The organism is Thermohahella caldifontis (genome assembly GCF_041153465.1).
Lineage (GTDB): Bacteria > Pseudomonadota > Gammaproteobacteria > Pseudomonadales > Oleiphilaceae > Thermohahella > Thermohahella caldifontis.
Genome location: NZ_CP154858.1, coordinates 3011703 through 3069373 on the forward strand (window position 1 = coordinate 3011703; position 57671 = coordinate 3069373).

Genomic DNA, 57671 nt, shown 5'->3' on the forward strand with positions numbered 1-57671 from the left:
CAGGCCCAGTGCCCCGGGTTCCGGGACGGTCACGGCAGGATCATAGGAGGCAAAGTTGAATCCATACCAGTTTTCAGATGTTGTGCTGAAACTGATATTGCTGAAAGTGCCGGAGAAGTGGAGGATACCGTTGTATTCGGTTCCCACAAATTGCGTGCCGCTGACGCTGTAGCCGTTATAACCCCACCGGTTGGGGCCCGCCGAAACCACGGTAAATGGATCCGTAAAATCAAAAGTGACGCTTTTCCAGGGAGCGCCAATGCTGACCATTGCCATGTAAAGATCTTCGACAGGCTTGTCGAACGTCAGCGTAAAGATCGATCCAGTGTTGACCCGGATCAGATCCGAGGGCGCCATACCGGCATAGGTCCCGGTTGGGGATGTATAACCCGTGCTGGCATGGTTGTAGTAATGGTCGCCATCTACGTGGTTCCAGGGCGTGCCTGAAAGCGTGACATTCACGGTTGTGCCGCCTGCATCCATCACGCCTGTATAGGGTGACGACCAGTCAATCCAACCAGCTTGGGCTGACTGGGCAAACAGCATGCTGGCCGTGCCCAGAGAAAGGATGATTTGCTTGAGTGTCATGATGAAATTTCCTTCTGTTTTGATTTGTCTTGGTGCTTTTCGCAGGCGGTAAGGTCGCCCGCGCAAAGCATGAAAAACGTGAAGCAAAAAAAGCGCCATCAAAAATATGCTGTAATATCAAAGTGGTATGAATTTGTCCCGATATCGATGTGTAAAATGTTTGATACAGATCCGGGCTTCTGTTCGTGACTTTTTATCAACGGGAATCTTTGAGACAATTCCCTCCGGATTTGGGTTGGCCGTGGCGCGTATCAGAACATTCATGTCGCCCCATGAGTCAGACAGGTGAATATCAGTCGGAGGTAGTCGTGGACTGGAGTATCTGGTTTCCGAACGGGGTCGCCCATTATGCCTTGGGCGGTTTTCTGATTGGTCTGGGCGTGAGCCTGATCTTTGTGTTCACGGGCCTCCTGGCCGGGATGAGCTCGGTATTCAGCAGCACCTGGACGTGGTTTTCCCGGTTGCCCTGGTTTCAGCAAGCCGGTCTCCGGCAATCCCGGGTCTGGCGGCTGGTGCTGGCTGGCGGACTCATCCTCGGTGCGGCGCTGTACTGGTTCGTGTTCGGGCCGGCAGAACCGCTCACCACCCAAGTGCCCCTGTGGCAACTCGGGGTGGGGGCGTGATTGCCGGTTTCGGCGCACGGCTGGGTAACGGTTGCACGTCCGGCCATGGCATCTGCGGCATGGCGTCGCTTCAGATGCCCTCGTTCCTTGCGGTGCTGGTCTTTCTCGCCACCGCCATCATCACCGCACACCTGACAGCCTGGCTGGGAGGGGGCTCCTGATGAAAACCGCTTCGCTGTTCGTCATTCTGCTCGGCGGCATGCTCTTTGGTGCCGGACTGGCCCTGTCGCGCATGATCCAGCCGGAAGTCGTACTGGCCTTCCTGCGCTTCGAGGACATGGGGCTGCTGCTGGTGCTGGGTGCCGCCGTCACCACCACCTTTGTGGTCTATCAGATCGCCACACGGTTCATGCGCAAGCCCGTACTGGAACCGCGCTTTTCGGGCCGACCGGAGGTGAGCCGGAAGGACACCCTCACCGGCGCTGCCCTGTTTGGTGTGGGCTGGGGGCTCAGCGGTGTCTGCCCCGGACCGGCCATTGCCGGACTCGGTGCCGGTAACTGGGCGCTGCTGGTTTCCGTACTGGGCCTGCTGGCAGGTGCTTGGCTGCATGGATGGTGGATGTCGCGGCGGGGTGGCTGACAGCCTTTGGTACCATGGCACCCTGACACCGGACTCTGATAAGCTGCCCGGTTCAATCAGGCCAGGAGGTGGAGGGTGTCGCCCTTATTGATGGAAACAGGCTGGCGTATCGCCGGGACGGTAGTGCCGCTCATCATCATGGTGGGGGCCGGTTTTCTGTACGCCCGCCGTACTCATACGGACATGACGGTGGCCAACCGTCTGAACATGGACGTGTTCACCCCGGCGCTGATCTTTTCCGTCATGTCCGCAAAATCCTTCGATCCGCTGAGCCACGTGGCGCTGGCAGTGGCCTGCGCGGGACTGGTGCTGGGTTCCGGCGTGCTGGTCTGGCCGCTCTGCCGGGTGCTGGGGTTTCGGGTCAGAACCTTTGTGCCGCCGATGATGTTCAACAACAGCGGCAATCTGGGGATTCCCCTGCTGGTGCTGGCGTTCGGTGAGGCGGCGCTGCCCGCCGCCGTGGTGCTGTTTCTGGTGTCCACCCTGTTGCATTTTACTGTGGGCATGGCGATTGTCAGTGGCCGGGCGAGCGTCGCGGCCACGCTGCGCAGTCCGATCATCCTGGCCACGGCAGCGGGGCTGGTCTGGAGCGCGACGGGGCAGGCGATGCCGCCCATGCTCAAGACCCCCATTGACATGCTGGGGCAGATCGCCATCCCGCTCATGCTCTTTGCACTGGGTGTGCGCATGACCGGTATCGACTTCAGCCACTGGCGGGCCGGAGCCTGGGGTGCGGTGCTGTGTCCGCTCTCGGGCGTGATCATGGCCCTGATCATGGTGCCGGTTCTGGGGCTGGACAGCACCGAATCCCGCTACCTGATCCTGTTCGGCGCCCTGCCACCCGCCGTGCTCAATTACATGGTGGCCGAACGCTACCAGCAGGAACCGGAAGTGGTGGCCTCGGTGGTGCTGATCGGCAACCTGGCAAGCCTGGTGTTCATTCCGTTGACGTTGGGGTTTGTGTTGTAGGAGGACGGCCCACTGGTGGATCGCCCGTCACGTGCTTCAACATGGCTGTACTGTATTCACTCTTCGGACTGTTTTGCGGGGTTGCTGATGGGAAGTTGGTTTGATCTGGCAGCACCGCTGGATTTGAAGTAATCTTGACCATGTAGGCTGCAAATATAAGCCGCCGGGCCAACGCAGGGAGTCGGCCAGAATCCGGATCAGACAGGGAAGTGCCATCGTGACGTTCCTTCCCCGAAGCTTCGGAACTGACCTGCCAAGTCACCAGTTGGTGACGCATTCTCTGCGTATTGGCAACAGATTTTGTTCTATCCATTACTGAAGGCTTTCAGAATATATTTATTTAAGGAACCTCTGAAAAATACCCCTGAATGAGGGGTAATAAGCCATCAGATACGGAAACGGCCAGGAGAACCCGATGGATTACCAGCCCACCTTCGCAGAACTTGAGTGCCAGCACAAGAAGTGCAACCTGGGTGCGAAGATTCTGGAAACGGTCAACCGGGTGCTGAACCGGAAGGGGCTGATTCTGCGCAGCGGAACCATCATGGATGCCACGATCATTGAGGCGCCTTCCTCGACAGGCGAAGTTATTCAGAGGCTCCTTAAAGCCTGGGGTGTCTGGTGGGAGAACTCACCTTATGGCGACGATCCCCATGATCAGCGGTTAATTGAATCCGGTATTCAGTATGCAAAACATTTGGGGTATTAGTCTGCTGTTCTTGGGCGCCTTGCTAACCCAGTCTTGTGGCGGCGATCTGGGCAAGGCAAGGTTGGTCAATAAAGTTGCTGCACCGGACTCAACTTTCAACCTATTGATATATGAGTCTAATTACGGAGCCACCGTGCCTTATGTATACAGTTTCTATATTGTTTCTGGCGGATTAGAAGTTGAGCCAGCTGACCGAGAAACAGACATTCTACGAGTAGATGATATTGAAGGGATTAATGTCAGGTGGTTAACATCATCTAATTTGTTAATTGCCTGCGTGCGAGGTAATGTATACAAATATCAATCTATTGGGGATACCTCGGTGGGACGCATCAGAGTGGATCTTGCAACCAAGTGCTAAGGAGCCTCTGAAAAACACCGCGAATGAGGGGTAATAAGCCATCAGATACCGAAACGGCCAGGAGAACCCGATGGATTACCAGCCCGCCTTCGCAGAGCTTGAGTACGAGCACAAGAAGCGCAAGACCCGCTATCGTGGCCTGAAGAAAAATACCAACCGTCTGGCCACGCTCGCCGCACTGGCAAATCTGATGATGGGAGACGATTTTTGTTGCCCTCATAGGGCAATTGCGCCCGAAATGCGCCTTCAGGGCGCAGAATGGGCAGAAAACAGGTAGAAAATGGCCGATTTTTAGTTGGAATCGACTAAAAAGTGACCATCTGGATGCTGAAAGGTGGCCAATGGCGCAAAAGGCGAAGTTATTCAGAGGCTCCTTAACAAGCATATATTATGGAGATTTTGACGACCAAAGAACTGGCAATAATAATTGGTGGCGGAGATTCATATATCAGGACGCGAAAAAATATAGTAACAGGGTTGGCGGTGAAACCCGAAATCAATCCAGATGCTCCGGATATCATTCTTGTGGGGAAGGGGCCCAGAATGAGGGCAAATGCCGAGAAGTTTCTCCAGCAAGGGCAATATGTTCCCGTCTACATGAAGCAGGCAAAAAATGCCTGGAGTTATGTCGGAGAGTATAAGGCAGTATCGTACTCCAGAGAACCGGAGATTATTGAGAAGTACGGAGAAGTCAGGCGCCCGGGAAGCGTGGATGGTGTCCTTTTTTGTCACCAAAGAATGAAGAAGATGGGGGTGATCTGCTTTATCCTCGTTGGCTGGATGTGGAAAAGAGAAAGTTGATTGAAAGCAAGGCGATAGAGTTTGTCGCTAAGTACTACCAGAATTTGGGGTACAGTGTGATCGATCGGCAAAAGGATAATGTGGGCTATGATCTTTTGGTTGAGAACTCAATTGAAAAGTTACATATAGAGGTCAAAGGGACCTCTGGGCCTGATAGAAGGTTTTTCTTGTCCAGAAATGAAAGGCGAAAATCTGAGGAGATTCCGGAATGGCGTTTGGCGCTTGTATCCAGCGCCCTGAGCAAACCAAGAATGAAAATCTATACAGCAAGTGAAATGGAACGTGCGTTTAGCTTTGATGCCAAGTGCTGGGAATGTACCGAGAACAATCAGGATACCAGCTTGTGAGTATGTGATTGGGAGCTTGACGAAAACGAAGAGAGCTTATGTTCAAAACTGAAAGTGAATTGCAGGCCCGACTCCACCTCGATCCCCAGTTGGTTCTGTCCGGACTTCCGGACATCAATCCTGAATTTTGCCCCGATGCACCCGGCTTGGTGTCTCTTGGCAGAGAGATTCAGCTTTCCAGCGGCGCAATTGACAATCTTTTCATTGATATCAACGCGGTTTTGACTTTTGTGGAGTGCAAGCGTTATAGCGACAGCCGTTTGAAGCGCGAAGTTTATCCGCAGGTGATCAATTACGCTTCAGACCTGCAGAACCAATTGATTCACTATAACGGCAAGGTATTTCAGAAGCGTTTTGGCGACCTGATTTCCACTGCTTCCAATGCTTGCTACAAGAATTTGGACGCAGTTATGCATGCCTTGTCCAAGGACCCCATTCTTGAGGGCAAGAAGGTATCCGAGTGGCGCCAGCAATTTCTGGAGCGGCTTGAATTCAATGTCAAGAATGGTGTGTGCCGGGTAATCATACTCTGTGCGCCTGAGCCCAATAGCGTGTTCAATTATCGCGCAGTCCGGAATCTGATGCAGTTGATGACTTTTTCTGAATGCTCGACATCTCGATATGACTTGGTGCTGATGGATCTGCGTGAGGAACATGACAATCTGGTCTCGAAAATAATCTGGAGAAGATACTCCGCACTCCCGCAGATTCCTCTGGTGGCAGAAAGTATCAGGGACATCTCAGCCGGGATTGACCGCATGAAAGAGCGTGAGGAGGGCCTGCCACCTGATCGCAGAGTTCTGATCGATCGCCTGCTTGAAGCCTTGTCGGATTATGGGTTGGTAGCAGTGGAGAACACCAAGGGATATGCACTGATGGATGCGGACACAAGGAAGTCTGTCTACACAAGCATTGCGATAAGAGATCAGGACTGGACCGTCGTTCGCCACCAAATACGGCCTCCGGAATCTCTTTATGAATTGGAGGCGAATGGACATACCGATATTTTGGACGGTTTTAATTTCACCATACAACGCAAGCGATCTGCTCTTGCGCCGGGAAAGCTTTATCAGATTGAAATCGCTCCGGATGCATCAACGGATATCAATAGACTTGCACATGTGATCAATCAAATAGCGAGAAGAGTGACAACGGAAGCCTGAGGCATTTTCAGTATCGCTCGGAGGGGAAGGAAGGCAGGCTTTCGAAGCTGGCACAGCGGGGCATTCCCTCACACCGCCTTCTCCTTCCAGCGCAGCACAAACAACAGCCGTTTGACGCCCAGCGCCACGGCCGGGAAGATGAGGATCAGGGTGAGGAGCGTCGTTGCGGGCAGGTCCGTGAGCAGGGCATAGGCCAGGGTGAAGCCGATGGCGGAGTCCCATTGGTCGATGAGGATAAAGAGTGCCTTCAGGTGTTCCGGGGTTTCACCGGGTGCGATGCCCAGCCGCCGCTTGATGAAAGAGTTGGGCAGTTCCATGAGGATGTAGCCGAGGCCCAGTGCCAGGCCGAGCACCGTGGACGGGACGGCCTGCAGGCTGTGAAGGGTGCCGGGCCACCAGGGGCTGGCGGCGTGCAGCAGCCAGGCGCCGGGAATTGTCAGCAGCGGCATGAGGACAACGCCGCGCCAGGTCTTGTTGGCGCCGAACCAGCGGGCATGAATGGGGATCTTCAGCCCTTCCAGCCATTGGTGGGATACGGCATACATGTGGGCGACGCCGCCCACCACGATGGGCAGGGTGAGCCAGAGGGCGGCGATGAGGTGTGTGCTCCATTCAGCCATGGTTGGTCTCCCACCAGGCCCGGGTGCCGAAAATCAGGATGCCGCTCAATACCACGGTGAGGATCTGGCCCAGGGTATTGAACTTGAAGAAGGGGCGGTTCCAGACCATGCACAGGGCCACCAGCGCCCAGAGGCCGTGCAGCAGTGCCAGTGCCGTCTCCCGGCCCAGCCACCAGCCGAGGATGACGGTGGCGGACAGGCTGAAGACGATCCAGTACACCGGCATGCCCTGATAGGCCAGCGCCTTGCCCTGGCGGATGTTGCCGGTCTGGTTGAACACGGCGAGGCGGACGCTGCCGCAGGCCCAGAGGGCATAGATGATGAGCATTGCCGCCGGGCCGTTGAATCCCCATTGCCAGGCCCAGAAGGCGGGCGTGACAAGATACATGAATGTGTCCACAAATCCGTCCAGATAACGGCCGAACTCCCGGGTAAGGCCCCACTTGCGGGCCAGATAGCCGTCCAGCGCATCGGCCAGCATGGCGGCGTAGAGCAGGGCCAGGGCGGCAGTCAGGTGGCCGGCCTGAATCAGCCAGAGCACGCCTCCCACCAAGGCCAGGCCGGTGAGGGTGATGAGGTCAACCCGGTTCAGCCGGATAATGAAATGCGGCGCCATGGCTGGCATCTCCGTTTCAGTTCTGCGCGTTGAATCTTGCTGTTGTGCCGGCTGTCCACGGGCAGTGCCGGGAGGATGTGAATCGGGCAGCGCGGCAGCTGGTGGGCCATGAGAATATGCCGTGCGGCGTGGCTGGCGGCGTCGGCCGTGGCATGGGGCTCGGGTTCGAGAAACAGGTGGGGCGTTTCGCCGGGCCGTGTCTGGATCAGTGCGCTGCGCCGGATGGCGGGATGCTCGTCCAGTTGCCGTTCCACGGGAAAGACCGGGATCCGCTGGCCTCTCAGCTCCAGACATTCCTTCGTCCGGCCCACGAGGTGCAGTCCGCCGTCACCGTCCTGCCAGGCCAGGTCTCCGGTGCGATGCCAGACGTGGCCGTCAACGCCCGGGATCTTGCTTTCGGCGGTGGCTTCCGGGTTATCCACGTAACCCTTGAGCACATGCGGGCCCTTCACCCAGACTTCCCCGGTTTCCCCTGCCGGCACGGTGGCGGCGAGGAGTTCGGCTTCGGACTGGGGCCGGCTGTCCGGGTCGGCGAGCACCACCCTGGCGATGGGTGACGGGGTGCCCACGGGGTAGCCGGGGCCCGTGTCGGTTTCCAGCAGGCGGGCCGGGCCATGGGCGATGGGTTCGGCTTCGGTGGAACCATAGACCACGGCCACATCCGCTTCCGGAAAGGCGCGCTGCAGGCGGCGGGCCAGTTTGGCGTTGACCGGGGCACCGCCCACGCGGATGGTCCGGATGGTCCGGCATCCGCCCACGGCGTCCGCCGCATCGGCCAGCCGGCTCAGGAAGGCGCCTGCTCCGCTGAGGCGGGTGACGCCACAGGCTTCTATCTGTTCGAGAATGCGCGTGCCGGGTGCCCGGGCCGGTGCGCGGAAGTCCATGTCCGGCAGGACGGAGGGCATGCCGCAGCAGAGGTTGTGCAGCACCAGCACCGGCAGGCAGGTCATGTCCACGTCGATGGAGGCATCCGGCCAGTCGGCCCGGATGGCCTGGTGCTGGGCAATCAGGCTGGCATGGTTGCGGTCGGCGCCCTTGGGCCGGCCGGTGGTGCCTGACGTATAGGAGATCAGGCCCGGTGCGCCCGGCGGGCGATGTACGCAGGGACCGGTAGGGCCGTGGGCCGGCAGTTGGTCCAGCGCGGGCAGGGCCAGCCAGGGGCGCGCCAGCCGGTCGAGAAGCCGGCCCGGAAAACACAGGCGCGGGGGTGCCAGCACGGCCTTGGCACGGCTTTCCGCCAGGGCTTCCAGCACCTTGCGACGACCCATACCGGTGTCCAGAAACACGGGTACCAGTCCTTCTGCCAGCAGTCCGAGCACGGCGACATACAGGGCGGGCGCCGGGGGGTGGATCACCACAATGCGGTCATTCTGCTTCCAGCCCTGTTGGCGGCACCAGGCCCGGAATCGGGCAATGGCCTGGCCCAGTTCTCCGAAACTGAGAGTGCGGAGCCGGTGCCCGGCATCCGGCCAGATCAGTGCGCTTACCCAGGGCTGCACGCGGCTGTGGCGCAGCACCAGTTCCACAAAGTTGCCGTTGTCCGGGGTGATGGAGGGCAATATGGCGTGCATCAGAGCTCCTTGACGAACAGGGCGTATTCCCGGCGTGTGCTGTCACTGGCGGGAAAGGCCAGTCCGGCCACCCGGGCGGAGGGGTTGTCCTCGCGTACCAGCACGGCACCGCCGTGATCGGCGAAGGGTTCGGCCCAGCGCATCATCAGCCAGCTCATGACGGCAAACAGGCCCTTCTGACGATAGGCGGGATGGACGCCGCCGGTCTTGCCCAGCATGGTCAGCGGTTTCAGCCGTTGCAGGTGGTCGGCATAGTTCAGTTCCGCAAGCGGGATGCAGCCTTCCCGGTTGACCCGGGCCAGGGGGCCGTAGTCGGGCAGGGCAATGAAGAAGCCGGCCACGTCGCCGTCGGGGCGTCGGGCGAGCACGGATGACCGGGGACAGAAACGGCGCGCGAAGGGTTCGCCGTAACTGCTGCGGAAGGCGTCTTCGGATATGCCCCGGTAGGCATAGTTGGCGCCGAAGATCTGGTCCACGTAGCGGTAGAACGCGCCCAGCTCATTCAGCCAGATGTCCGGTGTCAGGGGTTCGAAGGTGACCCCTTCGTTACACAGGGCGTCATGGAGGGGCGCGATGCGTGGCGCCATGCGCTCGGCGCGACCGGCCAGCGGGCCCAGCCAGCTGTAGAAGCGTTTTTCCTGCCGGTAACCGCAGGCCTCCAGCAGTTCGGCGTAGTAGGGCGGGTTGTAGGGTTCGCCCGGGAAGGCGCCGTCATGGAAGGCGTTGAGCCGGATCCGGTAGGGGTGAAAGGTGCTGAAGTTGATGGGGCCGAGCATCCGGGTGGCACCCTGTGCCCGGGCCCAGGTCTCGGCCGTGCGGAACAGTTGCCGGTTGATGTCGGCATCCGGGAGGCTTTCCCAGAACCCGAAGAAGGCGGTGGGTTGTCCGTCCACCTGCTGGTCCGGCCCGAAGAAGGCGGCGAGACGGGCGTGATCCGTGCTGTGCCACCAGATGGCCCGGTTGGGGTCCCGGGCCTCGCGGGCAAACTGCCCCCGGATGGCGGTGGCGTCTTCGCCCAGCCACCAGGGGTCTGCGGCATAGACCTGCTGTGCGACGTGGAAAAAGCGGTCGTCGGGCCACTGGCTCATGCGTGTGCCGGCTCCTGTGCTGTGGTGGCTTCGGCCTGATCCAGCAGCCAGACATCACCGCTGCCGCCGTCCAGACGGACCCGTTCGCCATCACGGATGCGCTGGGTGATGCCGGGGACATTGACGACCGCCGGAATGCCCAGTTCCCGCGCCACCACGGCGGAATGGGAGAGGGTGGAGCCGCGCTCGATGAGCAGGCCGCCGGCGGTGGGGAACAGGGGAGCCCAGCCCGGGTCGGTACGTACGGTGCAGAGAATCTGGCCGTCCAGGTTGAGTTCGTCCTGCGGCGAGAAGATCAGCCGTACGGGCTTTTCGACCACGCCCGGGAAGCAGCCGATGCCCTTGAGGTGATCTCCCTGGGCGGCCGCGGCTTCGGCCTGGGCATCCGCGTGGGGATAAACGTAGGTATTGTGGTGATACACCGGGCCCCAGGTGTAGAAATGATGGGGCAGTTCCTCGTCTTCCCAGCGGGCGAACTGTTCCCGGCGGGCGGCGGCGGTTTCCGCGAGGGCGCCGACGCTGGTGCCGTTCATCCAGGCATCCAGTTCTTCCACGGTGACATAGAAGATATCATCGGCCTGCCGGAGGGCGCCGGCCTCTGCCAGTCGTTCGCCCATTTCCCGGTACAGGTCCCGGTAGAGGCCGAACATGCGGGTGCGGGCCAGCCGCATGTTTTCACGGTGCTTGACGGCCGCGCGCAGGCGGGCCAGGGCCTTGCGGAAGCGTTTCACACCACGTTCTCCGGACTGCCTGCGGATGGCCTTCAGGGCTGTCTGCTCCGCATCCTTGCGCAGTTGGGCCTCGTTGCGCGCCAGTGCGTCGGCCGAGAGATCATCACGCAGGACAAAATTGCGCAGGACGCTGAACATGAACGCGGGATCCTGACGCAGGGTGACGGATTCGAGCTTGAGTTCGCCCATGGTCCGGTCGCCGTAGCGTTCGATGTATTCCAGGCAGCGGGCATGGATGTCCGGCCAGCCTTGCTGGAGGATGTCGAGCATGTGTTCCGGCGCGGTGTTCAGGAGGCGCTCCCTGAGTTCCGGGTCCTGCCGGATGCTGTCCGCCAGACGCATGAGGAACTTGGTGGGCTCGGTGCTTTCGATGCCTTCCTCGCCGGCCATGAGGTTGTTCTGGACCGCTTCCACCTGTTCGATCCCGGCCCGGGCCAGCATCTTGTGTACCTGCTGGTTGGACATCATGACGTAGAAGTCATTGAGGATGGGGGTGGTCCAGCGCCGCAGCAGGCGTTCGTCGAGCTGGTCGGCCAGTGCCTTGAGCTCGGCGAATTCCAGGGTGTGAAGCCGGTCGCGGGGAATGGACCGGTAAGCGGTCTCGAAGTGGCTGCGGAAGGCGGCCACCTTGCGTTCCATGACGGCGAAGCTCAGCAGCAGTCCGAGCAGGGCGCGGATTTTGGCCGGCAGGCGGGCGAGCTTCTGCCAGGGGGTGAGCTGCGTTTCCTGCACGAAATCCACTGGATCCTGAAGGCCCATCATGCGCTCCATGGCTTCCTTGTTGGTTTCGAAGCCGGGCAGCAGGGTGAGCCCGCGGTACCAGTTGTTGATGTTGTAGTACACCCGCCCCTTGATGAGGCCGAGCATGTTGTCCAGCATGTCCCGGTGGGCGGCGATGGTGCGGTCCGAAAGCCCCAGTACGCGCATGGTCTGCTCGTACACGGTGGCATAGGCCCGCCGTGCAAAGCTGAAGGTGAGGGGCGTGGTGACGCCGCAGTAGCTTTCCTGAATGTTGGAGTTGTCCCAGACGATACGCTCGCCCTTGGGGCGCTCCGGTGCCGGCAGGGCGGTGATGGGACGGGTCTGGAGCAGCCAGAGCCGGCCTTCGGCGAAGGTGAATTCGATGTCCTGGGGGCGGCGACGCAGGGCGGCAATGGTGCGGCCGAGGCGCATGAGCTGACGCAGTTGTTCCGGGGTCAGGCAGGGGCGGTCCCGGTCGGCTTCGGGCACGGGCTGTTCGCAGGTGCCCTGGCCGGCGTCGGCGTCGAAGCGCAGGGCGACGTCCTTGTGGCTGATCTGGCTGCCGAGCAGGTTGCCGTCGTGATCCAGGGTGAACTCGTCGGCGGCACAGTGGCCGGAAACCAGGCCTTCTCCGGCGCCCCAGCAGGCCGAGACCAGCGCCTGGTCACGGCGGCCATTGACCGGGTGAGCGGTGAAAAGGACACCCGAGACCTGTCCGTCAATCATGCGCTGCACCACTACTGCACAGCGGATGTGATCCAGCGGCAGGTTCTGCCTCAGGCGATAGAGCAGGGCCCGTTCCCCGAAGGCGCTGGCCCAGACTTCCCGCACGGACTGCTCAATGGCATCCAGACCCCGCTGGTAGAGAAAGGAATCCATCTGTCCCGCGAACGAGGCATTTTCCGCATCCTCGCCGACCACGGAGGAGCGCACGGCGAAGGGGGCTTCCGGGTCGCCGGAAAGCCGGGACAGCGCTTCGGTGAGTGCAGCCTTGCCGGCTTCGGGCAGCGGGTGGGCCAGAATGTGCCCGCGGATTTCGGTGGCGATATTCCCTGCGGTATCCGGTGTCAGGCCTTCGAGCAGGCCGTCCAGCGTATTGCGGAGTCCGTGTGCATCCAGAAAGGCCTCGAAGGCCTGGACGGGCAGGACTGACCAGGGGGGAACCGGCATGCCGTTGCGGCTCAGCCAGGCGAGCTGCCAGGCCTTGCCGCCAAGTTCGGATTCACCCCGGGCGCTGGCGTCTTCCTGTGTCAGGATCCAGGTTGTGTTCATCGGGACACCTCGGGCGATTTCAGGTTCAGGCGGGTTCTGGCCATCAGCCGGGCTTCCTCCCGGTCAATCAGGGTGCGGAAGGTGGCATGTACCCGCTCCATGAAGCCGTAGTGCCGGAAGGTGTGCGCCATGACGTACAGGGACATGCGTGACAACAGCAGATCGAACAGACACAGGGTGAAGCCCCAGCGCCAGCGATCCGGGTCGATGGACTGGCCGGTATGACGCTCCAGTTCGCGGCGGTGCAGTTCAATGTAATCCTCGATCACGCTTTCCGGTGTATCCGGTTGCTGGGTGAAGACCAGCAGTTCGGCCAGGTCGTACTGGGGCGCGTGTACCGTGGCCAGCTCCCAGTCGTAAAGGACCATTTCGGGGCCGTCTTCGCCCTCGCGGAAGGCGATGTTGCGCGGGTTGAAATCATTGTGGATCAGGGTGCGCGGTTGCCTGTTCAGCTCCTGCCACCAGACCGGCAGGGTGTTGATGAGCATGCGGTAGCGCTCCAGGTCGTCATCGCTGAACCATTCGGGGAACTCTTCCCGGGCGTGGACGCCGAGCATTTCCCACAGGCGCTGCATTTCCACCCGGTCCTCGTAGCGTGGCGGGTCGATGATCCAGGGCTTTTCAAGCAGCGCCTGCTCCTGACCGTACCAGCGGCTGTGAATCTCCGCCGCGCCACGGATGGCGGCACGGGTATGGGCGTCCGTCCAGCCTTCCAGGGTGTCGGCCACGTCCATCAGGGCCATGTTTTCCAGCAGCTCCTCTACCAGGACAAAGGCCTCGCGTTCCGGCTCGGCCCAGGTGCCATAGACCCTGGGCATGTGACGGGTCAGGCGCGGGTCGCGGTCGGACATGACCTCCAGCTCGCGCACGTGACAGCCGCGGAAGCCGAGACGATTGCGGTAGCGGTTGAACTCCTGGGCCAGGCGTGCATCACACATGGCGGCCATGCTGTTGAGCATGAGGATGACCTCGTCATCCAGCGGCTTGACCTTGACCATGACGCGCAGCTCGCCGCTCTGGCCGAGCCCGTTGGTATAGCGCAGCACGGCCGGGAAGTGTCCCACCAGCTTGTTGACCTTGTGGCCGGTCAGTTCGGTGATGATGGAGGATCCCTTGCTGAAATTGTCGATCAGGTCCACCTCGTGGACTTCCAGATGCGGGTCATCCAGCCGTTCACGCAGCAGGCGGGTGAACAGCGCCGGGTTGAGATCGCCCAGCTTGAGGGTGTTGACCGGACGGTTGCGCCCCAGTTTCTCGTGGGCGCTGGCAAACTGGCCGCTGGCAATGGCGGACAGGGTGGACAGGTCCAGTGCCAGGCAGTAACCGGCGATGATTTCCGCCAGGCGGTGGGCCTTGCCCGGCCCGGCACAACCGATGAGTGACAGACACTCCTTCTGGTGGTGCAGGCTGGTGCCTCCGCCCACGGTGCCCACCACGAGGCTGGGCAGCATCATGCTGGCATAGACGGCTTCCTCGCCGGTTTCCGTGGTGACCAGTTCCAGATGCAGCTGGCCGATGGCGGATTCGTGCACGCAGGCGATGTCCTGACCGGTGGCCGTGAAGATGGCGGCAATGACGTTGGCGATATTGATGTTGATGCCCACCATGCCGGCCGCAATGCTGCCCATGACGAAGCTCTGGTAGGCATCCACAAGCTGGCGGGGGGTCACCTTGAGCACGTTCTGCAGCACGTCCCCGGGCAGGGTGCAGTCGGCCATGACACGGATGCCCCGGCCCTTGAGGAAGGACTGATAGGTCACTTTCTTGTCGTTGGACAGGTTGGCCTCGATCATGAAGTTGTCGAACTTCAGATCTTCGAAAGCCTTCATCTGTTCCAGAATCCAAAGGCAGGCGTGCCAGGTGCAGGTGGTGGTCATGTTCTGGCCTGCCGCGTCGCCGGTTTCGTAAACGAAATGCACGTGAACCGCCTTGCCGAACACTTGGGGCTCGACCTTCTTGAGGTCCGCATAGTTGGAGAAGCGGCGGGTCTGGTCCCGGATGTCACTGAAATGGCACTTCACCCATTCGGCAAAGAACAGGGCGTCCTGCATGGTCTTGAGCACGAAGACGGGCACGCGCAGCATGCGCTGGGCCAGAACCCGGGTACTGACGCCCCCGGAACGGGTCAGGGCGGTGGCGCCGCGGGTGGCGGAGGCCACCAGTGCGCCCTCGGAGGTCGCCATGGGTGCGTAGGTGTATTCGGACACGTTCTGGCCGTGGATGAGCAGGGGGCCGGCCACGCCGACGGGGACTTCCACCGAGCCGATGAAGGCTTCGATGTTGCTCATCAGCTTGTTCGGATCGAAGCTGTGCTGTGACAGCCCTTCCAGCTTCACGCCGGTCTGGGCTTCCAGAAACGCCACGCGCTCCTGCCGGGCCGCCTCGGTATAGAGGCCGCGAGCCGGCACCTTGGGCACCGCCTGGGCATCAATGCGTTCGGAAGGGGCGCGTTCGTGCTGGTGAATCAGGTAGAGTGCGCGCCACAGGCATTTGCTGTTGGCCTTGCCGGGCACCACGGCCCGGATGATGGCGACGCAGTGCCGCGCTTCTTTCGCTTCCTGACCCTGGATGACCAGTTCCAGCCCGCACAGGGTTTCGCCATCCACCACGATGGAGGCATCTTCCAGACGCTGCCCGACGGGCAGACGGGCCAGCAGTTCATGGCTGGGCACCAGGGCATCCACGCTGTTCTGGGTCACGTGTTCGATCAGAAGCGCGCAGGGCTCGCCATCCAGGGTGAAGTGCAGCTCACCGGCCAGCGGAGTGGATTCGAAGTGCCGGCGCCTTGAAATGTTCGGAGTGTACATCTTGTCTTGCCTCTTCAATGTCAGGTCGTCGGCCTCAGGCCAGCCCGTGGGCGGCCAGGACTGCCAGGGTAAGAATCAGATAACCGGCCAGCGTGGTGATGCCCACGGCGGCTTCGTTGCGTTCGCGGCCCTCTGCTGAGGGGGCCGCCGGAAAGCGGTTCAGTGTCAGCAGGGCCCAGGCGCCGACGATGGCCAGCAGGGCCAGGGCGATGGTAGCCGCCAGAGTCTGGCCGGCGAGTTGCCAGGTCAGCAGGCCCTGAATGGCCACCATGACCGCAGTCAGGCTCTGGATGATGCGAATGGCCAGGGGGATGCCGAAAATGCGGGCATAGGAGTCAATGGTTTCGCGCTCTTCCTCCGGTCCCCAGGTCTTGCGGGTGATTTCAAAGGCAAAACCGCTGACCAGCGCTAGCGCGGAGAGGCCGTAGGTAGCGGTGTTCCAGCCGCTGCCGGGCACCGCCAGTTGCGCCAGCCAGTAAACGATGAAGGGCATGATGGCCATGTGAGAAACAGCGTACAGGGTCAGGCGTTTCTCCAGCCAGGCACCACAGAAGAATTCCTTGCCCATCAGGCACAGCCAGCCGAACAGGGCCAGCCAAGCCAGCGTCACGGGGCCGAATCCGCCGTCCAGCCACAGTGAGGTGCCCAGCTGCGCGGCAATGGCCACAGCGCCGACGGCGCGCAACTGGCCGAGGGTGATGCGGCCGCTCTGCAGCACCCGGTGGGGGTGATTCAGGCAGTCCTTTTCATAGTCCTTGTGCTCGTCGAAGATGCGGATGAGCAGAAAGAAGCTCCAGGTGAGTACGGCACCCCAGAGATCGAACAGCGAGTAGGCGATGCCGTCGCTGCCCGTGGCCGCCCGTGTCAGTGTGGCCACCGTGACGTAGAGGGTGACAAACAGGATGCCGTTCTTCCAGGCAAAGCGTTCGTCGATCCAGTCCAGAAAATGTCCGATCCAGGGTTTTTCAGCCGGTTGTATTGCTTGCATGCACGCACTCCTGATAAGCACATCATTTCGGGGCAACTGCGTGTGCAGCCACCTTCCAGAGACTTCCGTTTGCTGTCCTTGTTGTTGTCGTGCGAGGCCGGTTCTGCCTTCGGACCCCGGGCCGGCGGGTTGTTTTGATTGTCTGGGCCACGGGTGATACCTGAGCGGGGTCAGATATCTGTCAGAAGATGGTAACATCGTACCAATCATCTGCCCACACTGCGTCATCAGAAGTGTGTGTCTTTTCACAATTAAACATGATTTGACAATCTGAGACGATTTTGGCGCTATAGTGTGCAAAATCCGGAGGGGGATCTGGGATGATTTTCGCAAACGAACATGAGGATGAGGTGTGAAAGCGTTTTGGATTGACCGGATCCTGAACCGGCCCTGGCAGGCCGTTGTGCTCTGTCTGCTGATCCTGGGCGCCAGCCTGCCGCTGCTGCCCAGGTTGTGGCTGACCATCGACTACAAGATCTATTTCGAACCGGATGACCCTCAGCTCCGGGCCATGGAGGAGATGGAGCGCACCTTCATCGAGGACAACACGCTGGTGGTCATGGTGGCGCCGGAGCAGGGGGAGGTGTTCCAGCCCCGGGTGCTGAGCCTGATCGACCGCCTGACCGAAGCTGGGTGGCAGATTCCCCATGCGTTGCGCGTGGATTCACTGACCAACTATTCCTACAGCCGGGCCAGCGGAGATGAGGTGGAAATCTTCCTGCTGTTCGAAAACCCGGATTCGCTCACAGTCGAAGATATCCGTCAGCGCCGGCAGTGGGCCCTGGAGGATCCGGCGCTGGTGGGCAGCCTGCTGTCCGACGACGGCCGGGTGGCCGCGGTGGTGGTGACGGTCTCCATTCCGGACAATCCGGTGCGTGAGGTGCCGGAAATCGCCACGGCCATGCGCGGCGTCCTGCAGGACCTGCAACAGACGGCGCCCGATGTGCGGCTGTTCCTCAATGGCACCGTGATGGCGGATCAGTCCTTTGCGGACGCCATCGCTCAGGACAGCCAATGGCTGACGCCACTGAGCTACCTGATCATCTTCGGGCTCATTGCGCTGCTGCTGCGCAGTCCGCTGGCCATGCTGATGACGGCCGTTGTGATTGTGGCGGCGGTGCTGGTGGCCTTCGGGGCCAAGGCCCTGTTCAATCCGGCCATCAATACGGTGACGGTGCTGGCGCCGAGTGTGATCATGATCGTTTCGGTCGCCGATGCCATGCACCTCTTTGCCAGCTACTTCCAGCGTCAGCGGGAGGGCGAGCCGGTTCAGGCGGCCCTGCGCCATGCCCTGGAGATCAACTGGCAGCCGGTCATTCTCACCAGTCTGACCACGGCAGTGGGTTTCCTGAGCCTCAATTTCAGCAAGTCGCCGCCATTGCGGGACATGGGCAATACCGTGGCCGTGGGTACGCTGGCGGCCATGTTTTTCTCGCTGGTACTGTTGCCCGCGCTCATCCGTTTGCGCCCCGTCCGGGCGCCGCGGCCCTGGCTGTGGCTGGCCCGGATCGCGGAACGGGTGGCAGGCGGGGTGGTGCGTTACCCGGGGCCTGTGATCGGAATCAGTCTGCTGGTCGGGGGCGTGCTGCTTGCCGGCCTGCCGCGCAATGCGCTCAACGAAGTGTATGTGGAGTATTTCGACAAGACCTTTGCCTTCCGGCAGGCCAACGATTTCATGAATGAACATCTGCGCGGGCCTCACCGGCTCAGTTTCGTGATCGACAGTGGCCGGGAGAACGGTGTTTTTGATCCGGAATTTCTGCGCAAGGTTGAGGAGTTTGCCGCCTTTCTGGAGGCACAGCCCGAAGTGACGGATGTGGATCGTTACACGCTGATCCTCAAGCGGCTGAACCGCAACATGCGTGGGGATGATCCGGCCGCCTGGGCCCTGCCCCGGAGCCGGGAGGAGGCGGCCCAGTACACCCTGCTGTATGAAATGTCGCTGCCGTTCGGGCAGAGTCTGACCCAGTATCTGGACATCCGCCGCCAGAAGACACGGGTCACCGCGGCGGTGCAACTGACCAGCTCGGCGGTGATCCTGGATCTGGATGCCCGGGCGCAGGCCTGGCTGGCGACCCACCTGCCCGAGTCCGTGGTGCCGGCGGTCAGTCTGGACACCATGTTCTCCCACATTGCCCAGGACAACATCCCGGCCATGGTGGAAGGAACGGTGCTGGCGCTGGTGCTGATCTCCGGTCTGATCATGGTGGCCACCCGCTCACTCTCCATCGGCCTGATCAGCCTGCTGCCCAATCTGCTGCCCATGGCCATGGCCTTCGGGTTGTGGGGCTTTCTGTATGGACGCATTGGCCTGACGGAGTCCACCATTGCGAGTCTTACCATGGGGCTGATTGTGGACGATACCGTACACATGCTGACCAAGTACCTGCGCGCGCGGCGCGATCTGGGCCTGTCGGCGGCGGAGGCGGTGCGTTATGCCCTGGGCACGGTGGGGGAGGCGGTGATCATGACGTCGGTGGTGTTCAGTGCGGGTTTCGGCGTGCTGGCCCTGTCCCATTTCACCGGCAACAGCCATCTGGGGGCCCTGACCGCCATCACCATTGTGCTGGCCTTGCTGGCGGATCTGTTCCTGCTGCCGGCACTGCTGGTGAAGTTCGACCGGCTGAACTTTCAGCCGGCCGAAGCTGCCGTTCACTCCTGAACCGCCACCCAGCTCACGCTGTCCAGGCGTGCGGCTTCGCCGGGGGCGGACACGTCCCGCAGGATCACCTGCAGGCGGTGACCCCGGCCATCTGCCAGTGCCTCGACAGTGAGCGGGAAGTCGTCGGGCGGCGTGTTCATCCACATGTCACGCTGTCCGCGGCCCCAGAACCCCCGTTTGAGCCAGCCTTCATCGGAGAGCCAGCGGCCGATCAGGGTGCCATCCAGCCAGATCTCGCCCATCAGGTTGCGACCCTTCAGCCGCAGCGCCATAGGGGCATAACGGCGATCCGTATTCCGCACAGGCGGCAGGTTCCAGCTCAGGGTGCGGACTTCGCCCGGGACGAAGGCCGTGCCCGGATTACGGAGCGCTTCCGGCGTCTGTGGTGCACTGTCCGGCACAAAGCGCCAGTTGTCCAGGGTGATCCAGCCCAGCCGGGCCTCGCCCCAGAGCCCCTTCACGGAATCAAATCCCAGGGAGGGGATGCGTGCGGCGGTGCCTGACAGGGTGCCCCGGGGCCACATGAAGCTGCCATGACCCCAGATTTCCGTGCGTATCGCCAGGGTATTGTGTCCTTTCTTCAGATAGGGGCGGATATCCGGCAGACGGTAGGCACTGTTCGCGCTGTCGCTGTCCAGCTCCGTGCCCACGGGGGCCACGGTGGTGAGGTAATGGCCGTTCACATAGAGACTGACGATGTCACTGGCATGCCCGATGTAAAGATCGGAGGGCTCCCAGGGCAGCAGGCCCCAGGTGCTGTTGATATCGAACTCGGCCACATACCAGCCTGCGCCGGTCCACTGCCCCAGGGATTCCATGGTGCGCGGCTCGCCCCACCAGGAAACGGTGGCCTGGCTGGCATCGGGAACCGGCAGCCGGGTGCGTCGGACCGTGGGGTTGCCCGGTTGCCAGTCGGATGTTCCGCCCGCACGGACGGACTCGGTGGGCAGCCAGGTGCCGGCATTGATCCCGCCATTGACCTGCCAGGGGGAAAGGCCCGGCGAGGCGGGCGGCGTACCGAGCACCAGCACGGCGTCACCGGTGCGGGTCTGCCACAGTGTGTCCGCGTCCGGCGAGACATAGTCCGGCCCCACGATGACGGACAGCGCACCGCCCCGGCGAACCGGCCACACCTTGCCCGCTTCCCGGGCAGGGACCACCAGAATGTGGAGACGGCCGGAGCGGGTCTCCAGTACCAGTTGGTGATGACCACTGCCGGACGTGGTAAAGGTCAGCGAGGTATCGGTTTTCTCGTGAATCCGGATACCGCTGTCCTGATAGGTGATGCGGGCATCCTGAAGCTCATCCAGGGCGGTTTCACCGTTGTCGCCGGTCAGGATCAGGTAGCGCGTGCCGTTGGACGCGTCACTCCAGACCAGGCGGTGGGTCGTGTAGGTGAGCCGGCCGGTGTCGGGCAGCGGCAGATTCACGGGGACGACCGCCACGGGCGTGGTCTGTGCGGTGCCGAACTGGCCTGCGGCAGTACCGGCTGCGGGCAGCGTCAGTGCCTGATAGCGTGGCAGGGCACGGTTGTCCACCACCAGCCCGCCGACGGGCAGCGTCTGGGATGTGCTGGTTTCATTCAGCAGGGTCACGAACCTGGCGCCGCCGGTACCCTGCATCCAGTACAGCCAGGGGGTATTGCCGCCTTCGCGGGTGCCGAGTCCGGTCTGGTTCAGTCGCACCGGGCCGGAAGTGGCCGGCAGTTTCACCCGCTGTGCCGTGCCTGCGGGGGCCAGCCAGGGTTCCACTGTGTCGAAGAACAGGTTGTCGGCGTGGAACTCCGCATAGCTCGGGCGCAGCAGCCCTGACGGCGAGATGGGGCCGCCGTAGTCGATCACGTTGTGAAAGTAGGCCACGGTCGGCGAAACGAAACCGGTGAGAATGTTCTCGATGCTTGAAAAGTCGAAAATGCGCTGGAACTTGTCGCTGCCGTTGCCATTGAGCACCAGGCTGTTGCGGTAACCCGACTGGATGGCGCCCACCGCGTTGAATGCAAAGGTCCCGTCCAGACCGGCCAGCAGCATGCGCTTGATGCGTGCCGGATCCCGATCCGTTTCGGTGGTTCCGCTGGGCATGTTGCGGTAGCGTCCGCCATGATTGCCGCTGTGCATGTCATTGAGCAGCTCGGTCACCACCTTTTCCGGGTATTCGCCGCCAAGACCGTTGTAGATGTTGGGCATGGGGATCACGTCGGGCACGTCACCGGTCCAGGAGGCCTTGCCATCACCGGGGCAGGTGGTGACGGGCAGGGTGATGCCGTCTGCGCGAAGCTGATCCCGCAGGGCCTTGATATAGGCTGCCGGATTGGCACGTGCACGGAGATCCCGCTCCGGTCCTCCCTCATGCCAGAACAGCTTGTCCAGCTCATGGAAGGTGGCGAACCAGTTGTACTCGTTTTCCACACCATAAAGAATGATGGGCCCGCCGGAAGTGGCCAGCCAAGGACGCACGTACCGGTTCAGTTGCGAAAAATAGCGCCGGACATAATAGAGAAAGTCCGGGTCTTCTGTCCGGAAGTTGACACGGCCATCGCGGCTCAGGGATTTCTTGGTGGATTGGGTCATCAGCCAGCCGGGAACCCCACCGCCATCCATTTCATTGGTGATATAGGGGCCGGGACGGAGGTAAACGTAGAGCCCGAGGGACTTGGCCAGATCCAGGAACCGGCCCAGATTCGGCTGGCTGAAATTGAACCGGCCCGGCTCCGGCTCCACCACATTCCAGGGCACATAAAGGTCGATCGTGTTGAACCCGGCGGCTTTGAATTTTTCGAGGCGGTCCCGCCAGGCGGCTTCCGGAATGCGGAACCATTGGACCGAGCCGCCGCGCAGCAAACGGTATTGCCCGTCAATTCTGAATCCCTGTGCATCATAGCTGACGCTGTAGGGGCGGCCATCGGACAGGCTGGCCTGTGCGGGCGAAACGAGAGAGGCTGCCAGTATGGCGGAGGCAAGACGGGAACGTATCAGCACCATGATTTCTCCTGTGTGGTTGTTTTTTGAGCGTACCTTGCCGGAATCCTATCCGGTACGACAGTGCAAAAAAGGTCAAATTTCTGGAAATGTGTGCCAAATCTCAAATCCTGTAGGATTGTTGGACAAGGTGCTGACAGATTCATAGCATGTTCGGAAAACGAACAGGAGGAATCCGCATGCTCAGGTATTCATCTGCACTGGTTCTGACCCTGGCGCTGTCAGCCGGTGCTCAGGCCGGTCTGACCGCTTCGGCCAGTCCCGTGACGTGGCGCAGCGGCAGCTTCGAGGTCCGCTGGACGGGCAATCAGCTCAGCGTGCTGTCGCGCACGGAACCCGGCAAGGTGCTCTGGCAGTCCGTACCCGGAGAAGCCTTTGCCGTGGCCGGCGGCCATGCGCTGGAGGGGGAGGATAACCGGGGCTCCTACACGATTGACGAGCATGTCCGCTACCGCTGTGAACAGCAGCAGGTCACCGGGACACGGATCAGCGGGAATACACTGGAACTGACCGGCCGCTACCTTGACAGCGACAGCCGGTGCCGAAACAGGACCTGGTCCTTGCGCTTCCGTGCCCTGTCCGCCGGCCAGCTTCGCTTTGACTGGTCGCACAACGCCGGCAACTACAGCGAACTGCGCTTTGCGAGCCGGGCAGATGAACGCTTTTACGGCTTTGGCGAACAATTCAGCGTGCTCAACCACAAGGGGCACGAGGTGCCGGTCATCGCCCAGGAAAACGGAGTCGGACGCACGCACCCGGTCATCGCACCGGTGATCAACCTGGCTTCACCGGGCTCGGCAGGGCACGCCTACAGCACCTATGCCGCCATGCCCCAGTTCGTATCCAGCCTCAATCGGGGCCTGGTGCTGGAAAATGATGTCTACAGCGTTTTCGACCTGCGCGAGAACGACCGAGTGCGCATCCGCCTGTTCGAAGGGCGCATGGCCGGACGGATCCTTCAGGGCCGGCGCATGCTTGACGTGATCTCCGCACTCACCGAGTACACCGGCCGCATGCCCGAACTGCCCGCCTGGATACAGCAAGGCGCCATCGTGGGCATGCAGGGCGGTACCCAACGGGTACTGGATATCTGGGAGAAACTGCGCGCGCACAATACTCCCATCGCGGCCTTCTGGCTTCAGGACTGGGTCGGCAAGCGCAAGACGACCATTGGCTCTCAGCTCTGGTGGAACTGGGAACTGGATGAGAATCAGTACCCCGAATGGTCTCTGATGGTTGACACCCTGCATGATGCCGGCATCCGGGTCATGGGTTACATCAACTCCATGATGGTGGATGCATCCCTGAAGGGGCAGCACCAGCGCAACCTCTATCAGGAGGCGCTGTCGCGCGGATATCTGGTGAAGAAAGCTGACGGCAGCCCCTATCCCATTACCAATACGGACTTCGATGCCGGACTGCTGGATCTGTCCAATCCGGCTGCCCGTCGCTGGTACAAGGACATCATCCGCGACAACCTCATCGGCAGCGGCCTTTCCGGCTGGATGGCCGACTTTGCCGAAGCCCTGCCGTTTGACGCGGTGCTCTACAATGGTCAGACCGGAGCCGCCTATCACAACCGCTACGTGGAAGAATGGGCGCGCCTGAACCGGGAAGCACTGGAAGAAACCGGCCGCCTGGGGGACATCGTGTTCTTCAACCGCGCCGGCTTCACCCGCTCCACCCGTTACAGCACCCTGTTCTGGGAAGGCGACCAGACCGTCACCTGGGACGAGCATGACGGATTCCGGAGTGCACTGCTGGCCCTGATCAACGGCGGCTTCTCCGGCATCACCCTCAACCACAGCGATATCGGTGGCTACACCTCGCTCAGCAAGTGGGGATTGGGCTACTCGCGCGAAAAGGAACTGCTGCTGCGCTGGATGGAAGCCAACGCCTTCACGGCCGCGTTCCGCACTCATGAAGGCAATCAACCGGAGGAAAATGCCCAGTTCTATTCGGATAACGATACCCTGAATGCCTTTGCCCGCTGGGCCCGGGTGTATGCGGCGCTGGCCCCGTACCGCAGCCAATTCATTCGGGAAGCGGCGAACAAGGGCTATCCGCTGGTGCGCCATCCCATGCTGCATTACCCGGAAGACGCAGAACTGGCGGGCCTGAAGGACCACTTCCTGCTGGGATCGGACGTCCTGGTGGCGCCCATCGTCAACAAGCAGCGTACCTGGAAGAAGGTCTACTTCCCCGCCGGCACCTGGATCAACGTCTGGACCGGCAAGGCGTATGGCGACGCAGGCAAGCCCACCCAACCCTGGTGGAACCGCTTCAACCCGGCCAACGGCCGCTGGGCCTGGGTGCCTGCACCGCTGAACCAGCCGCCCGTCTTCATCCGGGCCGACAGCCCCTGGCGCAACCAGGTCATCAGCGCCCTGCGCAGGGCCTGGAAGGGCTGAAGGGAAGTCCTGGCACTCCGGCCGGGGCCGGGGCCCGGACAGTGAACGCAGTAAAGTGGTTGACCGATCTGCCCGCCTGCCCCAAACTGAAGGCAGGAGGGCAGAATGCCGGGACAGATCAGGATCAGAGAACGGGCCGCTGCCCAGATGTTTCGCAGCGGTGAGGCACCATGGGCGCCCTGCGGGAGCCGTTGCATCAGAGCTGTACATTTCTGATGCTGCCTCACCTGCGTTCCTTTGTTTCCCTGTTTACCAGTTACGGCCTGCTGATTCTGGCGAACGGGCTGCTCACAACGCTGCTCGGCCTGCGAGCCATGGCCGAGGGGTTCGGTACCCGGGTGACCGGACTGATGATGGCACTCTACTTTCTCGGCATGTTTCTCGGTGCCATGTATGCGGGGCGGGTTGTCAGGCGGGCCGGCCATATCCGGGCCTTTGCAGCTTTCGCCTCCCTGCTGTCCATCTCGCCACTCATTTATACCCTCTGGCCGGTACCGGCTGTCTGGAGCCTGTTCAGGCTGACGGATGGCTGGTGCCTGGCCGGTCTGTTCATGGTGACGGAAAGCTGGCTCAATGACCGGGCGGACAATGCCAGCCGTGGCAGTGTGCTGGCGCTTTACATGGTCGTCAATTACATGGCCTACGGTGCCGCTCAGCTTCTGCTGCCGGTGTGGGATCTGAGCACCTTCAATCCCTACGCGATCTGCGCCGTATTCTTCTCACTATCCGTCATTCCGCTGCTCATGACCCGTGCTATCGCACCTGATCTGGAGCACGATAACGGCATTGCCCTGAAGCACGTGTTGTCCCGCGCGCCGGTGGGATTCTGGGGCGCCGCCTGTGCAGGCATTGTCTCCGCATCCTTTTTTTCGATGGCGCCGGTGTTTGCGGACGGCATGGGCTTTTCCACCACGGAAATCAGTTATTTCATGGCCGCCGGCATACTGGGTGGACTGGCACTTCAGATCCCTCTGGGGAAACTGTCGGACAGGATGGAAAGGCGAGTGGTCATCAGCGCCGTGGCTACGGCAAGTGCCCTGTGCAGTGCACTGATCGTCCTGCAGGTGAAGTTTTCGCCCTCGCTCGTCACCCTGATGGTCAGTGCCTTCCTGTTCGGCAGTCTCGCACTCACCCTCTACTCGCTTTCTGCTGCCCATGCCAATGACTGGTGTGATCCGGACAAGCGGGCAAGAATTGCGGCCACGCTGCTCATCGGTTATGGCGGCGGCGCCGTAGCCGGGCCGCTCATGACTGCACTGTTCATGGGGTGGCTGGGACCGGTTGGTCTGTTCGTGTTCATTGCCGCATGCTGTATTGTGCTGGCGGGCTACGCCTTCCACCTCAGCCGTGTGCGGGAAAATGCCACGGAGAAGGTCAGCTTCGTCCCGCAACCTTCACCCATGCCGGGCCCTGAAGAACTCTACATGTCCGTGCAGGAGCAGGCTGACCCGGTGCCGGACCCCGCGCCGTGAACGGCCTGTGGATCCCCCCGGACTCCGAAGGCAGCCTCAGGTGAGTGTTGCCCGCTTCCGCCAGAAGGCTGATGTGCCCATTGTATCCGTCCGGACGCCGAAGGGGGCCTTGGGTGCGTGTTGCCCGCTTCCGGAAGGAGACTGATGTGCCCGTTGGATCCGTCCGGACTCCGAAGGCGGCCTCAGGTGCGTGCACCGCAGCCGCCGGAGGAGCCCGGACGGATGGAACGCACACAGCCCGGACGGATTGAACAGCTGTCGCGGACAGATTGAACTCACGCCCCGACCGAGCCGGACGGTGCCAGGGCAGTTCAATTCAGCTACAATTCGCATTCTCACGGAAGAAACCACCAAGGGACGAATCATGATCAAGGGAATAGTGATCTTTTTTGCACTGCTGTCAGGCGGGATTGCCTATGTTTCCGGCTGGGGACAAACAGATGAGGAATTGTCCGGCTCATCCCGGAAATGGTTGAACCTGTCCGAAACCGGAACGCCGAATGAGGCCTTTCTTTTTCTTTTCGGAATCGCTGCGCCGGAGAATGAGGCCCCCATTCGCTGGGGAAAGATGCGCCTGGCGCAATATCATGCCCTGCTTGAACAGGGAACCGAACCCGGCAGGGACCTGACCGGTTCAGCGCAACCGGCTGACCCTGAGCACAAGGACACAAGTGAAGGTCTCTTCCCCGGACAAAGGACGGCAGCAAAGGAAATTGAACTGCCTCAGGGAGGCTATTTTTGCAGTCGTCGGGAGCCGGACTGTATCACACGTCTTTTGGCCATCACTGCTGATGACATGAAACAGCTCGGCGAAGAGAACCGGGCGCTCCGGGAGCGTGTTCAACAATTTCTGATGTTTGACAGTTACCGGACGACGGCCCTTCCCGACATTCAGGAACCGTTTGATTATCTTTTCTATCTTTCTGCCGGCCTGAGACTGGAACTGCTCGGAGCAATTGCCTTGTACAACACGGATCAGCCCGGGCCGGCCGTTCATGCGCTGCTTGATTTGCTGGCCAGAACGAGAAAGCACCTGAAGCTGCAGGACACGTTTCTCGGCCGGGCGGTGGTCGCTTCAAACATGGCCGATACCCTGGATATTCTCGCGTTGATATCGAGCCGTTCGGTTCCTGAAGGGCTGACCGTTGATCAGCTCACGGTTGAGGAAAGGGACGTGAGGCGTATCGCGGCGAGAGAATTCAGAGGCCATTACCGGCTGCTGCGGAAGATGGACAGGAACCCCGGTTTTTTTGCTGAGGATGAACCTGTGCCGGGCTGGTACGTGCGCCTGTTATTCAAACCGAACATGACAGCCAATGCCATGGCGCCCGTGTATGACAGGCTTGCTGAACTGTCGTTGATGGAGCATGCGGCGTTTGCTGAGGCGATCAAGGTACCGCTCAAGCCGGAGACGACCCCCTGGATCAGCAACTATGCCGGGAATATCCTGTTGAATACCGGGAGTGAAGATCTCCGGAAATACGTCGGGCTGCTGCTGGACCTGAATCTGAAAATCTATCTGTTTAACCATCGTGGGGCTGATCCTGCGAGTCTGAGCAACCCCTACTACCCGGGGCAGCCCCCGAAGCGCACTGCTCAGACAATATGCATGGATGGGCCGTACGAAGATCCGAGGCAGATCAGGTGCATTCCTGTCACGGTGGCTGCAGGTACCGGCCAGTCAGCCTCTTCAGGCTCTGCGCCGTGAACGGCCTGTGGATCCCTCCGGACTCCGAAGGCGGCCTTGGGTGCGTGCTGCCCGCTTCCGCCAGAAGGCCGATGTGCCCCGTTGAATCCCTCCGGACTCCAAGGGCGGCCTTGGGTACGTGTTGCCCGCTTCCGGAAGGAGGTTGATGTGCCCCGTTGGATCCGTCCGGACGCCGAAGGCGGCCTCAGGTGCGTGCACCGCAGCCGCCGGAGGAGCCCGGACGGATTGAACACACCGGCCGGATTGAGCACACAGCCCGGACGGATTGAACATGCGCCCCGACCGAACCGGAAGGTTGCAAAGTGCAGACGCTGACGCTAGTATGAAATCCGATCAGAGTTGAAACGAACAGGCAAGCAGATGAACCGGCCCATGCAACACAGCATGAATCACAACGCGGCAAACGCTGCGGGCCTGTTCGTGTCCGGCGGTCAGTACTGGTTTTATTTTTGGTTTAACCAGGGTTAGGCGCGCCGGCAGGAAGGCACGTCTGACCCACCAGACTGCCTTCCGGAGTAAAACCATCTTGAAAAGAAGCTCCGCAGGCAGTCCCGGCGGGGCTTTTTTAATGCCCCGCAGATCAACATCACACAACGGCAAGACATGAGGACACTGAAATGACGGGGCAAACAACACAGGCACAGGACATGAGTCTGCAACCTTCACGAGAGTCGGTGGTGGCACTGCCATCACCGGAGCAACTGGCCCAGCGTCTGCCGCTGACAGCCAGCGACAAGGCCGCCATCAAGCGCAGCCGGCATGACCTGCGCAAAATTTTGCGTGGCGAAGACAACCGGCTGGCCGTGGTGGTGGGGCCCTGTTCCATTCACGATGTGGGCGCGGCACTGGACTACGCCGAGCGCCTGGCCCGGTTGCAGGAGGACGTGGCGGATACCCTCCAGCTGGTCATGCGGGTCTACGTGGAAAAACCGCGCACCACTGTGGGCTGGAAAGGTCTGGCCTATGATCCGCACCTGGATGGCAGCCACGATCTGGCCTTTGGTCTGGAGCAGTCACGTCATCTCATGCGTGAGGTGGTACGCAGCGGGCTGGCCGTGGCCACCGAGGCCCTGAGCCCGATCGTCACCCGCTACCTGCAGGACATGCTGAGCTGGGTCGCCATTGGTGCCCGGACCACCGAGAGTCAGATACACCGGGAAATGGCCAGCGGTCTGGATGCGGTGATCGGATTCAAGAACAGTACCGAAGGCTGCGTGCAGATTGCCATTGATGCCATGCGTGCCAGCCGCGCCAGCCAGATGTTTCCCACGGTCTTGCCGGATGGCCGGGTCGGCATGGTGACCACACCCGGCAACCCGGATACACACCTGATCCTGCGCGGAGGCCGGCAGGGCACCAACTATGATGCCGACAGCGTCCGCGAAGCCAGCGCGCGAATGCTGGAAGCCGGGCTGCGCCCGCGTCTGATGATTGATGCCAGCCACGGCAACTCGGGCAAGGATTACCGGAACCAGTCCGGGGTGCTGGCCAGCGTCCGGACCCAGCTTGCCCATGGTGCGCCGATCATGGGTGTGATGGTGGAAAGCTTCATCGAGGAGGGGCGGCAGGATCTGACCAACCGGGATGCCCTGCGTTATGGCCAGTCCATCACGGATGCCTGCATAGGCTGGGAGCAGACCCGTACCGAGCTGAGCCGCCTGGCCGAAGTGGTGGCAGCACGCTGATCCACCGGCCCGGCAGTCGCCCCGTCAAGGCTTGCCGGGCCTGCGGCGTCAGACCCGGAACTGCTGAACCTGCGTGCTCACGTCCTGAACGGCCTCCCGGATGCCGGCGGCTTCCCGGGCTGCGGTTGCCACCGCTTCGGATGTGGCATCGGCCGCGTCGTTGATGGCGACGATGTTGCGGTGGATTTCCTCGGACACGCTGCTCTGTTCCTCGGCCATGGAGGCAATTTCGGTGGCCTGGGCAAAGACACTTTCCACGGCGCTGTTGACCCGGCCCAGATGGTCATCCGACTCGCTGAAGGCGGCCTGGCTCTCGCGGGCATTGACCACGGCTTGCTCCGTTTGCTCGACCGCATTGCGGCTGCCTTCCTGAAGGCGCTCGATCAGCGTCTGGATTTCTTCCGTGGATTGCTGGGTTTTCGAGGCCAGTGCGCGTACCTCGTCGGCCACCACGGCAAAACCGCGCCCGCTTTCGCCCGCCCGGGCCGCCTCGATGGCGGCGTTCAGCGCCAGCAGGTTGGTCTGCTCGGCGATGCTGCGGATCACGTCCAGCACCGAGCCGATGTCGTGAGTATGGCTGTCCAGCTCGGTGACCACCGCCTGTGAATCCTGGACATGACGAACCAGAGCCGTCAGTCGCTCGCGGACCTTGTCAGCGATCTGTGCCGTTTCCCGGGTTTCCGAACGGATGGACTCGATACCCTGGGCGGCTTGCTGAACGGCTTCCGAGACATGATGTGCCGTACTGCTCATTTCGGAAATGGCCGAGGTGATCTGGTCGATCTCGGACTTCTGGGTCATGACGGAATCCTGAGCGTGGTCGGCGAGCCGGGCCAGCGCTTCGGCCTTGTCCCGGGCTGCCCGGGCCCGGCCGTTCACGGTATGGATGATGCTCTGAACGCGCTCGATGAAGGCATTGAGTCCGCTGGCGGTCTCCACAATCTCGTCCCGCCCGGCCATGCGGATGCGTTGGGTCAGGTCAGCTTCCCCTTGGGCAACGGTCCGGACCGCCTCGCGCAACAGGTTGATGCGGGCCACCACGCGCATGGACAACACCGCAAACATCACCACAAAGAGTGCCGCCCCGAGCAGGACAGACAGCGACCCCAACAGGGTCATCAGCTTGCCGGCCTGTTGACGGATGTGGTGTCCGGTGCGGGTGATGGCGTCGTCCAGTGTGACATCCACCTTGCGCAGTGACCCCTTGAGGGCATCCCCGACCCGGCCTGCCTGCTGGCCGATGATCCCGGCAACGGTTGTGCCGGTTTCCTTGCGGAGGTCATCAAAGCGTTGCCTGAGCGCTGCCATTTCGGCCTTCACTTTTTCCGTGGAGACGCCAATCACGAACTGACCGATCACCACGCCCTGGGGTTCGATGTTGACCCGGATCACGTCGATGTGATTCGAGCGGGATGCCGCATCCAGAACCTTGTTGACCGAGCCCCGCACGGTGCTGGAGGCCAGCAGTTGCTGGACACGAGGGTCGGTACGGTCCAGATAGCGGGTCATGTATTTCTGATCCTGATCGAAGAAGACGGCGAAGACGACAGCTTCGTCCTGGTCGGCCATCTGTGCCAGCCGCGTCAGTTCGGGGATGTTCTTGTCCCAGACGGCGGGCGGCGATACGGCGGCAATCACTTCGGCCACACGCCGGGCGCTGCCGGTGAGGGTGTCGCGGATACGGGTGCTGATGCCTTGCTGCTCTTGGGTCAGACGCGCTTCAAGCGCCTTGTCCATGGAGGTGCTCACATTCTCCGCCAGACTGACCATCTGACGGTTAATGTCGGACTGGACGCCGGAAAGCTCTTTGGAAATGGCTTCACCGCTCTGGCCCAGAGCCTCCTGAACCGAGCCCTGCATGGCCATCAGGTTTGCGCGGGAAACCAGAATGCTGACGGCCACCTGAAGCACGATGGCCACCAACAATACGGCAAATACGGGCAACAACAGGCGACTTCTGAAATAACGACCCCATGCAGGCATGACAACAGCTCCCGGTCACAGAAAGAGTTTTCTGAACTATAGACCGGAAATGCCGGTTGCGCCTGAAATCAGTCCCGTGTAGCCAGAAACAGGCGTGCAGCCAGGCCCGCGAGCACCACGCCCATCAGGCGTTCGACACGATGGACATGGCGGCGGAAGGCTTCCCGGAAGCGGCGGGCGGAAAGCAGCCAGCTGACCATGCCGAACCAGACCGCAGTGGCCACGCTCATCCACAGACCGTAGATGCCCTGGACCCACTTGGGCGTGTCCGGCTGGATCACGACCGAGAAGAGGGCCACGAAGAACAGGGTGGCCTTGGGGTTGAGCACGTTGGTCAGCAGGCCGAGCCGGAAGGCCTGCCAGTGCCCGGTGGCGTCGCCCGCTGCCGCATCCAGGGCCGAGGCATCCAGTGGTCTGGCATGCAGGCACTGCCAGGCCACATACAGCAGATACAGGGCACCCACCATCTTGAGGACGGTGAACAGCCAGATGGACTGGGCAATCAGCAGTCCGATACCGATCAGCGAGTAGGTGACGTGGAACAGGATGCCCGTACCGATGCCGGCCGAGGTCCAGAGTGCCACACTGCGACTCTTGCACAGACTCTGTCGCAGGACAACGGCAAAATCGGGACCGGGACTGGCCACGGCGAGAAGATGGATGATGGCGACTGTCAGGAACTCGGACCAGTAATCGGACACGGGCACTCCGGAACTTTTTGCGGAAGAAGGCTTCAAAGGATTGGAGCAGATTAAGGGCTGGGATTCAAAATGGCAAGCAAAGCAGGTACGACACCGCGCAGCGGAATACGGACAACCGGATGGATCGCCCTGTTGCTGATCTTTCTGGGGGTGGCTCCGTTCAGGATCGCCGTTGCGGCAGAAGCGGAAGCATCACCTCCCCAAAAGGTCTATATCTTTTCCGCACCGGCCTGTATCTATTGTTATGTGGCGAAAAGGACGTTCGACAAGTACGGCATCCCCTACGAAGAGTTTGATATCAGTACCTCGGAGGCCGCCCGGAATTACTTCATCAAGCTGGGCGGGCAGGGAACGCCGTTGCTGATCGTCAACGGCAAACGCATGCAGGGATTTGACGAGCAGCGCTTCTGGGCACTTTACGGCCCCCCTCCGTCACGTCCTGCGGAGGTATCCGAGACGGACAGAAAGGCCGGCAACGACCAGCCAAAATAAATACCCGCCAGACGCAGCAGCAGCGTCACCAGCATGCCGCCCCAGGCAGCCAGATCGCCCCAGCCCAGATGGGTGCCATAGACATAGGCCAGCGCACCCAGCAGGGCCGGGGTGGCGTAGATTTCCTTGTGAAAGATGAGCGGGATCTCGTTGCAGAGAATATCCCGGATTACACCGCCGGCCACGCCGGTTGTCATGCCCATGATCATGGCCACTTCCACGTCATGTCCTAACGACAAGGCTTTCTGCGCCCCGCTGACGGTGAAGAAGGCCAGACCGATGGCGTCGGCCACTTCCAGCGCACGCATCGGAATGGGGGCTGCCCGGGCCCAGAGGAAGGTGCCGAGACCGGCCAGCAGGGCCGCATTCAGGTAGTGGGTATTGGCCAGCCAGCTGACGGGATGGGCGTTGAGAATCAGGTCGCGCAGGGTGCCACCGCCCAGTGCGGTCACGAAGGCCACGACCAGAACACCGAACAGATCAAAGCGCCGGCGTCCCGCTTCCAGGGCACCGGAAATGGCAAAGACCGTGAGACCGAAGAAATCCAGAAAGGCAAACATGCTTGACTCCCGCGCGTGAGCGGCGATTATAGCGTGCAAGGCCGTGAAGGCGATAGAACAAGAATGACCGGAACATGACTGAAAGTCGCAAGACCCTTCTCGTTGTCGATGATGATCTGGAAATCCGCGAGCTGCTGGGCGATTACCTGCGCCGCAACGGTTTCGACACGTTGTTGGCGGAAGACGGGGAAGCCATGCAGGCCCTGCTGGCCCGGCATGAGCCGGATCTGATCGTACTGGATATCATGCTGCCGGGGGAGGACGGCTTTTCCCTGTGCCAGAAAATCCGTCGTTACTCCGATGTGCCGGTGCTCATGCTGACCGCCAATGCCGATGACACGGACCGGATCGTGGGACTGGAGCTGGGGGCCGACGACTATGTGGCCAAGCCCTTCAATCCCCGCGAGTTGCTGGCCCGTATCCGCGCCATCCTGCGCCGGACGGGGCGGGAGGATACGGGTGACCGGCAGGACAAACCGGTCAGGGCCTGGCACTTTGCCGGCTGGACCCTGGATCTGACGCGCCGGGCGCTGCGGGATGCCGACGGGCGGGAAGAAGACCTCACCGGTGCCGATTTCAGGCTGCTCTGCCTGTTGCTGGAGCGGGCCGGGCAGGAGGTGAGCCGGGACGACATCTCCATGCGACTGAGCGGGCGACCCTGTCAGCCGCTGGACCGGTCCATCGACGTGCACATGAGCCGCCTGCGCAGCCGGCTGGGGGATGATGCCCGTTGTCCGCACATTATCAAGACCGTGCGCGGCAAGGGGTACGTGCTCGCCGTGCCGGTGGAAACCGAGCATGCCTGAGCTGCGCTGGCCCCGGAGCCTGCGTGCCCGGCTGGTGATCATGCTGTTGCTGACCCTGCTGGCGGCGCAGGGGCTGTCCATCTGGATCTGGCAGCGTCAGGCGCGGCAGGCCCATGATGAAACGGTGATCAGTCTGGGGCGGCAGCTGGCCTACAGCATTGCATCGACCGTACGCTTTTTCGGGCAGCTCCCCAGGGATTACCGGCATATCGTGCTGGACCAGCTGCGCAGGATGGGGGGCTCGCGCTTCTTCGTGACGCTCAACAACGAGCACATCGAGGTGACGCCCATTCCCGACTCCGCGATCAAGCGGCGGATCAGCGCGGCGGTCCGCGAGGTGCTGGTGAGCGAACTGGGTTCGCAGCTCAGGCCGGAGGTGGAGTTTGCCTTCGCTGAGGATCTGCGTGTATTCAACAACAATACCCGCCTGCTGGAACTGCCGCCGGGATGGGGGCACCACAGCCTGCTGCTCAAGCCCCGGTCATCGCCCATCATGGTGGTGCAGATGGGCCTGAAGGATGACCAGTGGCTCTATCTGGCGACCGTGCTGCCCACCCCGGACGGGGCCCTGGAAGCCGAGCCGCTCAGCCCCGCCCAACTCTGGAGCATCGGTGCCTCCACCATCGCGGTACTGGTGGTGGCGCTGCTCTGGGTGCGGGGGCTGACCCGACCGCTGCGACGGCTGGCCCGCGCCGCCGAGATGCTGGGGCGGGAGAAGTCCCACCCGCTGCTGCCGGAAACCGGCTCCACGGAGCTGGCCGCGCTGGCCCGGGCATTCAATCTGATGCAGACCCGGATCCGGGGCTATATCCGTGACCGGGAACAGATGTTTTCCGCCATCTCGCATGATCTCAAGACGCCCATCACCCGCCTGCGATTGCGGGCAGAAATGATCGGGGATGATACCCAGCGGGACAAGTTCATTGCTGATCTGGAGGAGCTGGAACTGCTGGTCAACGGGGCCCTCAGGGCAGTGAAGGAAACGGCCCTGAACGAATCCGCAAGCTGGGTGGATCTGGACGCGTTTCTGGAGCAGATCGCCGGTCAGTACACCTTGCGTAACCGGTCCCTCATGACCTATACCTGCGCAATCCGGGGCAAGGCGGAGCTGCATACCAAGCCGCTGGCCCTGCGGCGGGCACTCACGAACCTGATCGACAACGGCATCAAGTACGGTGGACGGGTGGATGTCCGGCTGATGGCGGACAGGGCACACTTCATCATTCAGGTGCGCGACTTCGGCCCCGGGATCCCGGAAAAGGATCTGGACCGGGTCACGGAGCCGTTCGTGCGTCTGGAAGGGTCACGCAACCGCAATACCGGCGGCACGGGCCTGGGGCTGAGCATCGTGAAGAGCATTGTCAACGCGCTGGGCGGAGAGCTGCGACTGCGCAATCATCATGCTGGCGGTCTGGTGGTGGACGTCCTCTTCTCCCGGCAACCTGCCCGTTAAGACTTTGTTACATTTCTTGGGACTGCTTTACCCAAACACGGTCCTGACCTCCCTATACTGGGTGTACACCCGATGATCAGGTGTTGTTCTTACGGATCGACAACAATAAACAGAAGGTTAATCCCATGAAATCAGCAATGAAGCACGTACTCTCCGCTGCAGCCCTGTCTGCAGCCTGTGTCACGGCCACCACCGCCTGGGCGGGCGAAGTGGAAGTCCTGCACTGGTGGACATCCGGTGGCGAAGCGGCCGCAGCCAAGGCCCTTCAGACCATGCTCGAAAAAGAGGGTCATACCTGGAAAGATTTCGCAGTGGCCGGCGGTGGCGGCGAATCTGCCATGACCGTTCTCAAGTCCCGCGCCGTTTCCGGCAATCCGCCTGCGGCTGCCCAGATCAAGGGTCTGGACATTCAGGAGTGGGCCAGCCTGGGCCTGCTGACCAATCTGGATGATGTGGCGAAGCAGAACCAGTGGGACGCCAAGCTGCCCAAGGTGGTGTCTGACATCATGAAATATGAGGGGCACTATGTCGCGGTGCCGGTCAACGTACACCGTGTGAACTGGCTCTGGGCCAACCCGGAGGTGTTCCGCAAGGCCGGCGTGGCCATTCCCACCACCTGGGAAGATTTCCCCAAGGCGGCAGACGCCATTCAGAAGGCCGGTTTCATCCCGCTCGCACATGGCGGACAAGCCTGGCAGGACGCCACACTCTTTGAAGCCGTGGCCCTGGGCATGGGCGGCGCGGATTTCTACCGCAAGGCCTTTGTCGAGCATGACGAAGCCACGCTGGGCAGCCAGAAGATGGTCGAGATCTTCAAGACCTTCAAGGGGCTGCGCAAGTACATCGACAAGGATGCCCCCGGGCGCGACTGGAACATTGCCACCTCCATGGTGATCAACGGCAAGGCGGCCATGCAGATCATGGGTGACTGGGCCAAGGGCGAGTTCACGGCGGCCGGCAAGAAGCCGGGTGTGGACTATGTCTGTCTGCCGGCGCCGGACACTACGGGCATGTTCACCTTCAACATTGACAGCTTCGCCATGTTCAAACTGGACAATGCGGAGAACGAGAAAGCCCAGAAGGCCATGGCACGTCTGATTCTCTCGCCCGAATTCCAGACCGTGTTCAACATCAACAAGGGTTCCATTCCGGTCACTTCCGGCGTGTCACCCAAACCCTTCGACAGTTGTGCCCATGCGTCCATGGATGCCTTCACCGCCAGCGCGGCGACCGGCAAGCTGGTACCGAGCATGGCCCATGGCATGGCCACCACGTCCTACATCCAGGGTGCCATCTATGATGTGGTCACCAACTTCTTCAATGATGACATGCTGAGTGCCGAAGACGCCGTCAAGCGTCTCGTCAAGGCCGTCAAGGCAGCCAGCTGATCCCCTTTCGGGCGTGCTCCGGCACGCCCGACCGTTTCACACAAGAGGTAGTTCAAGATGCGGTCTTCATCACCGGCATCCGGCGGCGTCGTGCCCTGGCTTCAGGCCCAGCTGCCCAAGATCGTTCTGGCACCGACCTTTGTGGTCATGTTGATCTTCGTATACGGATACATTGGCTGGACGGCAGTGCTGTCCTTCACGAACTCCCGGTTTCTGCCCACCTACAAGTTTGTCGGGCTGCTGCAGTATGAAAAGCTGTTCGAGAACGAACGCTGGTGGGTGGCGGTCAAGAACCTGATGATCTTCGGTGGGCTGTTCATGGTGATCTGTCTGCTGATCGGCGTGATCCTGGCGATTCTGCTGGATCAGAAGATCCGTCAGGAAGGCGCGCTGCGCACCATATACCTCTACCCCATGGCCCTGTCGTTCATCGTCACCGGTACGGCCTGGAAATGGATTCTCACCCCCGGCTTGGGACTGGAAAAGCTGGTCCGCGACTGGGGCTGGAGCGACTTCAGTTTTGACTGGATCATCGATCCGGACAAGGCCATCTACACGCTGGTGATTGCCGGCGTCTGGCAATCGTCCGGTTTTGTCATGGCCATGTTTCTGGCCGGACTGAGGGGGATCGACAGCAGTATCGTCAAGGCGGCGCAGCTGGACGGGGCCTCCATGCCACGCATCTACTGGCGCATCATTCTGCCGGCGCTGCGACCGGTATTCTTCAGCGCGCTGATCATCCTGTCCCACATCGCCATCAAGAGCTTCGACCTCGTCATGGCCATGACCGGCGGCGGCCCCGGCTATTCCACCGACCTGCCGGCCACCTTCATGTACACCTACTCCTTCACCCGCAGCCAGATCGGTTTCGGTGCAGCCAGTGCGATGATGATGCTGGCCGGCGTGCTGGCCATTCTGGTGCCCTATCTGTATTCGGAACTCAGAGGAGGCGACGATGCAAACAAGTAAGACCTGGCAGCGTGGCCTGATCTACGGCGCCCTGATCCTGTTTGCGCTGATCTATCTGATGCCGCTGGTGGTGATGGTGCTGACCTCGTTCAAGAGCATGGGGGACATTCGCAGCGGCAACCTGCTCAGCCTGCCCACCGAGTGGACCCTCGAGCCCTGGATCAAGGCCTGGTCCAGTGCCTGTACCGGGGTCAAGTGCGAAGGGGTGGGGGGTACTTCATGAACTCCATCCAGATCGTGGTGCCGGCGGTGCTCATTTCCACCGCACTGGGTGCCCTCAACGGCTATGCCCTCACCAAGTGGAAGTTCCGTGGCAGCAATGTGTTCTTCGGCCTGCTGCTGTTCGGCTGCTTCATTCCCTTCCAGGTGGTGCTGCTGCCCATGGCCTCCACGCTGGGCAAGCTGGGGCTGGCCAATACCACAGCCGGGCTGGTGTTCGTCCATGTGGTCTACGGACTCGCCTTCACCACCCTGTTTTTCCGGAACTTCTATGTCAGCATTCCGGATGAACTGGTCCGGGCGGCCCAACTGGATGGTGCCGGCTTCTTCCGCATCTTCTGGCGTATTCTCCTGCCCGTTTCCACGCCCATCATCGTGGTCACCATCATCTGGCAGTTCACCCAGATCTGGAATGATTTCCTCTTCGGCGTGGTGTATGCCAGTGGTGAGACCCAGCCCATTACCGTGGCGCTGAACAACCTGGTCAACACGTCCACAGGGGTGAAGGAGTACAACGTCCACATGGCCGCGGCCATGTATGCCGCACTGCCCACGCTGCTGGTGTATGTACTGGCAGGCAAGTATTTCGTGCGCGGTCTGACCGCCGGCGCAGTCAAGGGTTAACGAGAGGTTTCAGTAAAATGGCAAGCCTGGAAATCAAGAACGTCAAGAAAGCCTTTGGTCAGACCGAAGTGCTCAAGGGCATCAACCTGAGTATCGAAGACGGGGAGTTTCTGATTCTCGTCGGCCCTTCGGGGTGCGGAAAATCCACGCTCATGAACATGATTGCGGGGCTGGAGAGTGTGACCAGTGGCGAGATTCTCATCGGCGGAGAGGATGTCACGCACCGCAACCCCAAGGACCGGGATATCGCCATGGTATTCCAGTCCTACGCCCTGTACCCGAGCATGAACGTGCGCGAGAACATGAGCTTTGCACTGGAAATGCGCGGTGTGCCCAGGGCGGAACGGGATGCCATCGTGCTGGACGTGGCGAAACTGCTGCAGATTGACCACCTGCTGGACCGCAAGCCGTCCCAGCTTTCCGGTGGTCAGCGTCAGCGGGTGGCCATGGGGCGTGCACTGGCCCGCAAGCCCAAGATCTACCTGTTTGATGAGCCGTTGTCCAACCTGGATGCCAAACTGCGGGTGGACATGCGCACGGAAATCAAGAAGCTGCATCACCGGCTGGGCACCACCATCGTGTACGTGACCCATGATCAGATCGAGGCCATGACGCTGGCCGACCGCATTGCGGTCATGAAGGACGGACAGGTACAGCAGTTCGGCACGCCCCAGCAAGTGTACGACGAGCCGGAGAACCTGTTTGTGGCCGGCTTCATGGGCTCGCCCTCGATGAACTTCATTCGCGCCACGGTCGAACAGCACGAGGGCGCTGTGGGCGTGTGGTTCAGCGCTGCCGGCAAGCGCTGGTTCATGCCGCTTCAGCGTCAGGCTGCCGGACTGGCCAGCCACCTGGGCAAGGACGTCATCGTGGGGATCCGGCCGGAGCGGCTGACCCATGTCCAGCCCCAGGAAGCGGGCCGTGAAGATGTCGTGACACTGGAAGCACCGGTGGATGTCGTGGAGCCCACCGGACCCGACAACCTGGTGGAGGTCACCATCAACGGCACGGAAGTGACCTGCCGTGTCGCACCGGATCACTGTGTGAAGGTGGGCGAGGTGCAGCCACTGATGATGGACCTGTCACGCGTCGTGGTCTTTGACCCGCAAACCGAGGCCCGCATCCGCTGAGGCATGCGAACCACGGGGGCTTCCGCCCCTTTTACGACCACGCACGAACATCATACAAGAACAAGAGTCGAGGACGTGCTGTGAAACAGGAAATCTGTGTATACGGCGCACCTGCGGGGCAGGTAGCGCTGGCGCCGCATGGTGGTATCCGTTGGTTATGGCTCAGCCATGGGGCACTTGAAGTGCAGATCGGGGGCACGCTGCATGCCCTGTCGCCTGGTGAAATGGTGCTGTGCAGTGCCCTGCAGCCCTGTATCATGGGCAACACCGGGGACGATGCAGCCTGCCTGCATTTTGAAACATCCCTTCAGGGAGCCTTTGAGCTGCGCCTTCCACCTGTCTGGCGAGAGCATGTATTTTCCCGCGGCGTCATCTTTCTGCGCTCCGGGGATCCCTGTCACCGTATCCGTGAGCTGGCAGGCCGCTGGCAGGCGGAACTGGGGTGCTTTCAGGGTGCCGAGCGGGAGCTGGTGCTTGATGAGATATCGGTTGTGATCCGGCGTGCCATGCTCACGTGCGGCCATCCACAGGCCAGGCTGGTCAGGGCCGGACACGATCCGCGTCAGATGCGACGAGTGATGCGCATGCTGGAATACATGGGGCGGGCTTATCGTGACCCCATAGCGGTAGATGACGTGGCGCGAGTGGCAGGGCTCCACCGGGCGACGGCCATGACTCAGTTCAAAAAAGTGGTCGGCGTCTCCATCAATCAGTACCTGACGGCCTTGCGCATCCATGAGGCGCGCAAGCTCCTGCTGACCAGTGCGGCACCCGTGACAGAAATTGCCTATGCCAGCGGGTTCAGTTCCCTTTCCCGTTTTTATGACGTGTTTTCCAGAACGTTTGGCGAGAAGCCGCAGTCGTATCGTCGCATCTGCGGGGCACACGTTTGATTTGCCGCAATAATGTAGTAATAAAACGCAACGATCTGGTAAGACCTCTCCAATCTTCCTGCTTAACATGCTGAATGTCGAGTTTTTCGACGTATTCAGCATAACAACAGGAAGAAAAAGGTATGAAAAAAACAACATTGTCTGCCCGTGTTGCACTGGCAGTGACTGCGCTGGCTTCGTCTTTTGCTCAGGCGGACATGGGTTTGAGTGCCAACATCGAACTGGATACCGACATTGCCAAGGCCTCCGGTCAGCAAACCGCATATGATCAGGGCGGCCGGATCGAAGTGAACGTCACGGGGGAAAAGCAGGTCGGTGATTTTACGGTGTCGGGGAAAGGGAGTGCGCTGATCAAAAAGGACGGATCGGCCGCCTCTGATGACATGTGGGTGAAATTTGCCGGATCGAACTGGTCGCTTCAGGCGGGGCGGTTTGAAGCCATCAATCTGTTCCCGCTCGGCAAGGATACGGTGGTGTCACACGCCGGTGATGGTTCGGCTCAGGTCTATGAGGCGAATCTGGTGCGCGGGCGTGCGGGGGATAATGGCGGCCAGTTTGCGGTTCGCTATCAGCCTGCGGAATCGATTTCTCTGGAACTGGATACCCTCTGGGGGGATGCGGATGCCTCGGGTAACAATACCGACGCCTTTTCAGGTATCCGCCCGAGCGTCACCTTCAGTAACGGCGATCTGACCCTGACCGCAGGCGCCGAGCGCATGAAATACGATCTGACGGGCGGTGGCAGTGTGGACAAGCAGGGCGCAGCCCTGACCGGCGCCCTGAACCTGAACGGTGCCGCCATCAACCTCAACGCGACACACCTGAAAGACAAGGTGACGGATACCAAGGTGATGACATTGGGTGCGAATGTCACCATGGGGTCGATGGGGCTGGGGATCATCCATGCAACCACAGATACCGGCAGTGGCGCAAATCCCAAGGTGTTGACGGCCTACGGTGCTTACACCATTGCGTTTGCGGATATCCCTGACGCCAGTGTTACTTTGGCGCTGAGCTCGTCGAAAGCGACTGATGCCGGACCGGAAGACCGCAGGACGGTGTTCCGCACGCGGATCAATTACACCTTCTGAACTTTCCGGTAACGGAAAACGGAGATGTTCCGGCAGGGATGCCCCAAGTCTTCTTTGTGTTTGTGTGGTTTGCGCCGCCGGCAGGCGGCGCCTTTTAGCGGGTCAGAACACCTCATCCAGAAAGGCCAGAAAACGTGACCAGGACAACCGGTCAGCTTCGGCCCGGTAACGGGGCGAGCCGAAGACCGTGAAGGCATGGGGCGCACCGCTGTAAGTGGTCATCTCATGCTTGACCCCCGCCGCCTCCAGCTGTTTTGCCAGAGAAGCGAAATCATCCAGCGTAATGGCCGTATCAGCACTGCCGTGGAACACCAGAACGGAGCCCTTGGTCTTGCTGTAATCCTGTCCTTCCGGTGTGGCGAGGCCGCCGTGGAAGGTCACGAAACCGGCCAGGGGTTCGCCGGAGCGCGCCAGCTCCAGCACTGCAGCCCCGCCAAAGCAGTACCCCATGGCCACGCGACGATAGAGATCCGCACCCCGGCGCCGGGCCTCGGCCAGGGCAGCCCGCATCAGGCCGCGCATCTTGTCCCGGTTCTTGTACAGTTCACCGGTATGCTGGCGCTTGTCCTTGTCCTCCGTGGGGCGGATGCCCTTTCCGAAAAGATCGGCTGCAAAGACCGCATAGCCCTTTTCGGCCAGCATGTCTGCCCGCTTGATTTCGTAGTCGGTCAGGCCATCCCAGTCGTGAATCAGCAGGATCAGTGGTGCACCCTTGGCAGGCAGGGTGAAGTAGCCTTCGTATTCCTGACCCTCCCAGGTGTAGGTAACGAGCTCACCGGCCCACACCGGCAAGGCCAGAAGGCACAGCAGAAATGCTTTGAGACATGAGGCACGCATGACGGATCTCCCTGAGGTTGTTTGTTTTTTCAGCATGGGGTGAAAAGCCGATCAGGTCAAGCGACAACCGCAGCCCGGCCTGCCGTGGCCGGGCCTGCGGGAATCAGAGTGCCGCAGGTGGTGGTCCGTTGCCTCCGGGCCCCGCGCCTGCCGATCCGTTGGCGGAAAGGTCCGGCGTGCCCGAATAGCAGCCCAGATAGTAGGGGAACTGATCCGTCGCATAATAGGCATAGGTTCCGTCCGGCCGGTATCCGCCATTGCAACGGTCCAGATCACCGGCGCCCTCCTGATAGACATTCACCTCCCAGGCATTTTCGTTGGCATAGTCGCCTGTTCCGGTGTACACGTAAGAGTTCTTCACCTCATGGACGCTGGTGCACTCGGCATCATCACATTCCCAGGGGGCCAGAATGGGGAATCCGTCCAGGGCATAACCAATCACCACGCCCGGCTGGCCCTCGGGGAGAAGACTGGAGGCCCCGCCCATGGTGGTGTATCCGAAATAGCAGAACGGGCGCACATGAAGGTGGTACTGCATGACGTGCCCGCCACAGTATTCCAGAATCCCATGCTTGTAGGGATCAGCCAGTCCATCCATGGCCGCCTCGTTGGGGCCGAAGATCTGGATGCCGGAGACGGTGACAGCAATGATGCCAAGGGTGGGCAGCTCGGTGGGGGAGGCCGCCTTTTCCGGATAGCGCGGAAAACTCACATTCAGGTCATAGGCTTCCGGCGCCATGACCAACCCGGGGCCGAGCCCTTCGAAATCGAAGTTGATCAGACCATTGCCGGTGACCGTCACCTGGGTATCGGAACAGGTCACGGAAACGGAGGGTGTCAGATCCTTGCCGTAATATTCGCTGTTGGTGAGGCCATCACCATTCCAGTCAATGTAATTGTCCTGGTCGGACACATCCAGAAAGTGGCTGGCCTGTTCGCAATCTCCGGACACGGTGGATGTGGAGGTACTGACGGTGGTTGTTGTGCTCTCCGTTGCGGCAGTGTCCTCCATGGTGCTGCTGCCACTCCCACATCCGGCAAGCAACAGGGCCAAGGCCGTTGCACCGAGCAATTTCCGCAAGCGATGATCAGTCATCGGAAGCCTCCTCGCTCAGGCCCGGTGCGGCATCCGGACGGGTCTGTCCGGTGTGCGCCAACTCCGACAGAGGATGCCCTGCGGGGGTCAGACCATGGATCCGGTTCATCTGCATCAGCAGGCGGAAGCGATCCATCTGATCGCCGTAGAGCACTTCACTCAGCTGATCCGTCATGTCCGTGTCAATCTGCCCGAGCGCTTCCCGGACGTCTGCCGTGTCCGAGGCACGAATGCGCTGGCGTGCCTCTTCGGCCGTCTCCAGAATGCGGATGAAATCGTCACGTTGCCAGGACTCGACGCGAATCTGTGTCATGAGACGATCCATGGCAGGATCCTGCAGCAACTCTGCCGCCTGGGGCTGAAGGGCGAGGCTGGTCAGAATCAGGGCTATCCCGCCGGCATGGCGTCGTGAGATCAGGCGCCGGATGGATGAGGTGAGGTGAGTGTACGGGTTGGTTTGCATATTGTTTGTTCTCCCATGGCCTACGAAAGCAGCTCCATCGGAATGGAGCAGATTGCAGGCTACCGTTCAAAAAGGGAGAGAATGGGGAGCAAATGTGCAAGCCGTGCAAACTGTGACGGCGTATGCATACCGGCGGGCAGTCGTCGGGGGACAAGTCTGTCCCCGGTGGTTCAGCGGATCAAAAGCCAGGCCAACGCACTGGACAGCATGGCCACGGGTAGCGTGATCAGCCAGGACAGCAGAATGCTGCGTACCACGCGGGTATCCTGATTGCCGGTGACGGAGCCCATCCCGAACAGCGCTCCGACGGATACATGTGTGGTGGAAACGGGCACCCCAAACCGACTGGCCACTATGACCAGAAAACTGGTGACCAGATTGGCCGCCAGACCCTGCCCCGTATTCATGCGGGTAATCCGGTGGCTCAGCGTCCGGGCGACGCGGCCCGCACTGAGTAGCCCGCCTGCAGCAATACCCAGCCCCACGATCAAAAGCCCGTTTGTCGGTGAAATGGCGTGGGCTGCCACCAGCAGCCCGGCAATCTTGGGGGTGTCATTCAGCCCTCGCGCAAAGGATACCGCGCCGGCGCTGATGATGTGCAGCAAGTCGAGCAGCGTTTGCAATGGCACCCCAATAACCCTGTTCGTGTAGCGCAGTTCGCAATCGGACAGGTCGGAAACCGACATCACCCAGGCATTGGGCTGGGCAGGCAGGTCTGTCGCAGACTGGCGCTGAGCCCCCGCCATTGCAGGCGCGGCAGAGATGGCGGACTCACCCAGACAGATGCAGGCCGTTTTTTCCAGTCCCAGCCGCTTGCGGGTGCGGCTCAGAGTGCTGTAGAGCGCAGCCGCCAGAATGGCGGCCAGCAAGGGGCTGACCAACAAGGGAAGGAAGAATGCACTGCCAAGCTGACTCAGATTGACCTGGCTGCCGGAGGCCAACCAACCCGCGCCGACCAGTCCGCCCACAAGACTGTGGGTTGTGGAAATGGGAAACCCGAGCCGTGTCGCGAGCAGAACGGTCCATCCGGCGCCGAGCCCCACTGCGGCCAGAAAGGTGGTGGTGCCGGCCAGATCCTCGGGAACCAGTCCCTTGCCCGAGAAACGGGCTACCAGACCATTGGCGATCCAGAGTGCACACAATGAGCCGGCCAGCGTAGCCAGCGTTGCGAACACCAGAGCGGTACGATAGGAAAGCGTGCCACTGCCATGCAGGCTGGCGACGCCCTTGAAATTGTCATTTGCACCATTGAACCAGGATAACAGCAGTGCTGCAAAAAGAAGGAGGCTGATTTCCCACATGCCGGTCGTTGCTCCAGATTGGTCAAACCACACCCCGACAGACGAGCCGTCGGGACCAGTGGAAACTGAGACCGGAATGAGAGCGCAAAGTTCAGCGCGAGGGCAGAACCAGGCCGGTTCAGGTGTGGGTGCACCCTGGCCATGCGGGTAGAGCGGGGCGTCAATGCGGGTTTGGCCCGGATACCGGTTGGGTGTAGAGTGTGTGGATTCCATGCAAGCGAACCCCCGGAGGACGGATGGATCACAGTTTCTGGCATCGGATCTGGCAGGAGAATCAGATCGGTTTTCATCAGCCGGACATCAACCCCTGGCTGCAGGGATACTGGTCCGGTGTGGCCGGGCAGGGCACCGGCAAGGTGCTGGTCCCCCTGTGCGGCAAGTCACGTGACCTGTGGTGGCTGCATGAAAGGGGGCACCCGGTTCTCGGGGTTGAACTGAGCCCGATTGCCTGTGCGGATTTCTTTGCCGAAGCCGGGCGCACACCGGAGACCAGGCCGGACACGCGTTTCACGCGTCATGGACTGGATCGGCTGGAGCTGTGGTGCGGTGACTTCTTTGCCCTGACCGCCGAAGACGTCCAGGACGTGAGCCTGGTGTATGACCGGGCTGCCCTGATCGCCCTGCCGCCGGACATGCGCCGGCGCTATGCCGACCATCTCCGTGCGATACTGCCCTCCGCCACGCGCATGCTGCTGATCACGCTGGATCATGATGCGGAGGTGCCGGGCCCGCCGTTTGCCGTGTCGGAAGAGGAGGTCCGGGCACTGTACGGCCGGCATTTTGAGGTGGACAAGGTGCGCTCCAAGGCCCTCCCGACAGACCACCCGCTGGTGCAGCGTGGCATGCAGGGTGCGCGGGAAGAGGTTTACGTCCTGGTCAGCCGGCAGTGACCTCCGGGAGGCGGGTGGCGCTGAGTGTGCCGGCCAGTCCCATGCCACCGAGTACCAGAATGACGGCAATATCGGACCAGAGGGAAAGCAGCGCCGTCAGGCCACCGGTGGCAAGCAGCAGGAGGCCGATCAGGGTATTGCTGACGGCCGTGTAGTCGGTACGCTTGTTGCCGCCGGCCATGTCCACCAGATAGGTTTTCCGGCCCAGCCGTACGCCGGCATGGGCGATGCTGAGCAGAAAGAACGCTGCCGGATAGAGCCAGCCATGGGTGGATTGCCCGGGCAGGGCCAGCGCCGCCAGTGCGGTACTCAGACACACCAGGCTTGCCATGGCACCTCCCCGGATGATGACCCGTCGGCTTGAAGCATCGGCAGCCCATCCCCAGAAGACGGCGCTGAGGGAGCTGGCAAGGCTGCTGGCCAGCAGGAACAGACCGAGCATCGTGCCCGTGTCCCCGTGGCGTTGAGCAAGCAGGACAAAGTAGGGGGCCGCCAGGGCAGAGCCCAGCAACAGGGCCCGGGTGATGACAAAGTGGCGGAATGGGGCGTCGGTTTTCAGCAGGGAAAGACTGGATAAGGCCGTGGCGATGGCGTTGGCACCCCCTCCGGTTTCCCCGGGGTATTCGTCAACGGCAGCAAACAGGAGACCGGCCACCAGCCAGAGTGAGGCAGCCAGCAGTAGAAGCACGGTGTAGAACAGCAGCGAAGGCTGAGCGGTATCCCGGAAGAAGATGACCGTGAGGACGACCGTCAGGGTGCCACCCAGCGTGGCGGTCAGGCCGGAAAGACGCCCTCGCCGGGTTTTGGGAATGCATTTGCCCTGTACATCCTTCATGGCAACCGAGCAGAAACCGCGCGACAGGGAAAAGACGGTCAGCGCGGTGATGATTGCCATGCCTGCGGCTGAGCCCTCCAGAAACCAGACGCTTGCCGCCATGGCCGCCACACTCAGGCACTGCCCGAAGCTGCCCAGTGTCCAGAACAACTTGCGAACCGGATGGCGGCGCACCCAGGCGGCGATGAGCAGCTGGGGCAACATGGAGCCGGACTCCCGGATGGGTACCAGCCAGGCCACGAATCCTGATGCTCCCTTGGCATTGAGAATCCAGGCGAGCACGGTCTTCGGACTGGTCAGCAGGTCGCCCAGTTGAGTCAGCACGTTGCTGATGAGAATGATGAAGAAGTTCCGGGGCACCACACGGCAGGCGGATTCAGGAATGTCCTTGCAGACCCGGGTATCTTCCTCGTTAGCGATCAGGCGATAGAGTTGGTCGAGGGGACGGCGCCTGGTATCGGACACGTCGGACTCCTCCGGTTATTCTGAGTCTGAGGAAAGAGCGGCAGGCCGGAACCGAAGCTCCGGTCTGCCGGAACCGTCAGGACTGCTCGCGGGCAATGGCTCGCCAGCCGATATCGGTGCGCCAGAATGCATCCGGCCAGTGAATGGTGCGCAGACGCTCGTAGGCCTTCTTCTGGGCCTCGGCCACGCTTTTGCCCAGGGCCGTGACACACAGCACCCGGCCGCCGCTGGTCACCACCTCGCCGTCCTTCAGGGTCGTGCCGGCATGGAAGACCTTGGTGTCCGGCAGGGTGGCCTCCAATCCCCGGATCACGTCACCCTTGCGGTAGCCCTCCGGGTAGCCACCGGCGGCCATGACCACACCCAGGGCGACACGCGGATCCCATTCGGCCTGCACCTGATCCAGGCGGCTTTCGAGCGCGCTGAGACACAGCTGCACCAGATCGGATTTCAGACGCATCATGATCGGCTGGGTTTCCGGGTCTCCAAAGCGGCAGTTATACTCGATGACCTTCGGGCTGCCATCCGGGGCAATCATCAGGCCGGCATAGAGAAAGCCGGTATAGGGATTGCCCTCGGCCGCCATGCCGCGCACCGTGGGCAGGATCACCTCGTCCATGATGCGCCGGTGGACATCGGGGGTGACAACCGGTGCCGGGGAGTAGGCCCCCATGCCGCCGGTGTTGGGGCCGGTGTCGCCGTCGCCGACGCGCTTGTGATCCTGGCTGGTGGCCATGGGCAGCACATGCTCGCCATCCACCATGACGATGAAGCTGGCTTCCTCGCCCTCCAGAAAGTCCTCGATGACCACACGATGGCCCGCATCCCCGAAGCGGTTGCCGGCCAGCATGTCACGCACGGCAGCTTCCGCTTCTTCCAGGGACATGGCCACGATGACGCCCTTGCCCGCCGCCAGACCATCAGCCTTGATGACGATGGGTGCGCCGCGTTCGCGCACGTAGGCCAGGGCCTCGTCCACATCCGTGAAGTTGCGGTAGGCGGCCGTGGGGATATTGTGACGGGCCAGAAAGTCCTTGGTGAAGGCCTTGGAGCCTTCCAGGCGGGCACAGGCGGCGGTGGGGCCGAAGGCTTTCAGGCCGGCCTCGCGGAAACGATCCACCACACCGGCAACCAGCGGGGCTTCCGGACCCACGATGGTCAGCTCAATGGCATTTTCCCGGGCAAAACGCACCAGTCCGTCCAGATCCATCACGTCGATGGCGACATTTTCCATGCCCGGCTCCGTGGCTGTGCCGGCATTGCCTGGAGCCACGTAGACCTTTTCCACGTCCGGGGACTGGGCGGCTTTCCAGGCCAGGGCATGTTCCCGGCCGCCGCTGCCAATGACAAGTACTTTCATTTGTCTGCTCCCTGATCAGTGACGGAAATGACGCATGCCGGTGAATACCATGGCAATGCCGTGCTCGTCCGCGGCATCAACGACTTCCTGATCGCGCATGGAACCGCCCGGCTGGATGATGGCGGTGATGCCTGCCTCGGCGGCCGCATCCACGGAGTCCCGGAAGGGGAAGAAGGCGTCGGAAGCCATGACCGAGCCCTTGACTTCCAGTCCTTCATCCGCGGCCTTGATGGCGGCAATCTTCGCGCTGTACACCCGGCTCATCTGGCCTGCACCGATACCGATGGTACGGCCGTTCTTGGCGTAGACGATGGCATTGGACTTGACGTACTTGGCCACCTCCCAGGCAAACAGCAGGTCTGCCAGTTCCTGCTCGGTCGGCGCACGCCGGGTCACGGTCTTGACCTGGGAGGCATCCACCATGCCCAGATCGCGATCCTGTACCAGCAGGCCGCCCACCACGCGCTTGTAGTCCAGGGCATCTGCCCGGTCACCGTTGAGCGGGCCACAGGCCAGCAGGCGGACATTGGGCTTGGCGGCCACAATTTCACGGGCCTCGTCGGACACTGCGGGCGCGATGATCACTTCCACGAACTGGCGTTCGATGATCATCCGGGCGGTCTTGCCATCCAGCTCGCGGTTGAAGGCAATGATGCCGCCGAACGCCGAGGTGGGGTCCGTGGCGTAGGCCAGATCGTAGGCCTGGGCGATGTCCACGCCAATGGCCACACCGCAGGGGTTGGCGTGCTTGACGATCACACAGGCCGGATCGGCGAAGGGCTTGACGCATTCCAGTGCCGCATCGGTGTCGGCAATGTTGTTGAAGGAGAGGGCCTTGCCCTGAAGCTGCTCAGCGGTGGAGACCGAGGCTTCCTCATTGCGCGGGTCCACGTAGAAGGCCGCCGCCTGGTGCGGGTTCTCGCCGTAGCGCAGATCCTGCTTCTTGACGAAGTTGAGATTCAGGGTGCGCGGGAAGCGGGCGTCGGACTCGCTGACCCGGGTGCCGAGGTAGTTGGCAATGGCGGCATCATAGGCAGCCGTATGTTCAAAGGCCTTCACCGCCAGGTCGAATCGTGTGGCAAAGGTCAGGCCGCCGGCGTTCTCGTCCAGTTCCTTCAGAATGCGGTCATAGTCGGAGGGATTGACCACGATGGCTACGTCCTGATGGTTCTTGGCTGCCGCCCGTACCATGGTCGGCCCGCCGATGTCGATGTTTTCGATGGCGTCCGCCAGGGTGCAGTCTGCGCGGGCCACGGTGGTTTCGAACGGATACAGGTTCACGACCACCAGATCAATGGGCGCGATGCCATGTTCGGCCATGACGGCGTCGTCCGTGCCGCGGCGGCCCAGAATGCCGCCGTGAATCTTCGGGTGCAGCGTCTTGACCCGGCCGTCCATCATTTCCGGAAAGCCGGTGTAGTCGGATACTTCGCGCACCGGGATGCCGGCGTCGTTCAGGAGGCGCCAGGTGCCGCCTGTGGATAGGAGTTCAACGCCACGTTCTGCCAGGGCGCGGGCAAATCCGACAATGCCGGTCTTGTCTGAAACGCTGATCAGAGCGCGCTTGAGGGTCAGGGTGGTATCTGCCATGGGTTCGTTCCGTTGTGCGTGTTGGTCTTGTCTTGCGGTGCAAACAAAAAGAGGGCGCATGCGCCCTCTTCAGATCCGGTTCAGAGCAGTCCGTACTGCTTGAGCTTCTTGCGCAGGGTGCCGCGGTTCAGCCCCAGCAGCTCGGAGGCCCGGGTCTGGTTGTTGCGGGTGTATTTCATCACCTGCTCCAGCAGCGGCGCCTCCACTTCGGAGAGGACGAGCTGGTAGACGTCAGTCACGGGCGCGCCATCCAGCTGTGCAAAGTAGTTGGCCAGAGCCTGATCCACGCTGTCACGCAGGGTCATGGTGCGGCTGGCATCCTGGTTGACATACAGTCCGTTGGGTGCGGTCTGGCCCGCGTCCTGGGTCATGGTTTCTGTATTCATGCGGCAATTACCTCTCCTTCATGTGCAAGACGCTCAAAGAAAGCATGCAGCACATCAAGCTGCGCGCCGGCGTCCTGCAGTAAGTTGAATCGTTGGCGAAACTCCCTGTACTGCGTGTCCGGCAGGTGCAGGGTCTGCACATACCAGTCCACATGCTTGCGGGCGATACGGGTTCCTGCGTAGTCGCCATAAAATGCGTGCAATGCGCGCACGTGGCCGATGAGTATCGCTTCCACCTCGGCGAGGGTGGGGGGTGCCAGATGCTCACCCGTTTTCAGGTAATGATCAATCTCGCGAAAGATCCAAGGGCGACCCTGTGCCCCGCGGCCGATCATGATGCCCGCGGCACCGGTATGCCCGAGCACTGCGCGGGCCTTCTCCGGCGACGTGATGTCACCGTTGGCGATGACCGGGATATCGACCGCATCCACAATGGCGGCAATGGTGTCATATTCCGCTTCGCCCTGATACCGGCAGGCCCGGGTCCTTCCGTGAACCGCCAGTGCCTGGATGCCCAGATCCTCGGCCATGCGTGCAATGGTCACCCCGTTGCGGTGCTCCGGACTCCAGCCGGTGCGGATTTTCAGGGTGACCGGCACATCCACCGCACGGACGACCGCGTCCAGAATCCTTGCCACCAACGGCTCGTCCCGGAGCAGGGCCGAGCCGGCGGCCTTGTTGCAGACCTTCTTGGCCGGGCAGCCCATGTTGATGTCAATGATCTGTGCGCCACAGTCCACATTGTAGCGCGCGGCATCGGCCAACATGTCCGGATCGGCACCGGCAATCTGGACGGAAACCGGTTCCGGTTCTCCGCTGTGATCACCGCGCAGCCGGGATTTGCGGGTGTCCCTGAGTTCCGGATTGGCGGCCATCATTTCCGAGACGGCCATGCCCGCGCCCAGCTTTCGGCACAGCAGCCGGAAAGGTCTGTCCGTCACGCCTGCCATGGGGGCCAGGAACAGTGCGTTGGGCAACGTGTAGGGTCCGATGTGCATCAGGCCGCCTGTCCGGTGTGATCAAAAAGTGTTCGCCCCGTTTCAGGGGGAGCCTATGATACCCAGTTGCCCCCTGCGGGAAAAGACTTGAAATTTCAGAAAACGTATGTTTTTTAGCCGGTCGGGCTGGCGCTGTAGGTGGCCGGGTGGAAGGAGAGTTCGTAGTTGACCGCTTCCTTGCCGGGATGGAGGATCTCCAGCGCAATATGGATGGGGGTGCGGCTGGGCATGCTCTTGAGTTTCACCGCGTCTCCGGCGAGATATTCTTCCGGTGTGAACAGCCGGTAGGCGATCACATTGCCGTTGATATCCTTGAAGCTCAGTGCAATGTTGGGGAAAGGCTGGTCGAAACTGGCTTCGTTGATGATGATGGCGTCGACGATCAGTGCGTTCTGAACGGTCGGATGATTGCGGACGGCCAGATTGCGGTTGCGGATCTGCTTGATGTCCAGCAGGGGCGGCAGTTCGCAGCCAAGCACGGCACACGCCTTGGCGTAGAGTGGCCGCAGCTGGTCAAAGCGTGCCAGCCGGTCAAAGTGGAGCCAGGCCAGCTGGGCCAGCAGGGTCAGGATGAGCAGCAGCGAGCCCAGTCCCCAGATCCATTGTCCGCTCTGAGGTTCGGGTTCCTCATCCTGCAGGTGTGCCCGCCGGAGTTGTGACAGGGTGTCTGCCGGAATGGCCTGAATGGGCGGTGGTTCCGGGCGGCTGTGCATGGCAGGCGGCGCGATGGGTTCGACATTGAGGCTCTCCGGGGTGTGGATCACCTTCTCCGGTGCCGGCTCACGGTCACGTCTCCCTGCCGCCTCGCCCGATTCCAGTTCGCGCAGCATGGCCTCGGCCCAGCTTTCATCCGATTCCCCGGCTTCGCTGTCCTCATCGTCCACCACTTCCGTGCCGAAGGTGGCGGGCATGTCCGGCTTGCCCTTGTCCAGTTCGCGCAGTTCTTCGCTCAGATCCGACTCGTTGATCAGCGGGCCGCCGGCGTAATGTTCGTCTTCCTTGTCCTCTTCCGGGTTGTCCTGAAAGATGATGTCATCCAGATCGTCTTCGTCCGCATTCCGGCTGGCTTCCTGAAGGGCGGCTGCCACGGGATCACTGGGCTTGGCGGGAGATTTCGGCGGGATTCGCGAGTCGGCTGCCGGGGGTTCGGGCATGTTGCGGGTTGCCGCAGGGCCGGCCACGACAGCGGGGGTCTCCGGCCGGCCTGACGGCTTGTTCCCGGGCGTGGCCCGAACGGCCGAAGAAGGCCTGACAATGGTGCGGTCGCTGGCCGGTGCCCGGGCTGAAGCGGGTTGCGAGACCAGGGCGGAGGGCAGAAGGTGTTCGCGGGCGTTGAAAACCTGCATGCAGTTGCCACAGCGCACCTTGCCGTTGGCGACGCTCAGCTGGGCCTCGGTCACCTTGAATCGGGCATCACAGTGCGGGCAGCGTGTCAGCACGTCTCACTCCTCGGTCAGCAACCTGTGCACTCTATAACGTATTGAACGTTCTCACAAGTGTGGCACATTCTCAGCTGTCTGCACGGCCACTGAGCAGGACCCAGCCTTCCTGGGTGACGGGCGTGTCCCAGATGACGCGGTGAGCATAGGCGCGCATGACGTCTTCGGCCTGTTCCTCGAGGATACCCGAGAGGGCAATCCGGCCACCCGGTTTCAGGCAGGCGAGAATGGTCTCCGCCAGCTGTGCGAGGGGGCCGGCAAGGATATTGGCCACGACGATATCGCTCTGGTGCGCGGGGGTCTGGTCCGGCAGAAACACTTCCAGCCGGTCGGCAACACCATTGCGTTCGGCGTTGTCGCGGCTGGCATCCAGTGCCTGGGGGTCAATGTCCACGCCGGTGACGTGACGTGCACCGAGCCGCAGCGCGGCGATGGCGAGAATGCCCGAGCCGCAACCGTAGTCGGTCACGTCCAGTCCTGTCATGGGCTGGCTGTCCAGCCATTCCAGACAGAGGGCGGTGGTGGGGTGGGTGCCGGTACCGAAGGCCAGGCCGGGATCCAGCAGGATATTGACCGCATCCGGATCCGGGGCTTCCGCCCAGCTCGGCACGATCCAGAGCCGGTGGCCGAACTGCATGGGTTCGAAATGGCTCATCCATTCCCGCTCCCAGTCCCGGTCTTCCAGGATTTCAAAGTGGATGGCCTGAACCGGCGCATCACAATTGGCCAGCGCCGCGCGAATGCTGTCCCGGTCGGCGTCTGCCTCCCAGAGGCCGATCACGCGGGTGTCCTGCCACAGCGGCGTTTCACCCGGAGCCGGTTCCAGCACGGGCTCATCGGCCCCGTCCGCAAAGGTGACGGACAGGGCATCCAGTGCTTCCAGCGTTTCCATGACGGTTTCCGCGCCATCGCGGGTGGTCTCGACGGTAACCTGCAGCCAGCTCAAAGTTTTTCCAGATCCTTGATCAGTTTTTCGAGGTAGTGGATGGTGTAATCCACATTTTTCACGTTGCCGTCGCGTACCAGTCTGCGGTGCAGGGCAATGTTGGTCGTGATGCCTTCCACCAGCAGCTCGTCCAGCGCCACTTTCATGCGCCGGAAGGCGGAGCGCCGGTCTTCGCCCCAGCAGACTACCTTGGCAATCAGCGAATCATAGTAAGGCGGGACAGTGTAGCCACTGTAAAGATGGGAGTCTACCCGGACACCGAAGCCGCCGGGCGGGTGGTAATGGGTCACGGTACCCGGATGAGGCGTGAACTTGGTGGGGTGCTCGGCGTTGATCCGGCACTCCACGGCATGTCCGCGGAAAACGATGTCCTCCTGCCGCCAGGCCAGTTTTTCGCCCGAGGCAATGCGCAACTGTTCCTTGACTATATCCACGCCGGAGATCATTTCCGAAACCGGATGTTCCACCTGCACCCGTGTATTCATCTCGATGAAGTAGAACTGCCCGTCCTGATACAGGAACTCGAAGGTGCCGGCACCGGAATAGCCGATTTCCTGGCAGGCCTTGACGCAGGCGGCAAGCACCCGCTCCCGCGCTTCCGGATCCACGCCGGCGGCCGGGGCCTCTTCCAGTACTTTCTGATGGCGGCGCTGCAGCGAGCAGTCGCGGTCACCAAGGTGGATCACGTTGCCGTAGTCATCGGCCAGCACCTGTACCTCGATGTGGCGCGGGCGCTCCAGAAACTTTTCCAGATAGACCGTGGGGTCACCGAATGCAGCCTTCGCTTCGCTCTGGGTAACCTTGATGGCGTTGAGCAGCGCGGCCTCCGTGTGCACCACCTGCATGCCGCGGCCACCGCCGCCGGATGCGGCCTTGATGATGACCGGATAGCCGATCCGCCGTGCGGTTTCCAGCGTCTTGCGGGCATCATTGGTCACCGGGCCATCGGAACCGGGGACAGTCGGGACACCGGCTTTCTTCATGGCCTCAATGGCGGAAACCTTGTTGCCCATGAGACGGATGACCTGCGGGCTGGGCCCGATGAAGCGGAAGCCGCTGCGCTCCACCTGCTCGGCAAAGTCCGCGTTTTCGGCCAGAAACCCGTAACCGGGGTGGATGGCAGAGGCATCGGTCACTTCCGCCGCGCTGATGATGGCCGGGATGTTGAGGTAACTTTCCGTGGCGGAAGCCGGGCCAATGCAGACCGCTTCATCCGCCATGCGCACATGCATGAGGTCCCGGTCTGCCTGGGAATAGACGGCCACTGTCCTGATGCCCAGTGCCTTGCAGGCGCGCAGAATGCGCAGCGCGATCTCGCCACGGTTGGCGATCAGTACTTTTTCCAGCATGTCTGGCCTCGTGTGTCAGCTGATGACAAACAGCGGCTGGTCAAACTCCACCGGCTGGCCGTTTTCCACCAGAATCTGGGTGATGGTGCCGGCCTTGTCGGCCTCGATCTGGTTCATCATCTTCATCGCCTCGATGATGCAGAGCACATCACCGGGCTTGACGCTCTGGCCGACTTCCACAAAGGGGTTGGCGTCGGGTGAGGGCGCCCGGTAGAAGGTGCCGACCATGGGCGAGCGGACAATGTGGCCCTCCGGCTCGACCGGGGCGGGCGCCTGAGCCGCTTCCCCGGCAGCCTGTGCAGCCGCTGGCTGGGGCATGGCGACCGGCACCATGGGGGCCATGGGTGCCACCCCGCCGCGCGTGATGCGGACACTGTCATCGCCCTCGCGAATCTCGATTTCGGAAATGTCGGAGCCTTCGATCAGCTCGATCAGTTTCTTGACTTTGCGGATATCCATTGAAACGCTCTCTTGGTCTGTGAATCAGTTCGCCAGGCGGCGGAGGGCTGCCTCCAGCGCCAGCTCGTATCCCTGTGCGCCGAGCCCGCAGATGACGCCGACCGCGATGTCCGAAAACCATGAATGGTGGCGGAAGGCTTCCCGGGCATGAATGTTGGACAGATGCACTTCGATGAACGGGATCTGCACGGCAAGCAGTGCATCCCGCAGGGCCACGCTGGTGTGCGTGAACGCGGCCGGATTGATGATGATGAAATCCACTTGCTCGTTGCGCGCATCGTGAATGCGCTCGATCAGCTCATGTTCCGCGTTGCTCTGCATGGTGAGCAGATGATGCCCGGCAGCGCGTGCCCGTTCAATCAGACGTTGGTTGATGCTCTCCAGAGTCTCCGTGCCGTATTTGTCCGGCTCGCGGGTGCCCAGCAGGTTCAGATTGGGGCCATGCAGAACAAGCAGGGTGGCCATGACGCTGTCCTCATGATGAAAATGGGATGAATTTGCACGAGTTTGTCTGTTTTTTATGACGCTTTCAAGCACGTTCGCGACACAATGTTGGGAGCAAATAAACTGTCCGGACTTGTAGCACGTGATTTGTCCGGTTTCATGATCACCAAGGAGGTGAGCCATGAGACGGACAGAACTGCTACAGGAGATCCGGAAAATGCGATTCGAAGAAGCCTATACGGGATGGACCGAGAAACGGCTGACCCAGGAAGAGGCGGCGCGGCTGCTGGGGGTCTGTGAGCGGACCTTCCGGCGCTATATCGACCGCTACGAGGAGGAGGGCCTCGACGGCCTGATCGACAAGCGCCTGAGTCAGGTTTCCCACCGCAAGGCCCCGGTGGATGAGGTTCTACGCCTCGAGGCGCTCTACAAGGAGCGCTACGACGGCTGGAACATCAAACACTTCTACAGCTTCTACCGCGACCGTCACGGCGGCACACGCAGCTATACCTGGGTACGGAACACCTTGCAGAAGGCAGGCCTGGTCAAGAAGGCACCGGCTCGGGGTAAGCATCGTCGACGCCGCGAGCGGGCGCCCATGGTCGGCATGATGCTCCACCAGGATGGCTCCACCCACGAATGGGTTCCCGGCCACCACTGGGATCTGATCATCACCTTCGATGACGCCACCTCTGAGCACTACTCCATGTTCTTCGTCGAGGAGGAAGGCACGGCTTCGAGCTTCCAGGCCATGCGAGAGGTCATCACCGATCACGGCCTTCCCTCGAGCCTCTATACCGACCGGGGCAGTCACTACTGGCACACCCCCAAGGCCGGCGGCAAGGTCGACAAGTCCAACCTCACCCAGTTCGGCAGGGCCATGGCCCAGCTCGGGGTCGAGATGATCCCCGCCTATTCCCCCGAGGCCCGGGGCCGCTGTGAGCGCCAGTTCGCCACCCATCAGGGACGCCTGCCCAAGGAACTTGCAGCCCAGGGCATTACCACCATGGCGGCGG

The 57671-nt window shown here is 61.5% G+C and carries 50 protein-coding genes and 2 pseudogenes (2 of these 52 cut by a window edge); 26 read left to right on the forward strand and 26 right to left on the reverse strand.

Annotation, left to right across the window (positions count from 1 at the left end):
- Positions 1-687 carry the 5' portion of a PEP-CTERM sorting domain-containing protein gene (locus AAIA72_RS14640; protein ID WP_369601031.1) on the reverse strand. 60 nt of this gene lie to the left of the window's left edge, so 687 of the gene's 747 nt are visible here — the first part of the coding sequence; the start codon lies at positions 685-687; the stop codon falls past the left edge of the window.
- Between the two features lie 173 nt (positions 688-860).
- On the opposite strand from AAIA72_RS14640, the gene AAIA72_RS14645 reads away from it, so the two are divergent.
- The 10 genes and pseudogenes from AAIA72_RS14645 (at position 861) to AAIA72_RS14690 (ending at position 6141) form a co-directional block, all read left to right on the forward strand.
- Positions 861-1211: a hypothetical protein gene (locus AAIA72_RS14645; protein ID WP_369601032.1), complete on the forward strand. Its 351-nt coding sequence runs from the start codon at positions 861-863 to the stop codon at positions 1209-1211.
- Entirely contained in the window at positions 1208-1372 is a 165-nt protein-coding gene (locus AAIA72_RS14650) for a YeeE/YedE family protein (protein ID WP_369601033.1), read from the forward strand. The genes AAIA72_RS14645 and AAIA72_RS14650 overlap by 4 nt, the downstream gene beginning before the upstream one ends.
- On the forward strand, positions 1372-1791 hold the full coding sequence (locus AAIA72_RS14655) for a YeeE/YedE family protein (protein WP_369601034.1): 420 nt from the start codon (positions 1372-1374) through the stop codon (positions 1789-1791). The genes AAIA72_RS14650 and AAIA72_RS14655 overlap by 1 nt, the downstream gene beginning before the upstream one ends.
- A 75-nt stretch (positions 1792-1866) precedes the next feature.
- Positions 1867-2760: an AEC family transporter gene (locus AAIA72_RS14660; protein ID WP_369601035.1), complete on the forward strand. Its 894-nt coding sequence runs from the start codon at positions 1867-1869 to the stop codon at positions 2758-2760.
- A gap of 469 nt (positions 2761-3229) precedes the next feature.
- Positions 3230-3340: pseudogene (locus tag AAIA72_RS14665) on the forward strand (IS5/IS1182 family transposase); the annotation flags it as partial.
- Between the two features lie 106 nt (positions 3341-3446).
- On the forward strand, positions 3447-3830 hold the full coding sequence (locus AAIA72_RS14670) for a hypothetical protein (protein WP_369601036.1): 384 nt from the start codon (positions 3447-3449) through the stop codon (positions 3828-3830).
- Between the two features lie 70 nt (positions 3831-3900).
- Positions 3901-4107, forward strand: a complete 207-nt coding sequence (locus tag AAIA72_RS14675; RefSeq protein ID WP_369601037.1) for a hypothetical protein — start codon at positions 3901-3903, stop codon at positions 4105-4107.
- A 122-nt stretch (positions 4108-4229) separates the two neighbouring features.
- Positions 4230-4631 carry a hypothetical protein gene (locus AAIA72_RS14680; protein WP_369601038.1) on the forward strand — a complete coding sequence of 134 codons (402 nt, stop codon included), beginning with the start codon at positions 4230-4232 and terminating at the stop codon, positions 4629-4631.
- Positions 4628-4978 carry a DUF3883 domain-containing protein gene (locus AAIA72_RS14685; RefSeq protein WP_369601039.1) on the forward strand — a complete coding sequence of 117 codons (351 nt, stop codon included), beginning with the start codon at positions 4628-4630 and terminating at the stop codon, positions 4976-4978. Before AAIA72_RS14680 ends, AAIA72_RS14685 begins: the two co-directional genes overlap by 4 nt.
- Before the next feature lie 38 nt (positions 4979-5016).
- Entirely contained in the window at positions 5017-6141 is a 1125-nt protein-coding gene (locus AAIA72_RS14690; protein WP_369601040.1) for a hypothetical protein, read from the forward strand.
- A gap of 68 nt (positions 6142-6209) precedes the next feature.
- On the opposite strand, the gene AAIA72_RS14695 is transcribed toward AAIA72_RS14690, so the two are convergent.
- Genes AAIA72_RS14695 through AAIA72_RS14725 form a run of 7 tightly spaced genes read right to left on the reverse strand, consistent with a single transcriptional unit; the run spans position 6210 to position 16575 of the window.
- On the reverse strand, positions 6210-6761 hold the full coding sequence (locus AAIA72_RS14695) for a CDP-archaeol synthase (protein ID WP_369601041.1): 552 nt from the start codon (positions 6759-6761) through the stop codon (positions 6210-6212).
- Positions 6754-7377, reverse strand: a complete 624-nt coding sequence (locus AAIA72_RS14700; protein ID WP_369601042.1) for a CDP-alcohol phosphatidyltransferase family protein — start codon at positions 7375-7377, stop codon at positions 6754-6756. Before AAIA72_RS14700 ends, AAIA72_RS14695 begins: the two co-directional genes overlap by 8 nt.
- Positions 7350-8948, reverse strand: coding sequence for an AMP-binding protein (locus tag AAIA72_RS14705; protein ID WP_369601043.1), 1599 nt, complete (start codon positions 8946-8948; stop codon positions 7350-7352). The genes AAIA72_RS14700 and AAIA72_RS14705 overlap by 28 nt, the downstream gene beginning before the upstream one ends.
- Complete coding sequence (locus AAIA72_RS14710) at positions 8948-10036, reverse strand: hypothetical protein (protein WP_369601044.1); 1089 nt, start codon at positions 10034-10036, stop codon at positions 8948-8950. The genes AAIA72_RS14705 and AAIA72_RS14710 overlap by 1 nt, the downstream gene beginning before the upstream one ends.
- A complete protein-coding gene (locus AAIA72_RS14715; protein WP_369601045.1) occupies positions 10033-12780 on the reverse strand; it encodes a phosphoenolpyruvate synthase in 2748 nt (915 codons plus the stop codon). Before AAIA72_RS14715 ends, AAIA72_RS14710 begins: the two co-directional genes overlap by 4 nt.
- Positions 12777-15587, reverse strand: coding sequence for a phosphotransferase (locus AAIA72_RS14720; protein ID WP_369601046.1), 2811 nt, complete (start codon positions 15585-15587; stop codon positions 12777-12779). Before AAIA72_RS14720 ends, AAIA72_RS14715 begins: the two co-directional genes overlap by 4 nt.
- Before the next feature lie 34 nt (positions 15588-15621).
- Positions 15622-16575: a hypothetical protein gene (locus AAIA72_RS14725; protein ID WP_369601047.1), complete on the reverse strand. Its 954-nt coding sequence runs from the start codon at positions 16573-16575 to the stop codon at positions 15622-15624.
- A gap of 352 nt (positions 16576-16927) precedes the next feature.
- Between AAIA72_RS14725 and AAIA72_RS14730 the strand changes: the two genes are divergently transcribed.
- Positions 16928-19237: an RND family transporter gene (locus tag AAIA72_RS14730; protein WP_369601048.1), complete on the forward strand. Its 2310-nt coding sequence runs from the start codon at positions 16928-16930 to the stop codon at positions 19235-19237.
- Here the strand turns inward: AAIA72_RS14730 and AAIA72_RS14735 are convergent.
- Positions 19228-22215 carry a beta-galactosidase gene (locus AAIA72_RS14735; RefSeq protein ID WP_369601049.1) on the reverse strand — a complete coding sequence of 996 codons (2988 nt, stop codon included), beginning with the start codon at positions 22213-22215 and terminating at the stop codon, positions 19228-19230. The two genes, AAIA72_RS14730 and AAIA72_RS14735, sit on opposite strands and share 10 nt — an antisense overlap.
- A gap of 176 nt (positions 22216-22391) precedes the next feature.
- On the opposite strand from AAIA72_RS14735, the gene AAIA72_RS14740 reads away from it, so the two are divergent.
- The 4 genes from AAIA72_RS14740 to AAIA72_RS14755 all read left to right on the forward strand — a co-directional run bounded on the left by AAIA72_RS14740 (position 22392) and on the right by AAIA72_RS14755 (position 29488).
- On the forward strand, positions 22392-24623 hold the full coding sequence (locus tag AAIA72_RS14740) for an alpha-glucosidase (protein ID WP_369601050.1): 2232 nt from the start codon (positions 22392-22394) through the stop codon (positions 24621-24623).
- A 170-nt stretch (positions 24624-24793) separates the two neighbouring features.
- Positions 24794-26095 (forward strand): MFS transporter, encoded by a 1302-nt coding sequence (locus tag AAIA72_RS14745; protein WP_369601051.1) that lies wholly within the window; start codon positions 24794-24796, stop codon positions 26093-26095.
- Between the two features lie 364 nt (positions 26096-26459).
- Positions 26460-27803 (forward strand): hypothetical protein, encoded by a 1344-nt coding sequence (locus AAIA72_RS14750; RefSeq protein WP_369601052.1) that lies wholly within the window; start codon positions 26460-26462, stop codon positions 27801-27803.
- Positions 27804-28420: 617 nt separating this feature from the next.
- Positions 28421-29488: a 3-deoxy-7-phosphoheptulonate synthase gene (locus AAIA72_RS14755; RefSeq protein ID WP_369601053.1), complete on the forward strand. Its 1068-nt coding sequence runs from the start codon at positions 28421-28423 to the stop codon at positions 29486-29488.
- A 48-nt stretch (positions 29489-29536) separates the two neighbouring features.
- Here AAIA72_RS14755 and AAIA72_RS14760 read toward each other — a convergent pair whose 3' ends face one another.
- A complete protein-coding gene (locus AAIA72_RS14760; RefSeq protein ID WP_369601054.1) occupies positions 29537-31471 on the reverse strand; it encodes a methyl-accepting chemotaxis protein in 1935 nt (644 codons plus the stop codon).
- A 68-nt stretch (positions 31472-31539) separates the two neighbouring features.
- Complete coding sequence (locus AAIA72_RS14765) at positions 31540-32172, reverse strand: LysE family translocator (RefSeq protein WP_369601055.1); 633 nt, start codon at positions 32170-32172, stop codon at positions 31540-31542.
- 69 nt (positions 32173-32241) lie between these two features.
- Here AAIA72_RS14765 and AAIA72_RS14770 point away from each other — a divergent pair, with 69 nt between their 5' ends.
- Positions 32242-32664, forward strand: a complete 423-nt coding sequence (locus AAIA72_RS14770; RefSeq protein WP_369601056.1) for a glutaredoxin family protein — start codon at positions 32242-32244, stop codon at positions 32662-32664.
- On the opposite strand, the gene AAIA72_RS14775 is transcribed toward AAIA72_RS14770, so the two are convergent.
- Positions 32589-33224, reverse strand: a complete 636-nt coding sequence (locus AAIA72_RS14775; protein ID WP_369601057.1) for a trimeric intracellular cation channel family protein — start codon at positions 33222-33224, stop codon at positions 32589-32591. The two genes, AAIA72_RS14770 and AAIA72_RS14775, sit on opposite strands and share 76 nt — an antisense overlap.
- Before the next feature lie 74 nt (positions 33225-33298).
- Between AAIA72_RS14775 and AAIA72_RS14780 the strand changes: the two genes are divergently transcribed.
- The 8 genes and pseudogenes from AAIA72_RS14780 to AAIA72_RS14815 all read left to right on the forward strand — a co-directional run bounded on the left by AAIA72_RS14780 (position 33299) and on the right by AAIA72_RS14815 (position 41797).
- Complete coding sequence (locus AAIA72_RS14780) at positions 33299-34030, forward strand: response regulator (RefSeq protein ID WP_369601058.1); 732 nt, start codon at positions 33299-33301, stop codon at positions 34028-34030.
- Positions 34023-35483: an ATP-binding protein gene (locus AAIA72_RS14785; RefSeq protein ID WP_369601059.1), complete on the forward strand. Its 1461-nt coding sequence runs from the start codon at positions 34023-34025 to the stop codon at positions 35481-35483. Before AAIA72_RS14780 ends, AAIA72_RS14785 begins: the two co-directional genes overlap by 8 nt.
- Before the next feature lie 125 nt (positions 35484-35608).
- The gene (locus tag AAIA72_RS14790) at positions 35609-36871 is read left to right on the forward strand and encodes an ABC transporter substrate-binding protein (protein ID WP_369601060.1); all 1263 of its coding nucleotides are present in this window, start codon (positions 35609-35611) and stop codon (positions 36869-36871) included.
- 57 nt (positions 36872-36928) lie between these two features.
- A complete protein-coding gene (locus tag AAIA72_RS14795; protein ID WP_369601061.1) occupies positions 36929-37840 on the forward strand; it encodes a carbohydrate ABC transporter permease in 912 nt (303 codons plus the stop codon).
- Positions 37827-38683, forward strand: a pseudogene (locus AAIA72_RS14800) (carbohydrate ABC transporter permease). Before AAIA72_RS14795 ends, AAIA72_RS14800 begins: the two are co-directional and overlap by 14 nt.
- A gap of 17 nt (positions 38684-38700) precedes the next feature.
- Positions 38701-39813 carry an ABC transporter ATP-binding protein gene (locus AAIA72_RS14805; protein WP_369601062.1) on the forward strand — a complete coding sequence of 371 codons (1113 nt, stop codon included), beginning with the start codon at positions 38701-38703 and terminating at the stop codon, positions 39811-39813.
- Between the two features lie 80 nt (positions 39814-39893).
- Positions 39894-40706: a helix-turn-helix domain-containing protein gene (locus AAIA72_RS14810; RefSeq protein WP_369601063.1), complete on the forward strand. Its 813-nt coding sequence runs from the start codon at positions 39894-39896 to the stop codon at positions 40704-40706.
- A gap of 122 nt (positions 40707-40828) precedes the next feature.
- On the forward strand, positions 40829-41797 hold the full coding sequence (locus AAIA72_RS14815; RefSeq protein WP_369601064.1) for a carbohydrate porin: 969 nt from the start codon (positions 40829-40831) through the stop codon (positions 41795-41797).
- A gap of 102 nt (positions 41798-41899) precedes the next feature.
- On the opposite strand, the gene AAIA72_RS14820 is transcribed toward AAIA72_RS14815, so the two are convergent.
- The 4 genes from AAIA72_RS14820 to AAIA72_RS14835 form a co-directional block, all read right to left on the reverse strand.
- On the reverse strand, positions 41900-42634 hold the full coding sequence (locus tag AAIA72_RS14820; protein WP_369601065.1) for a dienelactone hydrolase family protein: 735 nt from the start codon (positions 42632-42634) through the stop codon (positions 41900-41902).
- A 103-nt stretch (positions 42635-42737) separates the two neighbouring features.
- Positions 42738-43730, reverse strand: coding sequence for a YHYH protein (locus AAIA72_RS14825; protein WP_369601066.1), 993 nt, complete (start codon positions 43728-43730; stop codon positions 42738-42740).
- Complete coding sequence (locus AAIA72_RS14830; protein ID WP_369601067.1) at positions 43723-44193, reverse strand: hypothetical protein; 471 nt, start codon at positions 44191-44193, stop codon at positions 43723-43725. Before AAIA72_RS14830 ends, AAIA72_RS14825 begins: the two co-directional genes overlap by 8 nt.
- 170 nt (positions 44194-44363) lie before the next feature.
- The gene (locus AAIA72_RS14835; protein WP_369601068.1) at positions 44364-45494 is read right to left on the reverse strand and encodes an inorganic phosphate transporter; all 1131 of its coding nucleotides are present in this window, start codon (positions 45492-45494) and stop codon (positions 44364-44366) included.
- 236 nt (positions 45495-45730) lie between these two features.
- Between AAIA72_RS14835 and AAIA72_RS14840 the strand changes: the two genes are divergently transcribed.
- The gene (locus AAIA72_RS14840; RefSeq protein WP_369601069.1) at positions 45731-46384 is read left to right on the forward strand and encodes a thiopurine S-methyltransferase; all 654 of its coding nucleotides are present in this window, start codon (positions 45731-45733) and stop codon (positions 46382-46384) included.
- Here AAIA72_RS14840 and AAIA72_RS14845 read toward each other — a convergent pair.
- The 10 genes from AAIA72_RS14845 to aroQ form a co-directional block, all read right to left on the reverse strand.
- Complete coding sequence (locus AAIA72_RS14845) at positions 46371-47684, reverse strand: MFS transporter (protein ID WP_369601070.1); 1314 nt, start codon at positions 47682-47684, stop codon at positions 46371-46373. The two genes, AAIA72_RS14840 and AAIA72_RS14845, sit on opposite strands and share 14 nt — an antisense overlap.
- Positions 47685-47760: 76 nt before the next feature.
- Positions 47761-49044, reverse strand: a complete 1284-nt coding sequence (purD, locus tag AAIA72_RS14850) for a phosphoribosylamine--glycine ligase (protein WP_369601071.1) — start codon at positions 49042-49044, stop codon at positions 47761-47763.
- A 15-nt stretch (positions 49045-49059) separates the two neighbouring features.
- Complete coding sequence (gene purH / locus AAIA72_RS14855; protein WP_369601072.1) at positions 49060-50634, reverse strand: bifunctional phosphoribosylaminoimidazolecarboxamide formyltransferase/IMP cyclohydrolase; 1575 nt, start codon at positions 50632-50634, stop codon at positions 49060-49062.
- A gap of 80 nt (positions 50635-50714) precedes the next feature.
- Positions 50715-51005, reverse strand: coding sequence for a DNA-binding transcriptional regulator Fis (gene fis / locus AAIA72_RS14860; protein ID WP_369603014.1), 291 nt, complete (start codon positions 51003-51005; stop codon positions 50715-50717).
- A gap of 11 nt (positions 51006-51016) precedes the next feature.
- Complete coding sequence (gene dusB / locus AAIA72_RS14865; RefSeq protein ID WP_369601073.1) at positions 51017-52018, reverse strand: tRNA dihydrouridine synthase DusB; 1002 nt, start codon at positions 52016-52018, stop codon at positions 51017-51019.
- Between the two features lie 113 nt (positions 52019-52131).
- Positions 52132-53457: a DUF3426 domain-containing protein gene (locus AAIA72_RS14870; protein WP_369601074.1), complete on the reverse strand. Its 1326-nt coding sequence runs from the start codon at positions 53455-53457 to the stop codon at positions 52132-52134.
- A gap of 70 nt (positions 53458-53527) precedes the next feature.
- Positions 53528-54403: a 50S ribosomal protein L11 methyltransferase gene (gene prmA, locus AAIA72_RS14875; RefSeq protein ID WP_369601075.1), complete on the reverse strand. Its 876-nt coding sequence runs from the start codon at positions 54401-54403 to the stop codon at positions 53528-53530.
- Entirely contained in the window at positions 54400-55752 is a 1353-nt protein-coding gene (gene accC / locus AAIA72_RS14880; protein WP_369601076.1) for an acetyl-CoA carboxylase biotin carboxylase subunit, read from the reverse strand. Before accC ends, prmA begins: the two co-directional genes overlap by 4 nt.
- 15 nt (positions 55753-55767) lie before the next feature.
- Positions 55768-56211, reverse strand: coding sequence for an acetyl-CoA carboxylase biotin carboxyl carrier protein (accB, locus tag AAIA72_RS14885; protein ID WP_369601077.1), 444 nt, complete (start codon positions 56209-56211; stop codon positions 55768-55770).
- Positions 56212-56235: 24 nt separating this feature from the next.
- Positions 56236-56676, reverse strand: coding sequence for a type II 3-dehydroquinate dehydratase (gene aroQ, locus AAIA72_RS14890; RefSeq protein ID WP_369601078.1), 441 nt, complete (start codon positions 56674-56676; stop codon positions 56236-56238).
- Between the two features lie 196 nt (positions 56677-56872).
- Here aroQ and AAIA72_RS14895 point away from each other — a divergent pair, with 196 nt between their 5' ends.
- Positions 56873-57671, forward strand: the 5' portion of a protein-coding gene (locus AAIA72_RS14895; protein WP_369600308.1) for an ISNCY family transposase. It continues 371 nt past the right edge of the window; 799 of the gene's 1170 nt are visible here — the first part of the coding sequence; it begins with the start codon at positions 56873-56875; the stop codon falls past the right edge of the window.

What these genes read in the sequence shown, in the direction of transcription:
- AAIA72_RS14645 (WP_369601032.1), top strand. Translation starts at nt 861, where the DNA reads ATGAGTCAGACAGGTGAATATCAGTCGGAGGTAGTCGTGGACTGGAGT.
- AAIA72_RS14655 (WP_369601034.1), top strand. Translation starts at nt 1,372, where the DNA reads ATGAAAACCGCTTCGCTGTTCGTCATTCTGCTCGGCGGCATGCTCTTT.
- AAIA72_RS14670 (WP_369601036.1), top strand. Translation starts at nt 3,447, where the DNA reads ATGCAAAACATTTGGGGTATTAGTCTGCTGTTCTTGGGCGCCTTGCTA.
- AAIA72_RS14675 (WP_369601037.1), top strand. Translation starts at nt 3,901, where the DNA reads ATGGATTACCAGCCCGCCTTCGCAGAGCTTGAGTACGAGCACAAGAAG.
- AAIA72_RS14690 (WP_369601040.1), top strand. Translation starts at nt 5,017, where the DNA reads ATGTTCAAAACTGAAAGTGAATTGCAGGCCCGACTCCACCTCGATCCC.
- AAIA72_RS14695 (WP_369601041.1), bottom strand. Translation starts at nt 6,761, where the DNA reads ATGGCTGAATGGAGCACACACCTCATCGCCGCCCTCTGGCTCACCCTG.
- AAIA72_RS14700 (WP_369601042.1), bottom strand. Translation starts at nt 7,377, where the DNA reads ATGGCGCCGCATTTCATTATCCGGCTGAACCGGGTTGACCTCATCACC.
- AAIA72_RS14705 (WP_369601043.1), bottom strand. Translation starts at nt 8,948, where the DNA reads ATGCACGCCATATTGCCCTCCATCACCCCGGACAACGGCAACTTTGTG.
- AAIA72_RS14710 (WP_369601044.1), bottom strand. Translation starts at nt 10,036, where the DNA reads ATGAGCCAGTGGCCCGACGACCGCTTTTTCCACGTCGCACAGCAGGTC.
- AAIA72_RS14715 (WP_369601045.1), bottom strand. Translation starts at nt 12,780, where the DNA reads ATGAACACAACCTGGATCCTGACACAGGAAGACGCCAGCGCCCGGGGT.
- AAIA72_RS14720 (WP_369601046.1), bottom strand. Translation starts at nt 15,587, where the DNA reads ATGTACACTCCGAACATTTCAAGGCGCCGGCACTTCGAATCCACTCCG.
- AAIA72_RS14725 (WP_369601047.1), bottom strand. Translation starts at nt 16,575, where the DNA reads ATGCAAGCAATACAACCGGCTGAAAAACCCTGGATCGGACATTTTCTG.
- AAIA72_RS14735 (WP_369601049.1), bottom strand. Translation starts at nt 22,215, where the DNA reads ATGGTGCTGATACGTTCCCGTCTTGCCTCCGCCATACTGGCAGCCTCT.
- AAIA72_RS14740 (WP_369601050.1), top strand. Translation starts at nt 22,392, where the DNA reads ATGCTCAGGTATTCATCTGCACTGGTTCTGACCCTGGCGCTGTCAGCC.
- AAIA72_RS14745 (WP_369601051.1), top strand. Translation starts at nt 24,794, where the DNA reads ATGGGCGCCCTGCGGGAGCCGTTGCATCAGAGCTGTACATTTCTGATG.
- AAIA72_RS14750 (WP_369601052.1), top strand. Translation starts at nt 26,460, where the DNA reads ATGATCAAGGGAATAGTGATCTTTTTTGCACTGCTGTCAGGCGGGATT.
- AAIA72_RS14755 (WP_369601053.1), top strand. Translation starts at nt 28,421, where the DNA reads ATGACGGGGCAAACAACACAGGCACAGGACATGAGTCTGCAACCTTCA.
- AAIA72_RS14760 (WP_369601054.1), bottom strand. Translation starts at nt 31,471, where the DNA reads ATGCCTGCATGGGGTCGTTATTTCAGAAGTCGCCTGTTGTTGCCCGTA.
- AAIA72_RS14770 (WP_369601056.1), top strand. Translation starts at nt 32,242, where the DNA reads ATGGCAAGCAAAGCAGGTACGACACCGCGCAGCGGAATACGGACAACC.
- AAIA72_RS14775 (WP_369601057.1), bottom strand. Translation starts at nt 33,224, where the DNA reads ATGTTTGCCTTTCTGGATTTCTTCGGTCTCACGGTCTTTGCCATTTCC.
- AAIA72_RS14780 (WP_369601058.1), top strand. Translation starts at nt 33,299, where the DNA reads ATGACTGAAAGTCGCAAGACCCTTCTCGTTGTCGATGATGATCTGGAA.
- AAIA72_RS14785 (WP_369601059.1), top strand. Translation starts at nt 34,023, where the DNA reads ATGCCTGAGCTGCGCTGGCCCCGGAGCCTGCGTGCCCGGCTGGTGATC.
- AAIA72_RS14790 (WP_369601060.1), top strand. Translation starts at nt 35,609, where the DNA reads ATGAAATCAGCAATGAAGCACGTACTCTCCGCTGCAGCCCTGTCTGCA.
- AAIA72_RS14795 (WP_369601061.1), top strand. Translation starts at nt 36,929, where the DNA reads ATGCGGTCTTCATCACCGGCATCCGGCGGCGTCGTGCCCTGGCTTCAG.
- AAIA72_RS14805 (WP_369601062.1), top strand. Translation starts at nt 38,701, where the DNA reads ATGGCAAGCCTGGAAATCAAGAACGTCAAGAAAGCCTTTGGTCAGACC.
- AAIA72_RS14815 (WP_369601064.1), top strand. Translation starts at nt 40,829, where the DNA reads ATGAAAAAAACAACATTGTCTGCCCGTGTTGCACTGGCAGTGACTGCG.
- AAIA72_RS14820 (WP_369601065.1), bottom strand. Translation starts at nt 42,634, where the DNA reads ATGCGTGCCTCATGTCTCAAAGCATTTCTGCTGTGCCTTCTGGCCTTG.
- AAIA72_RS14825 (WP_369601066.1), bottom strand. Translation starts at nt 43,730, where the DNA reads ATGACTGATCATCGCTTGCGGAAATTGCTCGGTGCAACGGCCTTGGCC.
- AAIA72_RS14830 (WP_369601067.1), bottom strand. Translation starts at nt 44,193, where the DNA reads ATGCAAACCAACCCGTACACTCACCTCACCTCATCCATCCGGCGCCTG.
- AAIA72_RS14835 (WP_369601068.1), bottom strand. Translation starts at nt 45,494, where the DNA reads ATGTGGGAAATCAGCCTCCTTCTTTTTGCAGCACTGCTGTTATCCTGG.
- AAIA72_RS14840 (WP_369601069.1), top strand. Translation starts at nt 45,731, where the DNA reads ATGGATCACAGTTTCTGGCATCGGATCTGGCAGGAGAATCAGATCGGT.
- purD (WP_369601071.1), bottom strand. Translation starts at nt 49,044, where the DNA reads ATGAAAGTACTTGTCATTGGCAGCGGCGGCCGGGAACATGCCCTGGCC.
- purH (WP_369601072.1), bottom strand. Translation starts at nt 50,634, where the DNA reads ATGGCAGATACCACCCTGACCCTCAAGCGCGCTCTGATCAGCGTTTCA.
- fis (WP_369603014.1), bottom strand. Translation starts at nt 51,005, where the DNA reads ATGACCCAGGACGCGGGCCAGACCGCACCCAACGGACTGTATGTCAAC.
- dusB (WP_369601073.1), bottom strand. Translation starts at nt 52,018, where the DNA reads ATGCACATCGGACCCTACACGTTGCCCAACGCACTGTTCCTGGCCCCC.
- accC (WP_369601076.1), bottom strand. Translation starts at nt 55,752, where the DNA reads ATGCTGGAAAAAGTACTGATCGCCAACCGTGGCGAGATCGCGCTGCGC.
- accB (WP_369601077.1), bottom strand. Translation starts at nt 56,211, where the DNA reads ATGGATATCCGCAAAGTCAAGAAACTGATCGAGCTGATCGAAGGCTCC.
- aroQ (WP_369601078.1), bottom strand. Translation starts at nt 56,676, where the DNA reads ATGGCCACCCTGCTTGTTCTGCATGGCCCCAATCTGAACCTGCTGGGC.